Source organism: Pseudomonas lactis, assembly GCF_001439845.1.
GTDB lineage: Bacteria > Pseudomonadota > Gammaproteobacteria > Pseudomonadales > Pseudomonadaceae > Aquipseudomonas > Aquipseudomonas lactis.
On sequence record NZ_JYLO01000010.1, the window covers coordinates 55442 to 109685 of the forward strand.

The 54244-nt window shown below is 59.3% G+C and carries 60 protein-coding genes and 1 tRNA gene (2 of these 61 cut by a window edge); 29 read left to right on the forward strand and 32 right to left on the reverse strand.

What is annotated here, in order from left to right; genetic code table 11:
• Positions 1 to 1018: the 5' portion of a M48 family metalloprotease gene (locus tag TX24_RS18195; RefSeq protein ID WP_003189458.1), read on the reverse strand. The gene continues 416 nt to the left of window position 1, outside the view; the window shows 1018 of its 1434 coding nt (coding positions 1-1018); it begins with the start codon at positions 1016 to 1018; its stop codon lies off the left edge, out of view.
• Between the two features lie 95 nt (positions 1019 to 1113).
• Between TX24_RS18195 and TX24_RS18200 the strand changes: the two genes are divergently transcribed.
• Positions 1114 to 1353: a sulfurtransferase TusA family protein gene (locus TX24_RS18200; RefSeq protein ID WP_003189460.1), complete on the forward strand. Its 240-nt coding sequence runs from the start codon at positions 1114 to 1116 to the stop codon at positions 1351 to 1353.
• A 19-nt stretch (positions 1354 to 1372) separates the two neighbouring features.
• Here the strand turns inward: TX24_RS18200 and TX24_RS18205 are convergent, their stop codons facing one another.
• Positions 1373 to 1846 carry a peroxiredoxin gene (locus TX24_RS18205; RefSeq protein WP_003189461.1) on the reverse strand — a complete coding sequence of 158 codons (474 nt, stop codon included), beginning with the start codon at positions 1844 to 1846 and terminating at the stop codon, positions 1373 to 1375.
• Between the two features lie 14 nt (positions 1847 to 1860).
• Positions 1861 to 2421 (reverse strand): glycine cleavage system transcriptional repressor, encoded by a 561-nt coding sequence (locus tag TX24_RS18210; RefSeq protein ID WP_003189463.1) that lies wholly within the window; start codon positions 2419 to 2421, stop codon positions 1861 to 1863.
• 262 nt (positions 2422 to 2683) lie between these two features.
• On the opposite strand from TX24_RS18210, the gene dapA reads away from it, so the two are divergent.
• From dapA to hepT, 7 genes are all read left to right on the forward strand, one after another.
• Entirely contained in the window at positions 2684 to 3562 is an 879-nt protein-coding gene (gene dapA / locus TX24_RS18215; RefSeq protein ID WP_034135081.1) for a 4-hydroxy-tetrahydrodipicolinate synthase, read from the forward strand.
• Positions 3563 to 3579: 17 nt separating this feature from the next.
• Positions 3580 to 4695, forward strand: a complete 1116-nt coding sequence (gene bamC / locus TX24_RS18220) for an outer membrane protein assembly factor BamC (RefSeq protein ID WP_003189467.1) — start codon at positions 3580 to 3582, stop codon at positions 4693 to 4695.
• A 4-nt stretch (positions 4696 to 4699) separates the two neighbouring features.
• Positions 4700 to 5458: an MBL fold metallo-hydrolase gene (locus tag TX24_RS18225; RefSeq protein WP_003189469.1), complete on the forward strand. Its 759-nt coding sequence runs from the start codon at positions 4700 to 4702 to the stop codon at positions 5456 to 5458.
• Positions 5459 to 5485: 27 nt separating this feature from the next.
• Entirely contained in the window at positions 5486 to 6199 is a 714-nt protein-coding gene (purC, locus tag TX24_RS18230) for a phosphoribosylaminoimidazolesuccinocarboxamide synthase (RefSeq protein WP_010212191.1), read from the forward strand.
• An 83-nt stretch (positions 6200 to 6282) separates the two neighbouring features.
• Positions 6283 to 6372: transfer RNA gene (locus tag TX24_RS18235), tRNA-Ser, on the forward strand.
• 121 nt (positions 6373 to 6493) lie between these two features.
• Positions 6494 to 6889 (forward strand): type VII toxin-antitoxin system MntA family adenylyltransferase antitoxin, encoded by a 396-nt coding sequence (mntA, locus tag TX24_RS18240; protein WP_057710824.1) that lies wholly within the window; start codon positions 6494 to 6496, stop codon positions 6887 to 6889.
• Complete coding sequence (gene hepT, locus TX24_RS18245) at positions 6879 to 7298, forward strand: type VII toxin-antitoxin system HepT family RNase toxin (RefSeq protein ID WP_057710825.1); 420 nt, start codon at positions 6879 to 6881, stop codon at positions 7296 to 7298. The genes mntA and hepT overlap by 11 nt, the downstream gene beginning before the upstream one ends.
• A 32-nt stretch (positions 7299 to 7330) precedes the next feature.
• Here the strand turns inward: hepT and TX24_RS32805 are convergent, their stop codons facing one another.
• Entirely contained in the window at positions 7331 to 7522 is a 192-nt protein-coding gene (locus tag TX24_RS32805; protein ID WP_137204571.1) for a hypothetical protein, read from the reverse strand.
• Positions 7523 to 7932: 410 nt separating this feature from the next.
• Between TX24_RS32805 and TX24_RS18250 the strand changes: the two genes are divergently transcribed.
• A complete protein-coding gene (locus tag TX24_RS18250) occupies positions 7933 to 8184 on the forward strand; it encodes a DUF6124 family protein (RefSeq protein ID WP_054897604.1) in 252 nt (83 codons plus the stop codon).
• Positions 8185 to 8256: 72 nt separating this feature from the next.
• On the opposite strand, the gene TX24_RS18255 is transcribed toward TX24_RS18250, so the two are convergent.
• The 4 genes from TX24_RS18255 to TX24_RS18270 form a co-directional block, all read right to left on the reverse strand.
• On the reverse strand, positions 8257 to 9483 hold the full coding sequence (locus TX24_RS18255; protein WP_057710826.1) for an MFS transporter: 1227 nt from the start codon (positions 9481 to 9483) through the stop codon (positions 8257 to 8259).
• Between the two features lie 245 nt (positions 9484 to 9728).
• Complete coding sequence (gene nadS / locus TX24_RS18260; protein ID WP_014717446.1) at positions 9729 to 10016, reverse strand: NadS family protein; 288 nt, start codon at positions 10014 to 10016, stop codon at positions 9729 to 9731.
• 2 nt (positions 10017 to 10018) lie between these two features.
• Entirely contained in the window at positions 10019 to 10333 is a 315-nt protein-coding gene (locus TX24_RS18265) for a type II toxin-antitoxin system RelE/ParE family toxin (protein WP_034135084.1), read from the reverse strand.
• Between the two features lie 106 nt (positions 10334 to 10439).
• The gene (locus TX24_RS18270) at positions 10440 to 11381 is read right to left on the reverse strand and encodes a LysR family transcriptional regulator (protein WP_057710827.1); all 942 of its coding nucleotides are present in this window, start codon (positions 11379 to 11381) and stop codon (positions 10440 to 10442) included.
• Positions 11382 to 11538: 157 nt separating this feature from the next.
• On the opposite strand from TX24_RS18270, the gene TX24_RS18275 reads away from it, so the two are divergent.
• From TX24_RS18275 to TX24_RS18285, 3 genes are all read left to right on the forward strand, one after another.
• Positions 11539 to 12855, forward strand: coding sequence for an MFS transporter (locus TX24_RS18275; protein WP_057710828.1), 1317 nt, complete (start codon positions 11539 to 11541; stop codon positions 12853 to 12855).
• An 11-nt stretch (positions 12856 to 12866) separates the two neighbouring features.
• The gene (locus TX24_RS18280; RefSeq protein WP_003189541.1) at positions 12867 to 14099 is read left to right on the forward strand and encodes a Zn-dependent hydrolase; all 1233 of its coding nucleotides are present in this window, start codon (positions 12867 to 12869) and stop codon (positions 14097 to 14099) included.
• A 73-nt stretch (positions 14100 to 14172) separates the two neighbouring features.
• The gene (locus tag TX24_RS18285) at positions 14173 to 15210 is read left to right on the forward strand and encodes a histone deacetylase family protein (protein WP_003189543.1); all 1038 of its coding nucleotides are present in this window, start codon (positions 14173 to 14175) and stop codon (positions 15208 to 15210) included.
• Here TX24_RS18285 and TX24_RS18290 read toward each other — a convergent pair whose 3' ends face one another.
• Together TX24_RS18290 and TX24_RS18295 are read right to left on the reverse strand one after the other, a co-directional pair.
• Positions 15211 to 15564 carry a type II toxin-antitoxin system RelE/ParE family toxin gene (locus TX24_RS18290; protein ID WP_003189544.1) on the reverse strand — a complete coding sequence of 118 codons (354 nt, stop codon included), beginning with the start codon at positions 15562 to 15564 and terminating at the stop codon, positions 15211 to 15213. It lies immediately after the preceding gene.
• Positions 15561 to 15965: a ribbon-helix-helix domain-containing protein gene (locus TX24_RS18295; protein ID WP_003189546.1), complete on the reverse strand. Its 405-nt coding sequence runs from the start codon at positions 15963 to 15965 to the stop codon at positions 15561 to 15563. Before TX24_RS18295 ends, TX24_RS18290 begins: the two co-directional genes overlap by 4 nt.
• Before the next feature lie 210 nt (positions 15966 to 16175).
• Here TX24_RS18295 and TX24_RS18300 point away from each other — a divergent pair, with 210 nt between their 5' ends.
• Positions 16176 to 17078, forward strand: a complete 903-nt coding sequence (locus TX24_RS18300; RefSeq protein ID WP_032901014.1) for a LysR family transcriptional regulator — start codon at positions 16176 to 16178, stop codon at positions 17076 to 17078.
• Here the strand turns inward: TX24_RS18300 and TX24_RS18305 are convergent.
• Both TX24_RS18305 and tcuC read right to left on the reverse strand, forming a co-directional pair.
• On the reverse strand, positions 17070 to 17828 hold the full coding sequence (locus TX24_RS18305) for a substrate-binding domain-containing protein (protein ID WP_034135088.1): 759 nt from the start codon (positions 17826 to 17828) through the stop codon (positions 17070 to 17072). The genes TX24_RS18300 and TX24_RS18305 overlap by 9 nt on opposite strands.
• On the reverse strand, positions 17825 to 19132 hold the full coding sequence (gene tcuC, locus TX24_RS18310) for an MFS transporter (protein WP_003189550.1): 1308 nt from the start codon (positions 19130 to 19132) through the stop codon (positions 17825 to 17827). The genes TX24_RS18305 and tcuC overlap by 4 nt, the downstream gene beginning before the upstream one ends.
• Before the next feature lie 197 nt (positions 19133 to 19329).
• Here tcuC and TX24_RS32175 point away from each other — a divergent pair, with 197 nt between their 5' ends.
• Both TX24_RS32175 and TX24_RS18315 read left to right on the forward strand, forming a co-directional pair.
• Positions 19330 to 19473: a hypothetical protein gene (locus TX24_RS32175; protein WP_003189552.1), complete on the forward strand. Its 144-nt coding sequence runs from the start codon at positions 19330 to 19332 to the stop codon at positions 19471 to 19473.
• Positions 19474 to 19664: 191 nt separating this feature from the next.
• On the forward strand, positions 19665 to 20591 hold the full coding sequence (locus tag TX24_RS18315) for a LysR substrate-binding domain-containing protein (RefSeq protein WP_003189553.1): 927 nt from the start codon (positions 19665 to 19667) through the stop codon (positions 20589 to 20591).
• A gap of 476 nt (positions 20592 to 21067) precedes the next feature.
• Here TX24_RS18315 and TX24_RS18325 read toward each other — a convergent pair whose 3' ends face one another.
• From TX24_RS18325 to TX24_RS18350, 6 genes are all read right to left on the reverse strand, one after another.
• Positions 21068 to 22024 carry a hypothetical protein gene (locus TX24_RS18325; protein WP_003189555.1) on the reverse strand — a complete coding sequence of 319 codons (957 nt, stop codon included), beginning with the start codon at positions 22022 to 22024 and terminating at the stop codon, positions 21068 to 21070.
• 41 nt (positions 22025 to 22065) lie between these two features.
• The gene (locus tag TX24_RS18330; RefSeq protein ID WP_057710829.1) at positions 22066 to 23250 is read right to left on the reverse strand and encodes an amidohydrolase family protein; all 1185 of its coding nucleotides are present in this window, start codon (positions 23248 to 23250) and stop codon (positions 22066 to 22068) included.
• An 18-nt stretch (positions 23251 to 23268) separates the two neighbouring features.
• Positions 23269 to 24288 carry a TauD/TfdA family dioxygenase gene (locus TX24_RS18335; RefSeq protein WP_082628827.1) on the reverse strand — a complete coding sequence of 340 codons (1020 nt, stop codon included), beginning with the start codon at positions 24286 to 24288 and terminating at the stop codon, positions 23269 to 23271.
• Positions 24289 to 24429: 141 nt separating this feature from the next.
• Positions 24430 to 25569 carry a fatty acid desaturase family protein gene (locus TX24_RS18340; protein ID WP_157255556.1) on the reverse strand — a complete coding sequence of 380 codons (1140 nt, stop codon included), beginning with the start codon at positions 25567 to 25569 and terminating at the stop codon, positions 24430 to 24432.
• Between the two features lie 112 nt (positions 25570 to 25681).
• A complete protein-coding gene (locus tag TX24_RS18345; protein WP_050547331.1) occupies positions 25682 to 26218 on the reverse strand; it encodes a hypothetical protein in 537 nt (178 codons plus the stop codon).
• A 14-nt stretch (positions 26219 to 26232) separates the two neighbouring features.
• Entirely contained in the window at positions 26233 to 27192 is a 960-nt protein-coding gene (locus TX24_RS18350) for an isopenicillin N synthase family dioxygenase (RefSeq protein WP_057710830.1), read from the reverse strand.
• Positions 27193 to 27470: 278 nt separating this feature from the next.
• Between TX24_RS18350 and TX24_RS18355 the strand changes: the two genes are divergently transcribed.
• Positions 27471 to 28430: a LysR substrate-binding domain-containing protein gene (locus tag TX24_RS18355; RefSeq protein ID WP_057710831.1), complete on the forward strand. Its 960-nt coding sequence runs from the start codon at positions 27471 to 27473 to the stop codon at positions 28428 to 28430.
• Between the two features lie 32 nt (positions 28431 to 28462).
• Here TX24_RS18355 and TX24_RS18360 read toward each other — a convergent pair whose 3' ends face one another.
• From TX24_RS18360 to TX24_RS18370, 3 genes are all read right to left on the reverse strand, one after another.
• Positions 28463 to 29398, reverse strand: a complete 936-nt coding sequence (locus tag TX24_RS18360; protein ID WP_034135092.1) for a LysR family transcriptional regulator — start codon at positions 29396 to 29398, stop codon at positions 28463 to 28465.
• A 137-nt stretch (positions 29399 to 29535) separates the two neighbouring features.
• Positions 29536 to 30723: a cyanate transporter gene (locus TX24_RS18365; RefSeq protein WP_034135093.1), complete on the reverse strand. Its 1188-nt coding sequence runs from the start codon at positions 30721 to 30723 to the stop codon at positions 29536 to 29538.
• Between the two features lie 214 nt (positions 30724 to 30937).
• Complete coding sequence (locus tag TX24_RS18370; protein WP_057710832.1) at positions 30938 to 32560, reverse strand: 5-guanidino-2-oxopentanoate decarboxylase; 1623 nt, start codon at positions 32558 to 32560, stop codon at positions 30938 to 30940.
• A gap of 110 nt (positions 32561 to 32670) precedes the next feature.
• On the opposite strand from TX24_RS18370, the gene TX24_RS18375 reads away from it, so the two are divergent.
• A complete protein-coding gene (locus TX24_RS18375; RefSeq protein ID WP_057710833.1) occupies positions 32671 to 33543 on the forward strand; it encodes a LysR substrate-binding domain-containing protein in 873 nt (290 codons plus the stop codon).
• A gap of 514 nt (positions 33544 to 34057) precedes the next feature.
• On the opposite strand, the gene TX24_RS18380 is transcribed toward TX24_RS18375, so the two are convergent.
• Both TX24_RS18380 and TX24_RS18385 read right to left on the reverse strand, forming a co-directional pair.
• The gene (locus TX24_RS18380; protein WP_057710834.1) at positions 34058 to 34672 is read right to left on the reverse strand and encodes an NAD(P)-dependent oxidoreductase; all 615 of its coding nucleotides are present in this window, start codon (positions 34670 to 34672) and stop codon (positions 34058 to 34060) included.
• A 34-nt stretch (positions 34673 to 34706) separates the two neighbouring features.
• Positions 34707 to 35573, reverse strand: a complete 867-nt coding sequence (locus tag TX24_RS18385) for an MBL fold metallo-hydrolase (protein WP_057710835.1) — start codon at positions 35571 to 35573, stop codon at positions 34707 to 34709.
• 105 nt (positions 35574 to 35678) lie between these two features.
• Here TX24_RS18385 and TX24_RS18390 point away from each other — a divergent pair, with 105 nt between their 5' ends.
• Together TX24_RS18390 and TX24_RS31005 are read left to right on the forward strand one after the other, a co-directional pair.
• The gene (locus TX24_RS18390) at positions 35679 to 36584 is read left to right on the forward strand and encodes a LysR family transcriptional regulator (RefSeq protein ID WP_003189578.1); all 906 of its coding nucleotides are present in this window, start codon (positions 35679 to 35681) and stop codon (positions 36582 to 36584) included.
• Between the two features lie 91 nt (positions 36585 to 36675).
• Entirely contained in the window at positions 36676 to 36855 is a 180-nt protein-coding gene (locus TX24_RS31005) for a hypothetical protein (protein ID WP_003189580.1), read from the forward strand.
• Here TX24_RS31005 and TX24_RS18395 read toward each other — a convergent pair.
• Entirely contained in the window at positions 36848 to 37723 is an 876-nt protein-coding gene (locus tag TX24_RS18395) for a helix-turn-helix domain-containing protein (RefSeq protein WP_003189581.1), read from the reverse strand. The two genes, TX24_RS31005 and TX24_RS18395, sit on opposite strands and share 8 nt — an antisense overlap.
• Before the next feature lie 180 nt (positions 37724 to 37903).
• Here TX24_RS18395 and pobA point away from each other — a divergent pair, with 180 nt between their 5' ends.
• Complete coding sequence (gene pobA, locus TX24_RS18400) at positions 37904 to 39097, forward strand: 4-hydroxybenzoate 3-monooxygenase (protein ID WP_003189582.1); 1194 nt, start codon at positions 37904 to 37906, stop codon at positions 39095 to 39097.
• A gap of 66 nt (positions 39098 to 39163) precedes the next feature.
• Complete coding sequence (locus TX24_RS18405; protein WP_003189583.1) at positions 39164 to 40681, forward strand: MDR family MFS transporter; 1518 nt, start codon at positions 39164 to 39166, stop codon at positions 40679 to 40681.
• A gap of 56 nt (positions 40682 to 40737) precedes the next feature.
• On the opposite strand, the gene TX24_RS18410 is transcribed toward TX24_RS18405, so the two are convergent.
• Genes TX24_RS18410 through TX24_RS18420 form a run of 3 tightly spaced genes read right to left on the reverse strand, consistent with a single transcriptional unit; the run spans position 40738 to position 42773 of the window.
• Entirely contained in the window at positions 40738 to 41577 is an 840-nt protein-coding gene (locus tag TX24_RS18410) for a cache domain-containing protein (RefSeq protein WP_057710836.1), read from the reverse strand.
• Between the two features lie 55 nt (positions 41578 to 41632).
• A complete protein-coding gene (gene cynS / locus TX24_RS18415) occupies positions 41633 to 42103 on the reverse strand; it encodes a cyanase (RefSeq protein WP_057710837.1) in 471 nt (156 codons plus the stop codon).
• Between the two features lie 28 nt (positions 42104 to 42131).
• Positions 42132 to 42773 (reverse strand): carbonic anhydrase, encoded by a 642-nt coding sequence (locus TX24_RS18420; RefSeq protein ID WP_003189587.1) that lies wholly within the window; start codon positions 42771 to 42773, stop codon positions 42132 to 42134.
• Between the two features lie 112 nt (positions 42774 to 42885).
• On the opposite strand from TX24_RS18420, the gene cynR reads away from it, so the two are divergent.
• Positions 42886 to 43737: a transcriptional regulator CynR gene (gene cynR, locus TX24_RS18425; protein ID WP_057710838.1), complete on the forward strand. Its 852-nt coding sequence runs from the start codon at positions 42886 to 42888 to the stop codon at positions 43735 to 43737.
• Positions 43738 to 44250: 513 nt separating this feature from the next.
• Here the strand turns inward: cynR and TX24_RS18430 are convergent.
• A complete protein-coding gene (locus TX24_RS18430; RefSeq protein ID WP_057710839.1) occupies positions 44251 to 45024 on the reverse strand; it encodes a transporter substrate-binding domain-containing protein in 774 nt (257 codons plus the stop codon).
• A 448-nt stretch (positions 45025 to 45472) separates the two neighbouring features.
• Here TX24_RS18430 and TX24_RS18435 point away from each other — a divergent pair, with 448 nt between their 5' ends.
• The 5 genes from TX24_RS18435 (at position 45473) to TX24_RS18455 (ending at position 50129) form a co-directional block, all read left to right on the forward strand.
• A complete protein-coding gene (locus TX24_RS18435) occupies positions 45473 to 46843 on the forward strand; it encodes a glutamine synthetase family protein (protein WP_057710840.1) in 1371 nt (456 codons plus the stop codon).
• A 101-nt stretch (positions 46844 to 46944) separates the two neighbouring features.
• Positions 46945 to 47544: a class I SAM-dependent methyltransferase gene (locus tag TX24_RS18440; protein ID WP_003189592.1), complete on the forward strand. Its 600-nt coding sequence runs from the start codon at positions 46945 to 46947 to the stop codon at positions 47542 to 47544.
• Between the two features lie 122 nt (positions 47545 to 47666).
• Positions 47667 to 48800: a ribonuclease D gene (gene rnd, locus TX24_RS18445; protein ID WP_003189594.1), complete on the forward strand. Its 1134-nt coding sequence runs from the start codon at positions 47667 to 47669 to the stop codon at positions 48798 to 48800.
• Positions 48797 to 49090: a YcgL domain-containing protein gene (locus TX24_RS18450; RefSeq protein ID WP_003189597.1), complete on the forward strand. Its 294-nt coding sequence runs from the start codon at positions 48797 to 48799 to the stop codon at positions 49088 to 49090. The genes rnd and TX24_RS18450 overlap by 4 nt, the downstream gene beginning before the upstream one ends.
• Positions 49091 to 49196: 106 nt before the next feature.
• Entirely contained in the window at positions 49197 to 50129 is a 933-nt protein-coding gene (locus TX24_RS18455) for a D-2-hydroxyacid dehydrogenase (protein ID WP_057710841.1), read from the forward strand.
• Positions 50130 to 50265: 136 nt separating this feature from the next.
• Here the strand turns inward: TX24_RS18455 and TX24_RS18460 are convergent, their stop codons facing one another.
• Positions 50266 to 50859 carry a nitroreductase family protein gene (locus TX24_RS18460; RefSeq protein ID WP_034133632.1) on the reverse strand — a complete coding sequence of 198 codons (594 nt, stop codon included), beginning with the start codon at positions 50857 to 50859 and terminating at the stop codon, positions 50266 to 50268.
• 153 nt (positions 50860 to 51012) lie between these two features.
• Between TX24_RS18460 and TX24_RS18465 the strand changes: the two genes are divergently transcribed.
• Positions 51013 to 51462 (forward strand): YcgN family cysteine cluster protein, encoded by a 450-nt coding sequence (locus TX24_RS18465; RefSeq protein ID WP_003172524.1) that lies wholly within the window; start codon positions 51013 to 51015, stop codon positions 51460 to 51462.
• Positions 51463 to 51475: 13 nt separating this feature from the next.
• The gene (locus TX24_RS18470) at positions 51476 to 52696 is read left to right on the forward strand and encodes a hypothetical protein (RefSeq protein WP_034133631.1); all 1221 of its coding nucleotides are present in this window, start codon (positions 51476 to 51478) and stop codon (positions 52694 to 52696) included.
• 142 nt (positions 52697 to 52838) lie between these two features.
• Here TX24_RS18470 and TX24_RS18475 read toward each other — a convergent pair whose 3' ends face one another.
• The 3 genes from TX24_RS18475 to TX24_RS18485 all read right to left on the reverse strand — a co-directional run.
• On the reverse strand, positions 52839 to 53189 hold the full coding sequence (locus tag TX24_RS18475; protein ID WP_057710842.1) for a YgaP family membrane protein: 351 nt from the start codon (positions 53187 to 53189) through the stop codon (positions 52839 to 52841).
• A 67-nt stretch (positions 53190 to 53256) separates the two neighbouring features.
• The gene (locus TX24_RS18480) at positions 53257 to 53724 is read right to left on the reverse strand and encodes an RNA methyltransferase (RefSeq protein WP_003189607.1); all 468 of its coding nucleotides are present in this window, start codon (positions 53722 to 53724) and stop codon (positions 53257 to 53259) included.
• 160 nt (positions 53725 to 53884) lie between these two features.
• A protein-coding gene (locus tag TX24_RS18485) for a YajD family HNH nuclease (RefSeq protein WP_003189609.1) crosses the window boundary here: on the reverse strand, positions 53885 to 54244 show its 3' portion. 15 nt of this gene lie beyond the right edge of the window; 360 of the gene's 375 nt are visible here — the last part of the coding sequence; its start codon lies off the right edge, out of view; it ends in the stop codon at positions 53885 to 53887.

Consider the following 54244-nt stretch of genomic DNA (forward strand, 5'->3'; position numbering starts at 1 on the left):
TTTGGGCCAGGTTGTAGGTGATGTCGTTGGGCGCCTTGGCCAACAGCGGCGCCAGGCTTTCCCGTGCTTCCTTGAGTTGAGTGCCCTTGATCTGGGCGATGGCCAGGCCATAGCGCGCCACGTCATTTTTAGGGTTTTCATCCAGCTGTGCCTGGAAGCGCTTGGCGGCCAGACCTGGCGTGTCTTCGTATTTGAGCTGCACCCGTGCGCGAATCAATTGATAGCGCAGGCTGTCTTCCTTGCCGCCGGGTTTGGCTTGTTCGGCGCGGTTGCGGGTGTCGGCGATACGCGATTCGGTGACCGGGTGAGTCAGCAGGAACTCTGGCGGCTTGGCGTCGAAGCGGTATTGGCGCATCAGCCGTTCGAACATGGTGGGCATGGAGCGCGGGTCGTAGCCTGCTTTTTCCAGATTGAGGATGCCGATGCGGTCAGCCTCCTGCTCGTTCTGGCGCGAGAATCGGCGCTGCTCCTGGATCGCGGCGGCTTGTGAACCGGCAATCGCGGCGATACCGGCATCCCCGGCACCCGCAGCGGCGGCGATAATGCCGCCAAGCAGGGCGGCCATCATCGGCAGTTGCATGCGTGATTGCGCTTCCACGCCTCGGGCGAAGTGGCGTTGGGACAAGTGCGCCAGTTCGTGGGCCAGTACCGACGCGTATTCGCCTTCGGTCTGTGCATTGAGAAACAGGCCGCCGTTGACCCCGACGATCCCACCCGGTGCCGCAAAGGCGTTGAGCTGTGGGCTGTTGATCAGGATAAATTCCAGGCGCCGGTCATTGACCTGGCTGGTCTCCACCAGCTTGTACACGCTGGTTTCGACGTAATCCTTGAGTTGCGGGTCATTGAGTTGCGAGACCTGGCCGCGCAGGTAAGCCAGCCAGGCGCGGCCCAGTTGGTATTCCTGTTGCGGCGAGACAATGGCAGAGCTGGCGTCACCAAGTGACGGCAGGTCGTCAGCGAAGGCCGGGGAGGCCAGCAGGCAGGCCAGCGTCAGCAGGGTAGGGCGCAAAAAAGTCATGCACAAAGCCTTTCGACAAAGAGCTTACTGTAGCCGGACACTGAGCTTGGGACCAGATATTCTAAGCAGCCTAAATGTTTGCCTGGAGTAACACCATGACCGACGTTGTAGCCTGTGACGCCGAACTCGACGCCAGCGGTCTGAACTGCCCGTTGCCCTTGCTCAAGGCCAAGCTGGAGCTCAATAAACTGGCCAGCGGTGCCGTGCTCAAGGTGACAGCCACCGACGCCGGCTCCCAGCGCGATTTTCGCACCTTTGCCAAGCTGGCCGGCCACACCCTGGAGCATGAAGACGCCGCCGAGGGTGTGTACCGTTATTGGTTGCGCAAGGCCTGAAGGCCTTATCGAGGCAAGATCAAGCCTTGTTCAGCGCCTGCGCTGCCGCCAGCACGGCATCAACATGCCCCGGCACTTTCACGCCGCGCCATTCCTGGCGCAGCACACCTTGGCTGTCGATCAGGAAGGTGCTGCGATCCACGCCCAGGTATTCCTTGCCGTACAGTTTCTTCAACTTGATCACATCAAACAGCTGGCAGACCGCTTCGTCCTTATCGCTGATCAGCTCGAAAGGAAATTCTTGTTTGCCTTTGAAGTTCTCGTGGGACTTCACGCTGTCACGCGACACGCCGAATACTTCGGTATTGGCGGCCTTGAACGCGGCGTACTGGTCACGAAAGCCTTGGCCTTCGGTGGTGCAGCCAGGGGTGCTGTCCTTGGGGTAAAAGTAGATCACCACTTGCTTGCCCTTGAGGGCTGCGAGGCTGAAGGTCTGGCCGCTGGTGGCCTGGGCTTCGAAATCGGCCACGGGTGTGTCGATGGCTACCGGCATAGAGAAGTACTTCCTTACATGGGGTTCTGTGGGCGCCATGGCTCGATCAAGGCGTCGAGGTTCAGGGCATCGGCGAAATCCAGGAACTGGTCGCGCAGCCAACTGATCTGTACGCCGGCCGGCAAGGTCACGGTAAAGGTGGCATTGAGCATGGTGCCGCCGGTTTGTGGCGCCTGGTAGGTGTCACAGGTCAGGTTTTCCAGCTCGACGTTATGGTCGATAAAGAACTGGCACAGCTCGTTGACGATGTCCGAACGGTAGGCCGAGCTGACATACGCTACATAAGGCAGAGCCTGGGGGCGGTTTTCCAGGGCGGCGCTGCGTACTACGTTGACGGTGAAGTCATGCTTCTTGGCCAGGCCCGGCAGGCCGGTTTCCAGGCGCGCCAAGGCATCCCAGGAGCCAGAAATCTGCAGGACCAGCGCACTGCACTCGCCATGGCGGGTGAGGCGGGAGGTCACGACGGCGCAGCGATTCTCATGGCTGGCGCGGCACAGCACGTTGGTCAGCTCCATGGGGTTGGCGCCGAGGGCACTGATAACAAGGAATTGTTCGCGAACTGTGGGGGTGGACATGCAGCCTTCCTAAAGCGATGAGCGGTCGATGCCGTGTGGGCGGTATCGATCAAAGGATCAAGGGTAGCGAAAAGCGTCGCCAAGGGCTAGGAGGTGGCGTTTTCATTGCGTGATCAGCCGCCTTCGGGCGGTGCTTTGGCCCAATGATGGCATTGCCCGAGGTTTAGTTGCGCCAGAACGCATCCTCACGCGGTACTTCGCTTGTACAAGCATCTTGGCGCCAGTACCATTACGGCTCTCTTTTTCCGGCAGGAGCGGTTGCATGATTGCGGGCAGTATGGTGGCACTGGTCACACCCATGGATGCACAAGGTCGTCTCGACTGGGACAGCCTGGGCAAACTGGTGGACTTCCACCTGCAAGAGGGCACCAACGCCATTGTGGCGGTCGGCACCACAGGTGAATCGGCTACCCTCGATGTGGAAGAACACATCCAGGTGATCGAGTTCGTGGTCAAGCGCGTGGCGGGCCGCATTGCCGTGATCGCCGGTACGGGCGCCAACTCGACGCGTGAAGCGATCGAGCTGACCAAGAACGCCAAGAAGGCCGGCGCCGACGCTTGCCTGCTGGTAACCCCGTATTACAACAAGCCGACCCAGGAAGGCTTGTACCAGCACTTCAAAGCCATCGCCGAAGCCGTGCAGATCCCGCAGATCCTCTACAACGTGCCGGGCCGCACCGCGTGCGACATGAAGGCCGAGACCGTGATCCGCCTGTCCACCGTGCCGAACATCATCGGCATCAAGGAAGCCACCGGCGACCTGCAGCGCGCCAAGGACATCCTGGCCGGCGTGAGCAGCGACTTCCTGGTGTATTCCGGTGACGACGCCACCGCTGTCGAGCTGATCCTGCTGGGTGGCAAGGGCAACATCTCCGTGACCGCCAACGTGGCCCCGCGCGCCATGAGCGAGCTGTGCGCCGCCGCCATTGCTGGCGATGCAGCCACCGCTCGTGCGATCCACGAGAAGCTGATGCCGCTCAACAAAACACTGTTTATCGAATCCAATCCTATTCCCGTGAAGTGGGCGCTGTTTGAGATGGGCCTGATGCCGGACGGTATCCGTCTGCCGCTCACCCGCCTCAGCGAAGCCTGTCACGAACCGCTGCGACAGGCCCTGCGCCAGTCCGGCGTCCTGGTTTAATTGAGGAAGCACTACGCATGAAGCGATTGGCCGGACTTTCCGCACTTGCCTTGATTATCTCCAGCACCAGTGGCTGCGGTTGGGTATGGGGCCCGGAAGGCTACTTCCGTGACCGCGGCAGCGATTACCTGGAAGCGCAAGCAACCAAACCGATGCAACTGCCGCCTGATGTCAATGTCGCCAAGCGCCTTGACCCGTTGCTGCCGATTCCACGCAACGTTGCCGACGACACGGTCAAGGGTGAGTACGTAGTGCCACGCCCACAGCCGATCACGGCCGTGGCCGATGCCAGCGACTACAGCCTGCAGAAAAGCGGCGACAACCGCTGGATCGTGGCTCAGCGCCCACCTGCTGAAGTCTGGCCGGTGGCGGTGCAGTTCTTTCAGGACAACGGTTTCCGCCTCGACCAGCAACGCCCGCAGACCGGTGAGTTCACCACCGCGTGGCAGCAAGGTCGCGAGCTGTCCGCCAACATGGCCCAGCGCCTGCTGGCGGGCGGTGTAGCCGCCGACAGCGAAGCCCGTGTGCGTGTGCGCATCGAGCCTGGCGTGCAGCGCAACACCAGCGAAGTCTATGTGGTCAGCGCCGAGCGGCCTGCCGGCAGCACGGCTGACGTCGACTTCACCCCGCGCTCGGTCAACACCGGTGTCGACGCCGCGCTGGTCGACGAGATGCTGGCCAGCATGAGCCGTATCTCCGAGAAGGGTGGTTCCGTATCCTTACTCGCCGCCCGTGATTACGACACCCCTAGTCGCGTCAGCCTCACCGAAGACGGCAGCGGCAACGTGGTGCTGAACCTGGGTGAAGACCTCGACCGCGCCTGGGCCAGTGTTGGCCGCGCGTTGGAGCAGGGCCCTTGGCGCGTTGAAGACATCAACCGCAGCCTGGGCCTGTACTACATCAACGTGGCTGAAAAGGCCGAGAAAAAAGACGACGAGCCAGGTTTCTTCGGCAAATTGTTCGGCAGCGCGCCGACCAAGGAAGAGATCGAAACCCGCGCCGAGCGTTACCAGGTTCGTTTGAGCAAGGTGGGCGAAAGCGTGCAAGTTACCGTCGAGAAGAACATCAACACCGTCGCGCCAGCTGAAACAGCGCGCAAAGTGTTGGGCGTGATTCAAGACAACCTGGGCTGATCCGATGCGTTTTGCCGTTCTCGGCAGCGGTAGCCAAGGGAACGGTACGCTGGTCGCCCATGATGACACGTACGTGCTGGTCGATTGTGGTTTCTCCCTGCGGGAAACCGAGCGGCGCCTGTTGCGCCTGGGGGTTCACCCCACGCAACTGAGCGCGATTCTGGTAACCCACGAACATGCCGACCATGTGCATGGCGTGGGTTTGCTGTCTCGGCGCTACAATTTACCGGTGTACTTGAGTCGCGGCACGTTGCGCGGGATGCGCAAACCCATTGAACCTGCTGGCTTCCTGGCCGGTGGTGAGCAACTGCAAATTGGCGCCCTGAGCATCAATGTTGTTGCGGTTGCTCATGATGCCCAGGAGCCGACGCAATATGTATTCAGTGACGGTGAGCGGCGCTTCGGTGTGCTCACCGATCTGGGTTCTTATTGCGCCAAGGTGCTGGAGGGTTACCGGGACCTCGATGCCTTGATGATCGAGTCCAACCACTGCCGAGACCTGCTGGCACGCGGTCATTACCCTTATTTTCTCAAGCAGCGGGTGGGCGGCGAGCTGGGACATTTGAACAACCACCAGGCCGCATACCTGGTGTATGAGTTGGGCTGGCAAGACCTGCAACACCTGGTCCTGGCTCACCTCAGCAGCAAGAACAACCTGCCGACGCTTGCCCGGCAATGTTTTGTCGACACCCTAGGGTGCGACCCGGACTGGCTGCAACTGGCCGATCAAGATTCAGGGCTCGACTGGCGACACATCGCCTAGCCCACCTTACTCAAAGCGGAGCCCATCATGGAAAAACGTGAAGAACTCTACCGCGGCAAAGCCAAGTCGGTGTACAAGACCGACGACGCCAACCGCCTGATCCTGCTGTTTCGCAACGACACCTCGGCGTTCGACGGCAAGCGCATCGAACAGCTTGACCGCAAAGGCATGGTGAACAACAAGTTCAACGCCTTCATCATGCAGAAACTCGAAGCGGCCGGTATCCCGACCCAATTCGACAAACTGCTGGGCGACAACGAATGCCTGGTCAAGAAGCTCGACATGATCCCGGTCGAGTGCGTCGTGCGTAACTACGCCGCCGGCAGTCTGGTCAAGCGTTTGGGCGTGGAAGAGGGCCTCAAGCTCAACCCTTACACCTTCGAACTGTTCCTGAAGGACGACGCCAAGGGCGACCCGTTCATCAACGAATCCCACGTCGTGGCGTTCGGTTGGGGCACCGCTGAGCAACTGGCGCGCATGAAGGAGTTGTCCCTCAAGGTCAACGACGTGCTGAGCAAGCTGTTCGACGACGCTGGCCTGTTGCTGGTGGACTTCAAGCTCGAATTCGGCGTATTCCACGACGGCTCCATCGTCCTGGGCGACGAATTCAGCCCGGACGGTTGCCGCCTGTGGGACAAGGACACCAAGAAGAAGATGGACAAAGACCGCTTCCGCCAAGGCCTCGGTGACGTGATCGAAGCCTACGAAGAAGTCGCCAATCGTCTCGGCGTACCGCTGTAATCGACGCAAGCATCTGATAGCACGGAAAAAAATCACCTTTGGGGTTTGCTTCCGCGAAACACACTGTTATGATGCGCGCCGTTGGAGAGATGCCAGAGTGGCCGAATGGGACGGATTCGAAATCCGTTGTACCTTCACCGGTACCTAGGGTTCGAATCCCTATCTCTCCGCCATTATTTATAAACAGAAACCCCCAATAACTTAACGGTTGTTGGGGGTTTTTGTTTTTGTAGCAGAAATGTTCAGGTGAATTCTGCTACGGTCGTGATTACCTGATAACAATGCGGGTCAATCATGAATTTTGAAAAAGTGCTCACGCATTTGCAGGCTAATCTTCCAGGTCTTTTGGCAGTGTACGTCTTTGGCAGCCAGGTGACGGGCGAGGCAAATGCCGACAGCGATCTTGACTTGGCTGTGCTGATTGAGGGAAGCATTGACCCACTGCAACTGTGGCGCCTATCCGGGGAGTTAGCGGATATCGTCAAGGTCCCCGTTGATTTGTTGGACTTACGCGCGGCCTCGACGGTCATGCAATACCAAGTCATAACGACAGGGCGCCGCCTGTGGAGCAAGGACAGTCAGGCGGGTATCTTTGAGAGCTACATACTCAGCGAGAAAACTGCATTGGATTGCGCCAGGGCAGAGCTGCTAGTCGACATTCAAAAGGATGGAACGGTATATGGCCGATGATGTACTCATCAACAAGGCTGCCAGTATTGAGCGTTGCGTTGCTCGTGCTCGGGAGGAGTACGAAAAGGACCCAGCCAGTTTTGCCACTGACTTCACCCGTCAGGATGCGGCCATTCTCAATATTCAGCGCGCCTGTGAGGCTGCTCTGGACATGGGGCAGCATCTGATTCGTCGTGAGCGCCTCGGTGTCCCCCAAAGTGCTCGTGATGTGTTTGAGCTGCTGGCGCAGGGCGGATGGGTGAATCCTTCCTTGCTCACCAATCTGAAAAACATGGTCGGTTTTCGTAATATCGCCGTGCATGAGTATCAGACGCTTCAGTTGCCTATTACCGTTGCGATCATCACCAAACATCTGGGCGATTTCCTGGCATTCAGTGCACATGTCTTGACTAAGGACGCGGGCCAGTGAGCCGATTCAAATGGCCCGCGGTAAAATCAAGGCTACAGGTCGTCTAGAGAAACCTTCACTCGCTGAGCAGACGCCTGGCGCTCACGTACGGTCGCTATCAACGCTTCATCCTCTTTTGCCGGGCGCTTTTTGTCCGATTCTTTTACCGTTTCCCTTGGTCTTTTCTTCGCCTCTTGCTCGGTTACGTATTCACCTGTGACCGCATCGCGATATTTCGTTGGCATATCAGCACCCTTGACAGTATGTCGCCACGGCGGGGTTTTTTTTAGACTAGCTCGCAGGCTTATGCGCACAAGGATTCCGGTGGGCATTCTGGTTACCAAGCTTTTCCGAAACAGGCGCTTACGTTATGCGGGGGCGGCAGTTTTCGGGCAGGGTTGCGCTGGCTGGGGTAGGGCGCTAACCTTCCGCCGTCGCCCTCATGGCGACCGGTTTTGACAGACTGATTTACAGGTGTACGACCTCCATGCGATTACAGCGTTTCTGCTGTGACGTCGTTTTATGGCGGCTGTGCGTGGGGCATCTTCGGGTGCGCCGGGTCCTGTATACCGGTCTGTCAACCCGCGCACAGCTGCCACCTGATCCTGTTTGACAGCGGGATGTGGCAGTTCCCATTGCATACAGGAGCTACACAATGAGCAATCTCGATTCTGATTCCGAATTTTCCCCGCGTAAAATATTCCATGTAGGCGCCGACGTCGGCACCGAAGAAGCCCTCACAAACGCCACCGAAATCCTGTCATCTGCCCTGCAAACCGCTTACCAATGCGCCGAAGATCCAGTCAGCACGCAGTCGCCCGTGATCATGGCCCTGGCTCAATTGATTGAGAACGCGCAAGCCCTGGTGGACGCTGTCCTCGAGCGTGATTTCCCCACGGCCCAATAAACACCTGCTCCGGAAACGAAAAAAGCCTGTTGAACTCAACGCTCAGCAGGCTTTTTTTTGGCTGCAACTCGGTCAGGCAGGCTGCGCCACCAAGCTGTTGCTCACCTTGCGGCCCAACACCAGCACGGTCGCAAACCCCAACCCCACCAACACAGTGGCCAGGCTCAACAACACCGCGCTGCCCATTTGGTCGACGATCCGTCCACCAAAGAACGAGCCCAGGGCAATGATCACCTGAAACAGCGCCACGAACAGCGGCATGCCTCGTTCCACATCCTTGGGCGCCACCACGAACATCCAGATACTGGCGCAGGCCGGGAAGGCGCCAAAGGCAAAGCCCCAAAGCGCGATCAGTACCACGGCACCCGTCATACCGGTGGCGAAGTAGGGGAACAGGGCGGTGCTGGTACCGATCATCAGCGCGACCAGTAGCAAGGTGTTACGTACGCTGCGGTTGGCGGCGAAGCCGGCGAACACATTGCCCAGAACGCCTGCCACGCCATACAGCAGCAACAATGAGCCAATCGTCGGCCCGTCGAAGCCGGAGCTGTGCTTGAAGAACGGCGCGACATAGGTGTACGCAGCAAAGTGCGCCAAGCCGATCAACAGTACGGCGATCAACCCGACGCGCGCTTGTGGGTTGATAAACAGGGCCGGCAGGTCGCGTACCTCTATGGCCTTTTCCGGTTTGAGGCGCGGCAGCAGCAAGACTTGCGCCAGCAGCACCGGCACACCCACCAGCGCGGTGACCAGAAAGGTCATGCGCCAGCCCATCAGGCCGCTGAGCCAGGTGCCTACGGGCACACCGAGTACGGTGGCCAGGGTCACGCCCATCATGATGATCGACGTGGCTTTTGCGACGCCCACGCCCTTGGGCGCCAGCCTGCCGCTGAGGGCGATGGCAGTGGCCCAGAAACCGCCGATGCTGATGCCCAGCAGTACGCGGCCGAACAGCAGCAGGCTGAAATCGGTGGCATAGGCCACCACCCCGTTGGCGAGGATCATGACCAGCGTCAGGCCGATCAGCAGATAGCGGCGGTCCATGGCGCCAATGCCAACCGACAGCAACGGCGCGGCAAGGGCCGCCATGATGCCGGGCAGGGTGACCATCAGGCCTGCGTGGCCGGCACTGATGCCCAAGTCGCTGGCGACGTCGTTGAGCACGCCCACCGGCAGAAACTCGCTGGTCACCAGGGCAAAGGCACCCACGGCGACCGAAAGAATTGCCAGCCACTGCTGTTTGACGCTTTGTTGATTATGTTCGGGAAGGCCGTTAGAGGCCTGGCTCGCGCTTGGCATGGTGTGGGATTCCAAGGTGAAAGTCGCCTGAGGTCAGACGCAGGAGAGGGAAGCTGGGGGCGATTATAGGAATCAGTGTTGGCAATCGAGCAGGCGCTCGTTTCGATAGTAATCATCAGTGCTATCGATGTGAGGTTTTTGAAGAGTCCTCACTCAGCATCACAAACGAAAAAGCCCGAAGTTGAGTCAGCTCCGAGCTTTTCCGGTTATGACGATGTTTAAGGTGCAGGGGGTGGAGTTTTATTTCAGCTAGCCAGCGCGTTCAGTACATGTACTGGGTCATTATGGATAGCTTTCAACAACGCCTTTGCCGGCCCAGTAGGTTCGCGACGACCCTGCTCCCAGTTGCGCAACGTACCGAGCTGAACGTCAATCAGCGCTGCGAATTTAGCCTGGGTCAGCCCTGTTGCCTTACGGATTTCTTTAACTCGCATTGAGTCAACATGAAATTCACGAGATGGCTCCCGTTCTCCGCGCAGGATCTCGTTCATCTCTTGAACGCTTTCCATCAATTCATCAAAAAGTCGGCTCATAGCTATCTCCAGTGCTCAATCGCAGCCTTCAGTGACTTGCGTTCGTCGGCGCTCAAGTCCTGCTGTTCATTTTTGGGATAGATCATCAGTAAAACAATCTGTGATGCCGAGGCGAAGTGGTAATAGATCACACGTGCCCCGCCTCGTTTACCATGGCTCTTGGCTGCTACTCGTATTTTGCGGATACCGCCCGTACCCTCAATCACATCGCCTGCGGCGGGATTCACTACAAGCACGTTCTGAAAGGCCATGTAGGCATCCTCGTCGATCAATTCTTTAACGCGACGTGTGAAGACCGATGTCTCAATGAAAATCATCGCTAATGTACGCCATTGGCTTAGTTGGCTGCAATCCTAGCCGTGCGCGCTTCGGTGCGCATCCGGTGAGTTGTAACTGCTTTTTGGCGCACTCGGATGCGGCCAATTATGTTCTGGCCAACCGCTCCAAAAGGCACTCAATAAACACCCCCTCCGCCCGACTCATCTTCTGCTCCCGATTCCACAGCACGTGAATATCCACATCCGCAATGCCCTCATCCGGCGGCAACCGCCAGAGCAGCCCGTTCTCCACATCCTCGGCCACCACGTGCACCGGCAGGCATCCCAGGCCATACCCGGCAATCACCAGGCGCCGAACTTCTTCAAGGCTGGATGACGACGCCACGATCCGCCCGCCGAACCCTTGCTGATCGCGAAAAATCGTCAGCGGCGAGAGCATCCCGCCGATCTGATCGCTGGTAAAACTCACGAAGTTTTCCGACTGCAAGTCTCCTTCGACCAAGCCGGTGCGTCCGAACAAGGGGTGGTGTTTCCCACAAAAAAACGCATAGCGCTGACGTAGGAACAGGTGCTGTTCCAGGCGCGGCTGTGGCCGACGGTTGAGGCTCAGCCCCAAGGTCGCGGTTTTTTCCAGCAGCGCGGCAACAATGTCGGAGCTGCGCATCACTTCGACCTCCAGGTCTACCCGTGGGTGCTCGCGATGAAAGCCTGCGAGAAAGTCATCGAAAGTGTCGGAATTAATCCGGCTGATCATCAGCAAGCGCACTTTGCCGATCACTTCATCACCCGGCTTTTGCAGGGCGTTGCTCATCTGCGAAACCTGGCCGTACATCTCCCCGGCAATGGCGAAGATCTGTTCACCCGCCTCGGTGAGTACGAAGCGCGGGCCACGGCGCAGGATGAGCTGGCAATCCAGCTGTTCTTCCAGGCGCTTGAGCGCCTGGCTGATCGCCGGTTGCGTCAGATGCAGGCGGGCAGCAGCGCGGCTGATGCTCAGTTCCTGGCCGATCACGCGGAAGGTGCGCAGCAGGTTCCAGTCCAGGCGGTCGTTGAGCAGGGGGTGAATATCGCGGCGGGATTCGGGCATGGCATCGCTCGATAATAAGCAGTTTTTATAATTAAGATAATAAATAGAAAATTGACTAATCATAGCCCCAGGCCGAAAAATCGGGCTTAACGAGCGCCACCAGAGCGCACTGGTTTGATCTTCTCCTGCCAAAAAAATAACCAAAGGAGCCAGCCCCATGAAGCTTTCTGCTTCGCCGCAGCCTCGCCGTGCCGCGGCCGCCGCCTTTATCGGCACCATGATCGAGTGGTACGACTTTTACATCTATGCCACCGCCGCCGCGCTGGTGTTCGGTCAGTTGTTCTTCCCCTCCGACGATAAATTGTTCAGCACCATGGCCGCATTCGGCACCTTCGCCGTGGGCTTTTTCGCGCGACCGTTGGGTGGCGTGGTGTTCGGCCATATCGGCGACCGCATCGGGCGCAAGAAGTCCCTGGTGATTACCCTCGTGATGATGGGCGTGGTGACGGTGTGTATCGGCCTGTTACCGACCTATGCGCAGATCGGCGCTGCGGCCCCGGTGTTGCTGATTTTGCTGCGCGTGGTGCAGGGCATCGCGGTCGGTGGCGAGTGGGGCGGGGCGGTGCTGATGGCCGGGGAACATGCACCAAAGGGGCGCCGTAACTTCTTTGCATCCTTCGCGCAATTGGGTAGCCCGGCCGGTTTGATCCTTTCCTTGCTGGCGTTCAGCGCTGTGACCCGTCTGCCAGAAGAGGATCTGCTCAGTTGGGGCTGGCGCCTGCCGTTCCTGGCCAGTGCCTTGCTGCTGGTGGTCGGCCTGGCGATTCGCCTGGGTGTGAACGAGTCGCCGGAGTTCCTCGAAGACAAAGCCCTGGCGGAAAAAGCCCGCGCCATCAAGAAAGACCAAGCCCCCGTGCTGGAAGTGCTGAAGACGGCTTGGCGCCCCCTGTTGCTGTGCATTGGCGCCAACACGTTGGGGATTGCCGGCGTGTATTTCACCAACACCTTCATGATTGCCTACAGCACTCAGCAATTGGACCTACCGCGATCGCTGATTCTGGAATGCCTGTTCTTCGTTGCCATTATCCAGTTCTGCGTTCAGCCGCTGGCCGCCTGGGTGGCGGAGAAGGTCGGCGCTACGCGGTTCCTGTGCGCCATGTGCGTACTGGCAATGGCTTCGCCGTATCCGATGTTCGTCTTGGTCAGCAGCGGCCAGGCGCCCTTGATCATCTTTGGTATTGCCTTGGCGGTAGTGTGCATGGCGTCGTTCTACGCTGTGATCGCGGGTTACGTCAGCGGCCTGTTTGAAACCCGTGTGCGTTACACCGCGATCTCTTTGGCCTATCAGGTGTGTGGCGCGTTGGCCGGTGGTTTGACGCCGCTGATCGGCACCTGGCTGGCCCATCAATACCTGGGCCAATGGTGGCCGATGGCGGTTTTCTACAGCGTCATCGCAGCGGTGTCGTTGGTGTGCGTACTCGCTTTGTCCCGCCGCCACGCCACGGCCCACCGCCTGGAAATGGCACACAGTTGAGGGAGTCAGCAATGTTGAAGATTAATGGCGAGCGCCTGTGGCATAGCCTGATGGCCATGGCCGAGATCGGCGCGACGGCACGCGGTGGCAGCTGCCGTCTGGCATTGAGCGCTGAAGACAAGGCCGGTCGGGAGCTATTCAGCCACTGGTGTAAAGCAGCTGGCCTGACGTTGAGCGTGGACGCTATCGGCAACCTGTTCGCTCGCCGCGCCGGCACCGATAAGGACGCCGCCCCGGTGATGATGGGCAGCCATCTGGATACCCAGCCCGAAGGCGGACGTTTCGATGGGGTGTACGGCGTGTTGGCTGGCCTGGAGGTGATCCGCAGCCTCGACGACCACGGCATCCAGACGCGCAAGCCGTTGGAAATTGCGGTGTGGACCAACGAGGAGGGCGCCCGTTTCACCCCGGCCATGCTGGGCTCGGCGGTATTCACCGGCACGCTCGCCTTGGACAAGGCACTGGCCACCGCCGATGTCGATGGTATCAGCGTGGCCGAGGCGTTGCGCACCACCGGCTACAATGGTGAGCGCCCGTTGGGTGGCGCAGTGGATGCGTATTTTGAGGCGCATATCGAGCAAGGCCCGATCCTGGAAGACAACGCCAACAGCATCGGCGTAGTCACCGGTGGTCAAGCGATTCGCTGGCTCGATGTGCGGGTCGAAGGCATGGCTGCGCATGCCGGCACCACGCCAATGCCGTTGCGTAAAGATGCGCTGTACGGCGCGGCGAAAATGATCCAGGCCCTGGAAAACCTCGCCGCCGATTTTGCCCCGCAGGGCCTCACCACTGTGGGTGAGCTGAGCATCGCCAAGTCGTCGCGCAACACCATTCCCGGCTTGCTCAATTTTACCGTCGACCTGCGCCATCATCGCGACGCCGATATCGACGCCATGGAGCAGCAAGTGCGCGCACGCCTGCAGGCAATCGCTGACCACCGTGGCCTGAGCGTCGCCATCACACCGCACTGGGTCAGCCCGGCCACGCCGTTCGACGCCGAGTGCGTGGCCTGCGTGCAGGCTGCGGTGGACGCTTTGGGCTACAGCCAGCAGACCATCGTCAGCGGCGCCGGCCACGATGCGATTCACCTGGCGCGCTATTGCCCCACCGCGATGATCTTCATCCCCTGCGTCGGCGGCCTCAGCCACAACGAAGCCGAAGATGTCTTGCCCGACGATGTGCGCCAGGGCACCGATGTCTTGCTCAACGCCGTGTTGAAACGCGCCGGGCGTGTTCATTTCTGAAGGCTGACGCCATGCCCCTGTGGAAGCAGGCAAGCCAGCTCCCACAGGTTCTGTGTTTATCCAGGAGCAACTCATGAAGACGTTTTTTCACCCCGAACAACTCCTGCATCACCCGCGTAGCTACTACTCCCGCGGCCAGATGCGCACGCCCCAGGAGGTTCCCGAGCGTGCGCGCAACCTGTTGCTGGCTGCGCAAACCCTGGGCTTCGATATCCATCAACCAGCCGATTACGGTCTGGATCCGTTGCTCGCCGTGCACGGTGGCGCCTACCTGGCTTTTCTTCAAGAAGCTCATCAGCGCTGGAAAGAGATCCCCGAAGACTGGGGCGACGAAGTCATGTCCAACATCTTCGTACGTGAACCCAATGCCCTGCGCGGCATCCTGGCCCAGGCTGCGCGCTACCTGGCCGATGGCAGTTGCCCCATCGGTGAGCTGACCTGGCGCTCGGCTTATTGGTCAGCCCAGAGCGCCGTTGCCGCAGCGGGTGACATCCTCGATGGCGCACCTGCCGCCTATGCCTTGTGCCGGCCCCCGGGCCATCACGCCCGCTTCGACGCGGCCGGTGGCTTCTGTTACATCAACAATGCGGCCGTGGCTGCGCAAGCGCTGCGCCAAGGTTTCCAGCGTGTCGCCGTGCTCGATACCGACATGCATCACGGCCAAGGCATCCAGGAAATTTTCTACGACCGCGACGACGTGCTGTATGTGTCGATCCACGGCGACCCGACCAACTTCTATCCGGGCGTAGCAGGCTTTGCCGAGGAAAAAGGCAACGACGCCGGCGAAGGGTACAACCTCAACCTGCCGATGGCCCATGGTGCCAGCGAAGCGGTGTTCTTCGAAAAGCTGGAGCAGGCCCTGGCAGCGGTGAAGGACTTCTCGGCGGATGTGCTGGTGTTGTCACTGGGTTTTGATATCTACGAGCTGGACCCACAAAGCAAAGTCGCGGTGACGCGGGAAGGTTTTGCGCGGTTGGGGCAGTACATTCGAGGGCTGGGGCTGCCGTGCCTGATCGTGCAGGAGGGTGGTTATCACCTGGAGACGTTGAATAGTAATGCGCAGGCGTTTTTCAGTACGCCAACAGCCTGGAAGACGCTAAAAGCCTGCTGATCAGTTTTCAGCAGGCTTTCCAGTCCTTGTTGGGTGCTCGTTCTCATCTGCATGCAACGACGCCGCGTAGTCTTGCCCCCCATAAAACACGCCCATGATCGATACCGTTTTGAAATCAGGCCTCACCCAGAAAGCAATAATGGTGCTGCGACGATAGTGAGTGATGCGCAAGTCTTTCAGCAGGTCGTCACGGCGCACTCCACGCAAGGGAAACAGGGCAAGGCTTTCGCAGTAGCTGACAAGATTGTCGATAAAACGCGCCGCTACAGGAGGGGAGCCGACATCGCTGATGTAGTCTTCGAGTGCATCGAGTTGCGCCAAGACCTCGGGCGAAAAAACTACCGAGTAGCTCACGCTTCCCCTGTGCCTTTGCGCTGACGTCTGGCGGCCATGTGTTCGCGGACCTGTTCTGGCGATAACCCAAGCTCAGGCTTCGCCTCAAGGGCGGTCGCTGCTGGGATAACTTCGTCTCTGAGCCAGTCTTCCATGGCACGATCACGCGCCAGCAACGCCCGCAGGCCGTCACGAATCACTTCACTTTCGCTGGCATATTCGCCGGCAGCCACCTTGGCTTTGACCAGTGCTGCCATTTCAAGGGGCAAGGTGATGCTCATTTGCTGGGTTGAGCGCATGGGGGTATCCGCCGCAGGTGAGTAGGATTCAATCCTACTCGACCATTGGCGCGATGCAAGAAGCAACTGATCGATGCCGATGCCCGGCGCCTCGTCGTCCATCCAGAAGGGGTAGGTTTGCATGAGTTGCTACGTCTCCAGCTGTGTAGGTCAGGCTTCAAGTATTGACCCGTTTTGGCGATCGCGTGGCCGCAGGCGGCTGATAACCTGCTGATATGTATGACTTCATATGTGTAACAGGATGATCTCGACAAACCCTCTCGGCACACATGGCGTCCCACCGGCTCCCATACGATAATGCTCGCCACCTCGACCACCTTTGGCCTGCCTCCCGTGATCATCAACTTCGACCTCAACGACCTCCAAGCCTTCCGCGCCGTGGTGGACAAGGGCAGTTTTCGTGGCGCTGCCGAGGCCATCCGTATCTCGCAACCGGCCCTCAGTCGGCGTATCGAAAAGCTCGAATCGGCGCTGGATGTAAAGTTGTTCGAACGCACTACGCGGCGGGTCAGCCTGACCATGGTCGGGCGCGCGTTTTTGCCCCAGGTCGAGCGCATGCTGGATGATCTCGACATCGCGCTGATGGGTATCAGCAACGTTGCCTCGACGCGCATGGGCAACGTCACCATCGCCTGTGTGCCGTCTACCGCGTATTACTTCATGCCCCACGTGATCTCCGAATTCCACAAGCTGTATCCGAAGATTCGCCTGCGGGTGCTGGATGCCAGTGCCGGCGAGGTGTGCAATGCGGTGGCCAGCGGCGAGGCAGACTTTGGCGTGAGTTTCAGCGGCAGCCTGGCCGATGAGGTGGAATTCGAGTTGCTGCTGCAGGAGCGCTACGTGCTGGCCTGCCGGCGGGATCACCCTCTGGCTGCGCGTGACAGCGTGAGCTGGACCGAGGCTTATGAGCATGACTACATTGAGGTGGACAAGACGTCGGGCAACCGCTTCCTGCTCGACCAGGCCCTGCGTGGGGTGCGGGTGAAAAAGCCGAGTATCTGCGAGACCCACCATGTGACCACGATGATCGGGCTGGTGGAGGCGGGGCTGGGCGTGGCGATGGTGCCGTCGATTGCGATGCCGGCGCACACTCACCCGATTCTGGTCAGTGTGCCGCTGGTGGAGCCTCACGTACTGCGCAATGTGGGCTTGATCAAGCGCCGCGGGCGGACGTTGCCACCAGCGGCGTTGGAGTTGGAGCGCTTGGTGCGGGAGATGCCGTTCCGGTCAGCGTGACACCGAGTCCAGGCCGGTGGATTGCACTTCCGGCTGGGCCTCGGGCGATGCCATGAACTGCAACAGGGCCTTGGCCTGCTCCGGGTGTTCGGCGTTCACCGGAATACCGGCGGCAAAACGGGTAACGGACTGCACGTCTTCCGGGATCTTGCCCACAAACGTTACACCCTTGACTGGCAACAACTCCGCCACTTGCTGCAAGCCGACCTCGTAATCACCCTTGGCCACCTGTTCGCCCACCGGCACGCGTTCGATCATGGTGCCCTTGGCCGGCATGCCGAGCTTCTTGAACAGTTCCTTCTCGACATACACGCCGCTGGCGCTATCCGAATAGGCCACCGACTTGGCTTGGCTCAGCACAGCCTTGAGCTCGGCATCGGTACTGATCGCAGGTTTGGCCGCACCTTCCTTCACCACCAGGCCGATCCGCGAGTCTGCCAATTCCACGCGCGAGGCGGGGTCGACTTTGCCTTGTTTGATCAGCTCATCCAGGGCATAGCCGACCATGATCACCACATCGGCGTGCTCGCCACGGGCCAGGCGGTTAGGAATCGCTTCCGGCGCCTTGCCCATGGACGGGCCGAGGATGGTGTCGAGGGTGTCACCGCTTTGCTCGGCGTATTGCGGGCCGAGCAATTTATAGGCGGCGGTGAAGCCACCCGAGGTCATGACTTTGAGTTGTTCGGCCTGGGCGGTCAGCGCCAGGGTGCCGAGGACGACAGCAGTGAGGGTCTTGACCAGCGGCTTCATTGCGCTGCCTCCTGCATGACTTGGCCACGGGTATTGGCGCGGCGATACAACGCCAGGGTCGAACACAAGGCACACAGCGCGGCGAAGATCATCCAATATGCAGGTGAAGCCTTGTCTTCAGTGATATGTATGAACCAGGTGGAGATCGCCGGGGTAAAGCCACCGAACACTGCGGTCGCCAGGCTGTAGGCCAGGGAGAAACCCGCCACACGCACTTCCACCGGCATGATTTCGGTGAGCGCCGGGATCATCGCGCCGTTGTACATGCCATACAGGAACGAGAACCACAGCAGGGTTTCCAGCATGTGCGCAAAGCTTGGTGCGTTGACCACGTAGGACAATGCCGGATAAGCCGTAAGGACAGTCAGCACCGTCATGGCGATCAGCACTGGTTTGCGGCCGAAGCGGTCGCTTAACGTGCCGCCGATCGGCAGCCAGAAAAAGTTCGAGATCGCAACCAGCAAGGTCACCAGCAAGGCGTCCGAGGTGCTCAGGTGCAACACGGTTTTACCGAAGGTCGGTGCGTACACGGTGATCAAGTAGAACGCGGTGGTGGTCATGGCCACCATCAGCATGCCGCCGATGACCACGGTCCAGTTCTTCACTAGGGTCGCCATCACTTCACGCATGGTCGGGCGATGCTTGCGGTTGGCGAACTCTTCGGTTTCCTGCAGGTTGCGACGCAGCACAAAGATAAACGGAATGATCACGCAACCGACGGCAAACGGAATCCGCCAGCCCCAATCAGCCACCACCGCAGGTTCCATCCACACGTTGAGGCCATAACCCAGGGCCGCGGCGACGACGATAGAGATCTGTTGGCTGCCCGACTGCCAGCTGGTGTAGAAGCCTTTACGGCCCGGCGTGGCCATTTCGGACAGGTACACCGACACGCCACCCAGTTCCGCGCCGGCCGAGAAGCCTTGCAGCAGGCGCCCCAACAGCACCAGAAACGGTGCCCATAGGCCGATGGTCTGATAACTCGGCACCAGCACGATCAGCAGCGTACCGCTGGCCATGATCGACAAGGTCACGATCAAGCCTTTGCGACGGCCCACGTCATCGATATAGGCACCCAGAATAATCGCGCCCAATGGCCGCATCAGGAAGCCCGCGCCGAACACGGCGAAGGTCATCATTAATGACGCAAACTCATTAGCGGCCGGGAAGAACGCGGCAGCGATATAGGTGGCGTAGAAACCGAACAGGAAGAAGTCGAACTGTTCGAGGAAGTTGCCCGAAGTAACGCGCAATACCGCGCCTACTTTCGAGGGGGCAGCCGCAGGCCGGGAAGGGGTCGTCATGGTTTTGTGTCTCCAGCGTTCTTTTTAAAGTGCTTGTTTCGCTTAAGACTTGGGATAGTGGCTGACACATTTAGAAATGATAAGTGACAAATTTGGATTGATTGATGTGTGTTGGCTATCAATCTGAGCCAGCTTCAAAATGGCCTGCCGTGTTCTATGCTTGAACCTGGGTCCAATTCTTATCGGCGGAGGTCGCTATGGGGAACGAACAGCAGCACAACAAGCCGGAGCGTGAAGAACCCCGGCAGCCGCGCGAAGACGAAAAACCGCAAACCTGGAAGCATCCGGACGACGGCACCGAGCTTTCCGAACGTGACCAGGAGCGCCCGCTAAAGCCCTGAGCATCAGGTAAAACGCGGTCTAATTGTGGGAGCGGGCTTGCTCGCGAAGGCGGTGTGTCAGTCAACGGAGTCGTCGGCTGAACCATTGCCTTCGCGAGCAAGCCCGCTCCCACATGTTTTACCGTGCACATAGACGCAGCTCCCCAGCCTTCCTAAACTGCCGCTTGTCTTGGGGAAAGGGGCAGGCGCCGATGAATCGCAATGAATTACGCAAGGCCGACATCAACCTGATGGTGGTCTTCGAAGCACTGATGCTCGAGCGCAATGTGACGCGGGTGGCGGAGAAGCTGTTTCTCGGCCAACCGACCATCAGTTCGGCCCTCAACCGCCTGCGTACCCTGTTCAACGACCCGCTGTTTATTCGTGTCGGCCATCGCATGGAGCCTACGGCGCGCGCGGAGGAGATCATCCAGCACCTGTCGCCGGCCTTGGATTCGCTGTCTTCGGCCCTGAGCCTGACCCATGATTTCGACCCGTCCATCAGCACCATGACTTTCCGCATCGGCCTGTCCGATGATGTGGAGTTCGGCCTGCTGCCACCCTTGCTGCGCGCCTTGCGCCAGGAAGCGCCACAGGTGGTGTTTGTGGTGCAGCATGTGGACTACTGGCGCATTCCCGACCTGCTGGCTTCCGGCGACATTACCGTCGGCATCACCCAGACCCGCGGGCTGCCGGCCAATGCCAAGCGTAAGCTGTTGCGGCACATTCGCCCGTGCCTGCTGCGCGCCGATGCCTCGGATACACCGCTGACCCTCGACGAATATTGCGCACGGCCCCACGTGCTGGTGTCCCACACCGCCAACGTGGCCGGGTTTGCCGATGAGTGGCTGGCCGAGGTGGGCCGCAAACGCCATGTGGTGCTCTCGGTGCCGCAATACAGCTCGTTGCCGGCCTTGCTCGCCGGCACCGACATGATCGCCAGCCTGCCGGATTACACCGCCCAGGCCATGGCCGCCAGCGGGAACCTGTTCTGCGAGCCGTTCCCGTTCGAAACCCCGACCCTGGATTTGTCGATGGTGTGGCTCAGCCATGTCGACACCGACCCGGCGGAACGCTGGATGCGCTCGCGGCTGGAGGCCTTCATGAGTGATCGCGGGTTGGTAGCGAATAAAGCCTGAGGCTTATATCCGTGCTATGGGCAGGGAGGGCGGCTCAAGAACGGCTAATCCTCAACGTGCTCTTCTTGAACAGGGTTGCTAATCAGCGACGCACGCAAAATACGGATGCGTTGCTCGGAGTGATAGGCGCCTGCTTCTGTAAACCTGAGGAATGCTCGTGAGCAACACTTACAGCCCCAGATGCTTGAAATATTATAAGGAAAGAAATCAAAGCAGATAGGCGCGTCCTCAGACCAGAAATGGGTACCGTTCGGGTGGTATTCCTCAAGGCTGAGTTCTTGTGCCCTATCGCTCGAGATTTCGCCTATGAAGCGCAATAGGCTGCTCGCCTCGAGTGTTTTGGGTAAGGTTTCCCACCCCTGCGACAAGCCCCGAACACAAGAGCAGGCAGTAGGCTCCAGCGAAGAGCGTTCGGCAATCTGCCTGATAGTTTCTGGCGTGAGTATCATTTTTATGCTGTTCCAGGCGGTAATAGCTCAGATTCGGTTCTTGCTTAAAACCAGTTTGTTCAAATAGCTTTCAATTTTGGGTAAAACAAACTGCAGTATCTTCGGCATGGTGTGGATAGGCAGTTGGCAGCATGCAAAATACAACGCCATTGTGGGCGATAAGCTGACACCAAGAGCAGACCATAATAGTCCAACATTTCTATTGCCGCCGTTGAGTGCCATGGTGAACTTGGAGATCAATGATCCGGGATATAAACAGCCCATGAGAAGCTGCAGGCAAACGTTGATGCAGTAGGCGATGGCGATCATTGAGATGGCCAACGAAGGGGTCTCCAGAATTACCTGCTGCATGCCCGCCATCGTGCCTACTGCAAAGAGGAAAAGCGCGATGACGACAATACCGTCAATAGCCAGGCCGTGCGTGGCGACGAAGGTGTGGGAAAAACGACGTATCAAAATAGCAGCGCCTTCGGCGCCTCCTATCAACACGGCCAGTCTGATCGCCAGATCAACAGGGTTCAAGGAGAGTGAAAGGCCATCAGCGAATAGGTGGAGTATCAGCGGAGCGGTGACAGGGATAATTGCCATTGAGCAGAGTGCAGTCACCAACGACATGGAAGGGTCAAGCCCGAGCATTCTCGCGACGGCTGCATTTCCGCTGGCGGGCGGGGCGGCAACAGCGATGGCTATCGCAAGGGACAGTTCTTGATTGCCGGTGAGGTAAAGCGAAAGCATTCCAAAAATATAAGGGCAAGCCACCACCATCAGGGCTGGAAATATCAGAGATATTTTCAAGTTTCTTGCTGCAGTGATGACTTCAGCGTTGTTAATACGCAGCAGAGTGCCCAGAACAAATATGAAAACCATGACGGGGAGCAACGGCCTCGCCAAGTCTGCAAGATAGGGAATAGCTAATCCAATTGCGCAACCGCATGCAAGTACGGTAGGCCCTCTGCGCGTAATTTCGGGCAGAATTCTGTGCATATGAGTGCTCTCGAGGCGACGTCCCTTTCGGGACGCTGCTATTAGGTACGCAGAGTTATTTCAGGTGTGACAGACGGCGGTGGCGAGTTCCTGGATTGCCTCACGACCAGGCGCCCATCGATCAGAATCGAGGTAATACTTGGAAGGTCACCACTGCTGAAACTTCCAAGTACGCTGGGTTGCGCTCCTCCCAAAGGCCCGCAGGCGATCAGAATGTCGGCTTCTCTTCCGACGCCCAGAATCCCGCGATTCAACTTTCGCACCTTGGCGGTGTTACCCGTTGCGAAGCAGACGGCCTTTTCCGGTGGTACGTCGCCGAAACTACTGAGCAAGGCAATTGCCCTGAGCATACCAAGCGCGGGAACCCCACATCCGGCAGGAGAATCTGTGCCAATGACGATACGGTCCAGTTGGTTCATTTCTCGTGCGTAATTCAGGGTGGTGACCGCCGCGAACTCGTTCCCGTTATGTACGATTTCCAAGGCACCCAGACAGCCTTCACACAGGCATCTGATTTGGCTCGGTGCCAGTGCGGTATAGCCGCCGTTGATATGCCCGATGATATCGGGCGCAATTTCAAGGATCTCTTCTGCGCCCATGCTCTGGGAAGTAGAAATTGAAGGACCGCCCGTGTGGGTGATAGAGGTCATGCCGTGTTTGCGAGCCATTTTGACCAATTCAGCTGCACGACTGACTGACTTGACAGGGCCAATCCCGACCTCTCCCAGTTGGTTGATGCCTTGCGCAACCATTGCGGCGAAATCCTCATCCGAAAATTCATCGTTGAGCAGTGGCGCGCCGGCTTCCATTTTTATTCCGCTAGGGCGCGCATTGGAGAAAGAGCGCTGCGCTGCGATTGCCATGGCGATAGTACCGACCCTGTCGGTCGGTAGCCCCGGAACGTGCACTTCACCGGCAGAGATCATGCTCGTCACGCCGCCCTGCAAGGAGTGCCAGATCCAACTGTGGTTGCCAGAGCGCGGGCTGTACTCACCCAGGGTCGGGTGAGTGTGGTTGTCGATCAAACCTGGCATGACCGTGCTCTGTTTGGCGTCAATCAGCAGGTCTGCGTGTGAAAAATCTACATCTATTGCCTGACCAACGTAGGTGATCATTCCATCAACACTGACGAGGGTATCGGCTGTAATGAGTGGAGTTGCGAGATCACCCGTGAGAAAAGTGCCTATATTATGAATAATTGACGTATATGGCTTATGGTTCGACATTTAATTTATCTCTTTATATCATCGAGTAACGGGTTCGAAGATTCGCGCGCCACACTTGTTGAATGAGCGGAAGTTCCACAAGTTGTTAGTGATGAACAAACGCTGGATCCAACGGTACGCATGCCCCTCTGGATCGAAACTGGGGGTGAACTTATCACGCGAATGGAGCATGAAACGATTGTTGATGTACACCAACTTGCCAGGTTGAATGTCCAGCGGCCGCGCTACGCTTTTAAGCGCGTTGTAAAACCTCAACAGGGTATTTTGTGCTTCGTGATCAGCGGCAATTACCATGTCCGGGTAAAACGCAGCAGTGACTCTAGGGTGAGTCAGCGGGCCGCTCAGAATTGGATATACATGAGTTTCTTTCGCGCCTGCGGTACTGTTCCTCCAGCGGTAGGGCTGACGAATGATGAAATGTTTGCCATATAGGATTTCAATATCGGCCTGTTCCAGAGCCTGAAGGGCTTCCCTCGCATCGGCAACCCAGGTTTGCGGGCCCACCCCGGCAGGGTCACCGCGAACGCCGAGAAGCAAAAGAGCCAGCGGCGAGGTGTCTCCACGGGAGTCATAAGCCTGAAAGGCATTCTCGGTGTGCAGGTCCAACTCCAGGTCCGAACCGTTGCCGGTATACTCGCCCACGGCCTCCGGATGCGGTACCAAGTCATTGACCAGTTTTGGCCCCTCATGCTTGATGGAGTAGGGCTCCGCTATCAAACTGCCCAGGGCAACCAGCACATTTTCAGAAAGATAACCGCTTTTGAAGTTCAAGCTATTAGCGTCGCCCTGCGGGCTGCCAAATGTGTTATCAATCGGAAGGTTCTCGAATACACAATAAGAAGCATCGTCATCTTTAAGGGATTCAAGCTTTTTTAGAAGTCGCGCAGGAAACTTTTGATAAGCGGTCATGCGAATGAGGTGGATGTAGTCTCGCCCTCCCGTTGGCTCGTAACAAATGTCTATAAGCGCGTCCCGAATACTCTCTTTTTCAACGGCCGTCAGCCAGAAGCTGTTGGCGTCTGCACATGAATCGTCCACACGCACTCCTTTAAAGGTCTGATTGATTTGTCATGAGTTAAGTTATAAGTAAATTAAGACTTTCAAGCGCTGAGGTGGGGTCCCCGTAAGCACGACCTGACAGTGTCCATGCTTTGATAAGGCCCGACCTGAGTGGGTGACTCAACCTAAGAGCTTATCTGTGTACGCGCCGGTGAAGTGATGGGTGGTAAATTGGCCATCAGCATCATAGGGTTGTCCTTCATCGGTGCTGATGATTCTTGATAATCGCCCACGATGATAGGCAGTCAAGAAGTTGAAGAATGGCGTGCTTTCTTCTCTTGTGTCAGATACTCCGTAAAGCCTCAACTGTTTGATTATTGCAGCTTCAAGGTGTGGCAACATATACCAAGGGCACGTTGGAAAGCAGTGGTGGGCCGCGTGGTAACCAAAATTCAAAATAATCAGATTGAGGAAGGTAAACTTTCTTGCCACCGGTACGGAGAAGGTATTTTGGATTTCGTAGTGTTTTCCATGGGTTAGCTTTTCTCCCTCGGTATACACCTGCTGGAAAGAATGCTGGAAACAGTCGACGAATCGTACGATGTGTATCCTCAGGAAGGAGGAGGCTTGCCATACCAGCACAAGCATCAGGGAGAACCGGGCAAACGTAGCAAAGGCTACAACGTAAATGCACAGGCTTCCAATACCCCTTGCAACCTCGCGCCTGCTGCCACTAAATATCACAGCGTAAATATTGGTAAGCTTGATCAAATAGTAGAAGGCGGGAAGGTATATTTTTTCTGCAACAATGATCGCACTAAATAGCCTTGGATGAGCGACAGCAAAGTGACCACTATCGAACCCACCAATGTCAATTTTTTCGGCATGATGGCGAACATGATCTTTTCTATAGGCTTCAAATGAAAAGAAAGAGAGGCCGTTAAGGAAAGACAGCAACTCTCCGACGACAGCATTGACTTTCTTCGACTTGAAAACAGAATTGTGCGCGCAATCGTGGCTCAGGTACCAGGACCAGATCTTCGCAAGGGCAATTAAGATAATCGCACCGAGTGCCGCAACGATCTGTTGAGTATACGCCAGGAATATGCCCCATACAGTGAAGGTTGCTATCACACTTAGTACAATCACTGATGGCAATAATTTTCGCTCTTTCGCTATTGAAATAAGCAGGGTTTTCACGTTGGCGTCTTTGATGGCGCGCAGATAATTATCAGCATACAGTAAAGACATCTCATCACCTTCAAGAGCAAAATTCACCGAAACGCTTATTGAGCTGGTTGGGGGGCTGGCATTGAACAACGGATCATGCCTGGACAGGCGTAATCCCTTCCGTGCGCATGTGGAATTAACGACGGGGCTCGAATATGAGTACGCACACAATGCCAAAGATGTAGTGCAGGTGTACGGGTGGCTAGGGTTCTTTTGCTGTTGCTTCTGGTGCCAGTGAAGGCGGCACTAGCGAGACTGCAGCGTGAGTATCCGCGCCCGAGGGTTGATCGCCGCTACTGGATTTGTAGCCGATCAGTATCACGCCGACGATGCACAATAAAACACCGGCAATGTTTAAATAGGAGAGTCCTTCTTTAAGCAGAAATACCCCGATGAAGCCGAGCGCAATATTGATAATGGCGCCGGTAACGATATTGCCCGTGCTGAGGTCCCATCCACTGCGATACATCATCAAGAAGCCGATTTCCATCATCAAGATGCAAAACGCGATGCCTCCCTGAAGCCAGGTCATTTGCTTCAAGCCCGCGAGTAACGTTCCACTGCCCAAAAAAAACGGCAACATCAATGTGGACAGGATGACGATCGCCACATAGATACTGACAATTGAAACCAAGGGGTTGATCGTAGACGGTATTTTCTTCATGAGCATGTGATAGCCCACGGTGCCCAGTATCGCTACGATCGCTGATAGATAGAATGTGTATTCTTTACCTAGCACGTTCAATACTCCTACTAGTTGGGTTCAAGTTCACGAAATGTGGTGGTTTCCAGGAACCTCTTGTCCATGTACTCACCCGCGATGATCGCTCTGTATTTCGCAGGACTGCCCTCTGCGCAACAGCTGGGCAGGCACTCCACTTTGGCGGTGTAGTCTGGATCCATAAAGAACGCCGCCGAGTGGCGTAATTGGCCAGAGGTATTTATCACTCGATGCAGCGTTGCTTTGTAACGGTCATTCGTCCAGCGAGACATTAGATCCCCGACATTGACGACAAAGGCATTTGGGATGGGTTTGACTTTGATCCAGGTGCCGTTAGCACTCTGTACCTCCAGCCCCCCGGTGGCACTTTCCGAGATCATGGTTATCCAGCCGAAGTCTGTGTGCTCTCCAGCACCCATCGGCGCTCCCTGTGTATATTGAGTGGAGGGATAACGCAGGACTCTCAATTGGGCCATCGGCTTCTTGAATTTATCATCGAAGTAATCGATCGGCATATTGAGCGCAAGGGCAAACACGTTTAGCAGTTTTTTTCCGAATATGAGCATTTGCGAGTGATATTCCGTCATCGCAAGCTTGAAGTCGGGCAATTCCTCTGGCCATACATTGGGGCCGTAAAAAGGTAATTTGGCTTTTACGAACTCGTCGTCAAGCGACAAGTCCGCTGCCATGTCAAAACCCTCTTTGACATCGCCCAATATGCCATCCGACTTATCAGCGCCTTCGCTGAAGTAGCCACGCATATAGGGAGATTTATGAATTTCGATTTTCTCCTTGGCCTGAACAGGCAGGTCGAAAAACGATTGTATTTGAGAGAAAACAGTTGAAATAAGCGTGTCATCTACACCGTGATTGACGACGGTGAAGAATCCGACCTCCCTGCACGCGTTGTCGATCTCCTTGACTAGGCGTGGTGATATCTCTGCGCCCTGCGTCAAACTACCGACGTCAATGATAGGTATGTTCTTTTCCATGGATGCACCATTTGCTCTAAAAAAGGCGCAACGAGACCTACTCCATGAATACTGAAGTGCACTCAGGGATAGACCGTATATAGGCCAGTGTCATTTATTTAGACTAAGGAATTCCGTCAGCTCGCAAGCGCTGGCAGTAAGCACTCGACATTCTCGATCGGCGCGCCTCCTGTTACAGGCTAGGTGGCGTAGCCTAGAATTCACTTCTATGAAAGCGAAGGCAAATCAGATAAAGTAAGCCTGGCTTAGTTTTTTTACCATGGAAGGGGGATTGATTAATGTTCGCAAAATTGCCGTTGACAGCCATTCGTGCATTTGAATCTGCCGCAAGACTCGGTGGGTTTAAAGCAGCCTCCGCGGAGTTGTTTGTCACCCCGGCGGCAGTATCACAACAAATAAAAACACTTGAAAACTTATTGGGCAGTATGCTTTTTGTACGCACTCCTCATGGTGTTCAACTCACTGCGAACGGTGAGAGGCTATATTCAAAGGTGCATCTTTCTTTTTTGGATATAAGCAGTAGTATGTCGTCGCTTAAGCCACCCGCCGACTCCAACACACTCCGAGTTTCTACCACGCCGGCATTTGCGTCTTTATGGTTGATTCCTCGGCTGGCGAAATTTTATAGTGAACATCCAGATATTCATGTCAGTGTTGAAACCAGTAATGAAGTGGTGGATTTGTTTCGTGACTCATCTGTTGATTTAGCTATTCGTTGTGGGTTTCGCGATTTTCCAGACTTGTACAGCCACGCGCTTATGCGCGAACAGTTTGGTGTTTTCTCCCACGCCCATTGGAAGCAAGGAGAAGCTGAAGCTTCGTTGAAACTTATAAATATACGTTGGGCTACGGCATCGCCCGCTTCAATTAGTTGGGCGTCCTGGTGCGCGGCTGCGAATCATGAGAGTTGGCTATCAAACGCGGTCTATCGTGAATACAACGATGAGCATTTTGCGCTTCAGGCCGCTATTGCGGGGCATGGCTTGACGCTGGCGAGCACGGTCTTGGCAGCAGACTATGTTGCGAATGGATTGCTGATTCCTTACAGACCCGACATCAAGATTCCGGGCGCGCAGTTTTCAGCCGTGTGCGTGCCGGGGCGTGAGCGTTCAGGTGCCGTAAAGCAGTTTCTGGCCTGGATGGTCAAAGTGATAGCCGCCTGCCATACCGATTACCCTGTCGCTCGGGATGACGCGTCGCAGGCTGTCACTAAGCGCCGAACATCACTGGCTATCTGATTAGGGTGTGGAGAGCTTGATCAGGCGCGTTCCTATAACAAACCCTGATCCGCACACACCTTCACCACTTGTTCCCGAAACCAGGTATTGGCGCTGTCCTGCCCACTGGTTTCGTTCCACTGCATATCCAGGGTGAATCCCGGCAACCCGTTGGGGGCTTCGCAAACGCCGAATGCCGGCGCCGGTGCCAGCAATTTTTGCACGCGGCGGGGCAGGGTGACGATGAAGTCGGTGCCGGCAATCATCTTCAATGCCGCGCTGTAGCTGTTGGCCCGCGCGATCACCTGGCGCTTGCGGGCCTGGCGGGCGAGCCAGCCGTCGATCATGTTGGTGTCGGAGGTCCAAGGCGTTGGGAATACGTGGCGCCGCTCAACGAAGGATTGCAGGCTGAACGCCTGTTCCCTGGGCGCCGAGCGTTGGTCGCATACGCAGACCAAGTCGTCCTCCAACAGCATCTGGGTCTTGAAGTCTTTATGGGCGCGGTGAAAGTGCGGGCCGAAGCAGATCACCAGGTCCAGCCGACCTTCACGCAGGTCGTCGGCGGGGATCTCGGTTTCCAGCTTCTGTACATTGACGATCACCGGCAGGTCGGCATGGTCGAAGCGCTTGAGCAGGCGCGGCAGGATCAACTGTTCGAAATATTCTGGCGCGCACACATTGAAGGTCACCGCCTGTTGGGTCGGGTCGAACGCTTGGCCACCGGCATGACACAGGTTGATGCTTTCCAGAATCTTCTGCACATGCTCGTACATGGTGGTGGCCTTGTACGTAGGGCGCATGCCCGCGCGGGTGTTGATAAACAGCTCATCTTCAAAGCTGGTGCGCAGCTTCTTCAGGCTGTAGCTCACAGTGGACTGGCTGACGAACAGCGTTTCGGACACCTCGGTAACGCTGCTCTGGTCGTAGACGGCGATAAACACCATCAAATCCTGCATATCGAGCTTTCTGAGCAAGTTACTGTTTAGCATCGGTTTCGTCCGTAAACCCTTTGTACCGAACTCAGTACAAGACTGAGCAAAATGTTAACGGAACGCCCGTACCAATAGAAAGCTCTGTAGGACCCTTCTATGTTTCGTGTGGGACAAAAAATGTTTGTAATACGACGTCAGCGGATATGCCGTGCGTAATGCGCCGGGTTGAAACGCATCACGATCAATAGCATCAGCCCGCTCACGGCCATCAATGACCACCAGGCCCATTCGAAGCTGCCCAACTGGTCGCGGATCATGCCGGCGATCAGCGGCGATAGGCCGGCGATCAGATAACCGATGCCCTGCACAAATGCGGTAAGGCCACCGGCGCGACGTGGGTTGTCGAGGTGGTCCAGGGACAGGATCAGGCTCATCGGGAACAGGCCGCCAATGCCCAGGCCGAGCAGGCAGGGCCACAACAGGCTCCAGCGTTGCGGGCTGAGAGTGAGGCCGTAGAACCCCAGGATGATCAGCACCAGCAGCACCGCCACCACCCCGCGTTTATCCTGGCGGCGGTTGGCAATGGCCGGAGTGACCAGGCCGGAGATCACTTCCATGGCGGTCAAGAAGCCCAGCAGCAAGCCGGCATTCTGTTCACTCCAGCCCTGCTCGACGTAGTACGGCGCCAGCCACGCCAGCACACAGGTGTAGGACGCTGTGCCGAGGCCAAAAAAGGTCGCGAGCAACCAGGCGCGGCGGTTGCTGAAAAATGCCTCCTGGGGGCCAGAACCGGCTTGAGGCAAGGGCGGCAGGGCCGAACGCTGCGCATACCAGAACATCAGGGCCAACAACGCCAGCATCGCCCAAATCGCCAGGCCGATACGCCAACTACCGGTGTGGGCTTGCACCCACGGCGAGAACGAAGCAGCCAATGCCGCGCCGCCCATGATCGCAGTGACATACAGGCCCATGAACAACGAGACGTTGGCGCTGAACCGCGACTTGATCAGCGCCGGCATCAATGCCTGGATCAGCGCAATGCCGACACCCGCCGCAATGGCACTCACGATCAACTCCAGCGCCGAATCCAGGAACAGCCGCGACACGGTCGCCAGCCCAATCACCAGCAGCGACACCACAATGCTGCGATGCTCGCCCACGCGCTTGGCCAGGCCCATGCCAAGGAACATCGCAAGGCCCATGGCCATGACTGGCAACATGGTCAGTAAGGCCGCGCTGCTGAAACTCAGCGGCACATCCGCGCGAATTGACGCCAGCAGCGGCCCCACGGCTGCCATCGAGGGGCGCAAGTTGAGGGCGACGAGCACCACGCTGACCGTCAGCCATACGGCGGTGGTGGATTTTGCCTGAACGTTTTCCATGGGCTTGCCTTGAATGAACAAGGGCGAATCAGGCCATGCAGCGTGTAGCGGGGCAAATGAGAAAGTCGCAGGGGCTATTGAAAAAATGCGGATGCCGAGTGGTGAGGTAAGCGCGCATTGGGCGTCGGCTATCAGGCCGCCTTCGCGAGCAAGCCCGCTCCCACAATTTGATCGCGGGGCGTCGGGAAGATATGGGTTGACTGTCAGGCCGGGATTACAGACTCGGCAACTCCCACCGCCCCTGGTCGATTTCAAGCAGCGTCGGCCCCTGACGATCGGCGGCAGCACGTAAAGCAGTGCGCAATGCTTCAATGTCATGGACGCTTTGCGCCGCGCAGCCCAGGGCCTTGGCCACACCGATAAAGTCCGGTGTGTAGATGTCCACACCCACCGGCTCGATGTCACGGTTGACCATGTACTTCTTGATCTCTTCATAACCCTGGTTATTCCACAACAGCACGATCACCGGTGTACGCGCCTCCACCGCGCTGGCCAGTTCCGGCAGGGTGAATTGCAGCCCGCCGTCGCCGATCAGGCACACCACCGGTTGGCCATCGCCGCGCCCGAGCCAGGCGCCAATGGCGGCGGGCAGGGCATAACCCAGGGTGCCGTACCCGGTGGAGGCGTTGAACCAGCGGCGTGGGTGGTTGAGGTTCAGGGTCAGGTTGCCGCTGTACACCGGTTGAGTGGAGTCGCCCACGAACACCACGCCGGGCAGTTCCTCCAGAACAACGTTGAGAAACCGGGTTTGCGCGCGCGTCGCAGCGTCCCATGCAGGTTCCAGCTCGGCCCACAAACGGGCGACGCGTGCGGTGCCCCAATCGGGCGAGCGAGGCGCCAATGGCTGGCGGTTCACTTCGGTGAGCAGCGCCTGGGCGGCGATGCGTGCGTCGGCCACTAGCGCAACTTGAGGCGGGTAGTTGCGCACGGTCTGGTCCGGGTCGATATCAACGCGCAGCAGCGCACCGGGAATGTCGAAGCCGCCGGCGAAGGTGATGTCGTAGTCGGTTTCGGCCAATTCCGTGCCGATGGCCAGCACCACGTCGGCTTCAGCCACCAAGGCACGGGTGGCGAGCAAGGTTTGCGTGGAGCCGATCAGCAGCGGATGCGCGGCGGGCAACATGCCCTTAGCGTTAATGGTGAGGGCCACGGGCGCGCCGAGGGCTTCTGCGAGACGGGTCAGTTCGGCGGCTGCGTCAATGGCGCCGCCACCGGCCAGGATCAGCGGGCGCTTGGCGGCAGCCAGCCTCTGGCTCATCTGCTGCACGGCCGCCGGTGCTGCGCCAGCGCGGGCGACGCTGACAGGCGTGCTGCCCAGCAACGCGTCGGCATTTTCCACCAGTACATCCAGGGGAATCTCGATATGCACCGGGCGCGGCCGACCGGCCTGGAACACCGCAAACGCCCGCGCCAGCACACTTGGCAGTTCTGCCGCCGACATCAAGGTGTGGGAGAACGCCGCCACACCAGCCACCAGCGCGCTCTGGTTCGGCAGCTCATGCAACTTGCCGCGCCCGCCGCCCAGTTGGCTGCGTGACTGCACGCTGGAAATCACCAGCATCGGGATCGAGTCGGCATAGGCCTGGCCCATGGCTGTGGTGATATTGGTCATCCCAGGGCCGGTGATGATAAAGCACACCCCCGGCTTGCCGCGGGTACGCGCATAGCCGTCGGCCATAAAGCCGGCGCCCTGTTCGTGGCGCGGGGTGACATGCCGGATGCTGGAACGCGCCAAGCCCCGGTACAGCTCCACCGTGTGCACGCCGGGAATGCCGAATACGTGGTCAACGCCGTAACTTTCCAGAAGGTGCACCAATACTTCGCCGCAGGTCGCCATACAGGTCGCTCTTGTGAGGGATTCGAAGCGCTATTGGAGCGGTTGGCCGGTGGCGGCAACAATCGATAAAAAGTCATACTCGGCATGTCCTCACGTCATGGCTGGCCCCAATGAAACGCCTCCCACCGTTAACCGCGCTGCACACCTTCTGGGTCACGGCCCAGTGCTGCAACTTCACCCGTGCCGCCGAGCAATTGCACATTACCCAGGGTGCGGTGAGCCGTCAGGTTGCCGGGCTGGAAAGCCAGTTGGGCTACGCCTTGTTCCAACGCCAGGCGCGGGGCTTAAGCTTGACCGAAGAGGGACGCCAATGGCTGATGTGCGCGCAGCAAGTGTTTGGCTTGCTCGCTGACGCGGTGGAGCACGTCGGTGACCGGCGCCGAACCTTGCAGCTCAAAGCGTCCACCTGCGTGATGCGCTGGTTGTTACCGCGCTTGTTGCAATGGCAAAAAGAGCGCCAGGATGTGCCGGTGGAGCTCACCACGACGGTGGCCTATAACGTGGACTTTCGTCGTGAGCCGTTTGACGCGGCGGTGATCTACGGGCCCATCGCCGAGCAGCCGGCCGAGGCGCGGCATCTGTTCGACGAGCGCCTTACGCCGGTCTGCGTGCCTGGGTTGCTGGGCACTTTGCGTACACCGCAGGATTTGCAGCATCACGTCCTGTTGCACCCGACCCGAGACGAGCGCGATTGGACGCTGTGGCTCAAGGCTGCCAATACCTGCTTGAGCGATCCCATCCAACGGCATCACTTTGAAACCCTGGACTTGGCAATGACCGTGGCGTCCCAGGGCACTGGGGTGGCGATGGGCGACAGTGCGCTGATTGGCGAGGATCTGAAGGCGGGGCGGTTGGCGATGCCGTTTGAGCTGCGGGTGTCGACGGGGATGGGGTATTACTTGGTGTATCCGCCGGGGAAGGAGCCGTCGGTTGGGTTGGTCGAGCTGATGGATTGGTTGGTCGGTGAGGCCAGTGTGGGGTGACGGCCAACGCCTATCAAACTGACTCGCCGCGATCCAACTGTGGGAGCTGGCTTGCCTGCGATGACGGCCTGCCAACCGATACTTCTCTCCCTGACACCCCACAACCCAACTGTGGGAGCGGGCTTGCTCGCGAAGGCGGCCTGACAGTCAACACGGTTGGATTGTGTGCATATCCATTGCTGCGGTAACGGCCACTTAGGGTTCCGCCCTGACGGCGGCTCACTTTTGAAAAGCGCAAAAGTAAGCAAAACGCTCTTGCCCCACCACTCGGCACCTCGCCTAGGCTCGGCACCTCGCCTAGGCTCGGTGTGCCCGTAATCCGCCAGTGATTTGGGGGGCCGCCGCCACGCGCCATCCATGGCGCGGGGCGGCTAAACCGGCATCCCTGCCGGTTTACCCCCCAAATCCCTGTCGAATTCCGGCCAGCGTGGTTTGACGGGGCGCTTGAGATCAAAAGCAGATCAAGATCAAGAGCGGCTCGCTTCGCATCGTGGTTAGCGTTGACGGCGTTGGGTCAGTAGCCGACGGTGAAGCGCTGGCGCGGGTGCTTCGGGTCTTCCACTTCATCCAGCATGGCGATGGCGAAGTCGGCAAAACTGATCGAGCTAGTGCCGTCACTGCTCACCAGCAGATCGTCCTTGCCCAGGCGGAATTTGCCGGTGCGCTCGGTGCCGTCGAACAGGGCCGATGGCGACAGGAAAGTCCAGTCCAGTTCTTTTTCCTGGCGCAGCGTTTCCAGGAAGTCAGCTCCGGCACTGGCTTCAGCTTTATATTCAGCCGGGAAGCCTTCGCTGTCGATCACGCGCCCGCCACCGGGTAACAGCAGCGAACCTGCGCCGCCGACCACCAACAAACGTTTCACACCAGCCTTTTTCACCGGGCCGATTACGGCGCTGGCGGGGAGGGTGGAGAAGTGCGCGGCGCTGATCACCACGTCGCTGCCGCTGATGGCCTGTTGCAAGGCCTCGGCATCCAGGGCATCAGCCTGTTTGACCGTAACGCCAGGGCGCACAGCCAGCTTGTCGGTATTGCGGGCGATGGCGGTCACGGTATGCCCGCGACGCAGCGCTTCTTCCAGCAGTTGGCTACCGGCACGGCCGGTGGCACCAATGATTGCGATCTTGCTCATGATGTTCTCCAACAGGGTTAAGGTTTAAAGCCAATTACCACTTCATTTCGCCCTTAGCGACTTTGGCGCTCAGCTCCAGCGAGCTTTCGTCGGCAAGGGTGGGGTAACGTTTTTTCATGGCCGCAATCAGGGCGGCGGAATCCTTGGCCTTGGCGGTTTCGAGGTCGAAGGCCTTGATGTAATCGGCAGTGAACTTGACCGAGGCCAGCGACGGCTTGCCCAGGTAATGGCCCGGCACCACGGTGTTCGGCTTCAGGTCTTCAATGCGCTTGAGCGTAGCCAACCAGTCTTTATGGGATTGCGCGCTCTGGGTATCGGCCATCCACACGTGGATATTTTCAGCGACGACCACACCACCGATTACGGCCTTGATCGACGGGATCCACACAAAGCTGCGATCGGGCTGCGGGCCGTCGAGGCCCACCACTTCAAGCTGTTGCCCTTCCAGGGTCAGGCTGTGGCCTTTAAGCACTTGCGGCACAAGGGTCTTGGCCGGTTTGTCGGCGCCCATTTTCGGGCCCCAGAAGGCCAGCTTGTCGGCGACGGTGGCGTTGATATGGTCGACCACCGGCTGCGGCGCCAGCACCTTGGCGTCGGGGAAAGCGGCGGTCAGGGTGTCGAGGCCGAAGTAGTAGTCTGGGTCGCCATGGCTGATGTAGATGGTGGTCAGGCGTTTGCCGCTGGCGCGGATCTTCTGCACCAGTTGCTCGGCTTGGCTTTTGCCAAATTGTGCATCCACCAGGATCGCGTCTTTTTCGCCGCTGACCAGCACCGAGCTGACCGGGAAGATCGCGGCTTCGCCTGGGTTGTACACGTCCAGTTTCAGCTCTGTCGCCGCTGCGTGGGCAGCGAAGGCCAGGGCGGCGGTAGCCAGGGTCAAGCGTTTGAAGGTCGAGAACATCGGGCAGCTCCTGCCATCGGTAAGGGATGCACAGAGCTTAGTTGCATAAAACGGGACAAAAAATGCGATGCTTGGACATAGTTTGTTTCTGAAAGCGGGCAAATCATGGATCGTCTTCAAGCAATGCGCGTGTTTGTCACCGTGGTGGACCTGGGCAGCCAATCCGCCGCTGCCGATCACCTTGACCTGTCGCGCCCGGTGGTCTCGCGCTACCTGGCCGAGCTGGAAGACTGGGTGGGCGCACGTCTGCTGCACCGCACCACGCGCAAGCTCAGCCTCACCGCCGCCGGGGGGGAAACGCTACCGCGTTGCCGGCAATTGTTGGATTTGTGCGGGGATATGCAGGCCGCCGTCAGCGAGCCCGACGACGCGCCCCGAGGCCTGTTGCGCCTGAGCGTGAGCACCTCGTTCGGCCAGGCGCAGCTGGGCGCGGCGATTGCCGAATACGTCAAGCTTTACCCCCTGGTGACGGTGGATTTGCAGATGCTTGATCGCACGGTGAACCTGGTGGACGAGCGCATCGACCTGGCGATCCGCACCAGCAACGATCTGGACCCCAACCTGATCGCCCGGCGCCTGACCGTATGCCGCTCGGTGGTGTGCGCCACACCGGCTTATCTGCACGAGCATCCGGCGCCGCAGAAAGTCGAAGACCTGGCCCGGCACAACTGCCTGACCCACTCTTACTTCGGCAAGAGCCTGTGGCATTTCGAAGAAAATGGCGAACACGTGTCGGTGCCGGTCCACGGCAATATCACCGCCAACGAGGCCAGCACGTTAATGCGCGTGACGCTGGCCGGGGCTGGGGTGGCGATGCTGCCCAGTTATCAGGCCGGTGAACTGATCCGCAGTGGAGAATTGGTACGCTTGCTGCCGCACGCCGAGCCACGCCAGATGAATATCTATGCGGTGTACGCCTCACGCAAACACATGCCCTCGGCGCTGCGCAGCCTCCTGGATTTCCTGGTGCTGCGCTTCCCCGAGGAGCCTGTCTGGGACGTCGGGCTGTGAGCTGAAATAAGCGCGCTGAATGGCATCGCATCATGGCAAGTTGACCTATGCTTTAAACAGCACCCTGTAGATCCGTTCAGAGGTCTGTGCCATGAGCATCAAAACCAGAAAGTACCTGACAATTTTCACCCTCTGCGCATTGGCGACAGCGCTGTATGGGACTGCCGCCTATCGCGTCGAGCAAACACGCATGCAGCCGGCGGCGTTCGCCATCAGTTGTCATCAGGACCAATGCGTTCCGCGCACCGGCAGTTTCAGTGCACTCAGGTAGGCTGCTCGGCCTTCAGTTGTTCACGAAACGCCTTGGGTGAAAACCCGACCCTGCGGCGAAACAGCCGTGAGAAGTTGGTCGGGTCGGAAAATCCCAGCACCTCGGACATTTCGTTGATGGTCATGCTGGTGTAGGTCAGCAGGCGCTTGGCTTCCAGCAACTGGCGGTCATGCATGATCTGCAACGCCGGCTGCCCACCCAACTCCCGACATGTCCCGTTCAAGTGTGAGACCGAGATGCCCAGCTTGTGGGCCAGGTCTTCAATCTTGGGGTGTTCGCGGTAATGCTGTTCGACCAGTTGCGTAAACCGCCGAAAGTACTCACGCCCCCGCGGTGCACGTGGATGGCGACGTTGGATCGCCTGGCGGCTGACCCATACCAGCAACACGCTGACCAGGGCGTGCAGCATCATGTCCCGTGCCGGTTGGTCATCGGCGTATTCGTCCTGCAAACGCATGAACAGGCTGTTCAAGTAATCGCTGTCCTTGCCCGCCGGGTAACTGCCCAGGGTGTGCAGGCCATCGACGGTAGAGCCCAGTTGCGCCTGCAAGTGGCTGACCAGCGGCGCCGAAAGCGTCACCACGAACCCCTCCACATCCTCGGAAAAACGAAAACCATGCACGCACAGCGGTGGCAGCACTTGCAGGCTCGACTCGTTGAGCGTGGTGCGCTGGCCTTCGATTTCCAGTTGTGCCTGGCCTTTGTGCACATACAGCAACTGGCACAGGTCCGCGTGCCGGTGGGGCTGGATTTCCCACTGGTATTCCCGACTGCGCCGGGAAATGGTTTCGCAGTGCAACAAATCGGGAGTCGGCCACTGCTGGCTTTCCCCGTAAAGCTTGAAGACCGGAATCGCGGTTTTGGTCATGGTTTCAATCCGATACTCAGGATAAGGGTTCGGTAATCGCCCCGATTGGCGAAAAGCACAGGTTTTGACGCAGTTTTCACCTTCTTATGCGGCTCGCTCAAGTGAAAAATGTCAGCCACAAGAGCAATGACAACTCTTTCACTCCATACGTTCGCGTGAAGCTTGAAGGCCATAAAAATAATGAAAACCCTTAAAACTCAAGTCGCCATTATTGGCGCCGGTCCTTCCGGATTGCTGCTCGGCCAGTTGTTGCACAACGCTGGTATCCAAACCCTTGTTCTAGAGCGCCAGAGCGCCGAGTACGTGCAAGGCCGTATCCGCGCCGGTGTGTTAGAACAGGGCATGGTCGACCTGCTGCGCGAAGCCGGGGTCAGCCAGCGCATGGACGCCGAGGGTTTGGTGCACGACGGGTTTGACATTGCCCTCAATGGCCAACTCACCTCCATCGACCTCAAGGCCTTGACCGGCGGCCAGTCGGTGATGATCTACGGCCAGACCGAGGTCACCCGCGACCTGATGGCCGCCCGCGCAGCCGCCGGTGCCATCACCCTGTACGAAGCCTCCAATGTTCAACCCCATGACCTGAAAAGTGAACAGCCGTGGCTGACCTTCGAGCATGAAGGCCAAGCCTATCGCCTGGAGTGCGACTACATTGCCGGCTGCGACGGTTTCCATGGTGTGGCCCGCCAGTCGATACCGGCGCAAGCGCTGAAGGTGTTCGAGCGGGTCTACCCCTTCGGCTGGCTGGGTGTGCTGGCTGACACGCCGCCGGTACACGCTGAATTGGTGTACGCCAAACATACGCGGGGTTTTGCGCTGTGCAGCATGCGGTCGCCGACCCGCAGCCGCTACTACCTGCAAGTGCCGGTCGAAGAGAAGCTCGAAGACTGGGCGGATGAACGCTTTTGGGATGAACTCAAAAGCCGCCTGCCCAACTCCTTGGCCGAGCAGTTGGTGACCGGGCCCTCGATCGAAAAAAGCATCGCGCCGCTGCGCAGCTTTGTGGTGGAACCGATGCAGTACGGGCGTCTGTTCCTGCTCGGCGATGCCGCGCACATTGTGCCGCCCACCGGCGCCAAGGGTTTGAACTTGGCGGCCAGTGATGTGAGCACCTTGTTCCGCATCTTGCTCAAGGTGTACCGCGAAGGGCGCCTGGACCTGCTGCAAAAGTACTCGGCAATCTGCCTGCGCCGGGTGTGGAAAGCCGAACGGTTTTCCTGGTGGATGACCTCGATGCTGCATCAATTCCCACAGGCGGACGCCTTCAGCCAGCGCATCGCCGAAAGCGAACTGGACTATTTCGTTCACTCCGAGGCCGGGCGCAAAACCATCGCAGAAAATTACGTCGGCCTTCCTTACGAGCCTATCGAATAGCCTGCTATCGTATCGAGCATTCCCACCGGTGACCGTTGCCTGTGGGCCCTGCTCGAAGGTTCTGCCGTGACTCACCTCAATCAGCCCGCTCCAACCGTTCCCGCCGTGCGCAGTATCCTGGTCGCGCTGATGATGGCGATCTTCCTGGGGGCCCTGGACCAGACCATTGTCGCCGTGTCCATGCCGGCCATTTCTGCGCAGTTCCATGACGTCAACCTGCTGGCCTGGGTGATCTCCGGCTACATGGTGGCGATGACCGTGGCGGTGCCGATCTACGGCAAGCTGGGCGACCTGTATGGGCGCCGGCCCATGATGCTGATCGGCATGGGCGTGTTCACCCTGGCGTCGCTGTTCTGCGGCCTGGCGCAAAGCATGGAGCAGCTGGTGCTGGCGCGGGTGCTGCAGGGTATCGGCGCTGGCGGGATGGTCTCGGTGAGCCAGGCGATCATTGGCGACATTATTCCTCCCCGCGAACGGGGACGTTATCAGGGGTATTTCAGCAGCATGTACGCGGTGGCCAGCGTGGCCGGGCCGGTGCTGGGCGGTTATATGACCGAGTACCTGTCGTGGCGCTGGGTGTTTTTGATCAACCTGCCGCTGGGTGCCGGTGCCTGGTATGTGGCCCATCGCACCCTGGTGGGGCTGCCGGTGCCGCAGCGCAAGCCGATCATCGATTACCTCGGCACGGTGCTGATGATCATCGGCCTCACCGCCTTGTTGCTGGGCATCACCGAAATCGGCCAGGGCCATTCATGGCGTGACGATCAAGTGCTGGGGTTGCTGGCCTGCGCCCTGCTGGCCTTGAGCGCGTTTGTGTGGCACGAACGCCGCGCGCGCGAACCGCTGCTGCCGATGCACTTGTTTGCCAACCGCAGCGCGGTGTTGTGCTGGTGCACGATTTTCATCACCAGCTTCCAGGCGATTTCCCTGACGGTGCTGATGCCCCTGCGCTACCAGACCGTAACCGGCGCCGGTGCCGACAGCGCGGCCCTGCACTTGCTGCCCTTGGCGATGGGCTTGCCGATGGGCGCGTATTTCGCCGGGCGCATGACCTCGGTGACCGGCCGCTACAAACCGATGATCCTCAGTGGTGCGTTGTTAAGCCCCCTGGCGATCCTCGGCATGGCCTACAGCGCGCCCCAGGCGGTGGCGTTCACCGCGATCTTCATGCTGTTGAGCGGCATCGCCTCAGGCATGCAATTTCCAACCTCGCTGGTGGGCACACAGAATTCGGTGGAGCAACGGGATATTGGTGTGGCCACCAGCACCACCAACCTGTTTCGCTCCCTGGGCGGCGCAGTGGGCGTGGCCTGCATGTCGGCGTTGCTGCTGGCGCTGTTACACGATTCCAGTTTCGCCCATCTGGCAAGCGGCGCACTGGTGGCCGAAGGCAGTTCCGGCAACGTGCTGCTCGACGGCCTCAACGCCGCACCCGGCCCGGCGCAAGATGCGTTGCGCGCGGAGCTGGCGGTGACGTTCCGGCATTTGCTGATGGTGAGTGCGGCGGTGTCGCTGCTGGGGTTGGCGGCTGCGATAGCGATGCCGAATCGGGTACTGCGTGGCCGTGAAGACAAAGTTAGATAAGCGGACGCGGAGCGTCCCAGGCGGCGTTCCCACGCAGAGCGTGGGAATGATCAGGATCAGGGGCTGTAATACCCCACCGCTACCATGAAATGCCCGCTCTTGCGCACATACGCATGCTTGTTCTCGACCTTGCCCGTCACCGGGTTTTTCCAGCGGTATTTGTATTCGCCCTGGTCCTGTTCGGCCATCATCTTGAGGATCGGCACACCCACCGGTTTGCCATCCGGGTCCTTGATCTTGGCGAAATCGGTGTTGATCAGGCGCAGGTTGGTGCCGTGGGCGACGTAGCGCCGGGTGTTCAGGTCCACCACGAATACGTAGAGATCATCTTGCAGGAAGCCGCCTTGCAAGGAGTTGATCGCCTTGAGCGTGCCGGCTTCATCCTTGACCAACGCCTCCACCGCCTTGTTGCGCAGCGCCCGTGCCTGTTCCGGTGTGGCGCGCGGCAAGTAATAACCGACCGCCAGGATGCGTTCGCCCACGCGTTGATAAAACACGTGTTTATGTTCGACCTTGCCGTCATTCCAGTTCTGCCAGCGATAGTCAGCCTGCTGGATACCCTGGCCTTCGGGCACGCTAAGGGCTTGTTTGAACGAGGCTTGCAGGTCGGGCCCGAGTACCTCGGACACATCGCGACCGATCAGCGCGGAGGAGGGCCCGCCACTGGCCAGCAGCACGCCTTTTGTATCGACCACAAACACATAGCGGTCCTGGTCGATGAACTCGCCCTGACGGCTGAAGGCGGCGAACGCCTTGTCACCTTGCTTGTGGTAGTACGCCAAGGCCTTTTCCAGCAGGGCCTTGGCGGCTTGGGCATCCGCTTCCTGTGCCGTGGCGGCATGCACCTGGCTGCAACACAACAGCAGCAGCCAGGTGAATCGGAGCAGTTTCTTCATTTACCCGTCCCTCGTTCTTGATGGTGTGCCAAGAGCGTAGACGGTTGGCGGCAAATCAGAAGGGTTTGGTCGGCAGGTATTTGCCGTCCAGGGTGATGACCGCACGGGAGCCGCCGTCCGGGTCTTCGACTTTCTTGATGTCCAGTTTGAAGTTGATGGCGCTGATGATGCCGTCGCCGAATTGCTCATGCACCAGGGCCTTCAAGGTAGAGCCGTAGACTTGCAGCATTTCATAGAAACGGTACATGGTTGGGTCGGTCGGCACACCGCTCGGGAAGCTGCCGCGCAGTGGGACGCTTTGCAGCAGGCGGCTGGCGTCCTCGTCAAGGCCGAGTTTGCCGCACACGATGTCGGCCGCTTCCTTGGGCAGCGGGTGCTGGCCGAGCAGGGCGGCGGTGACGAATGCCAGGCTCAGCCCGGTGCCGTCGGTGAGGGCCTGCCACGACAGGTTTTTGCGTGCCTTGAGGTCGATAATGGTGTCGGCCAGGGCCAGGCGTGGGGTTTGAGCGAATTGAGATTGCAACATGGTGACGTCCTCTTGGGTTGAATAAGGTTCAGGCGGCGTGGGCGCGGGTGCTGGGGTGGTCGAGCAGGGAGACGAAGCGCCCGGTGTGCCCGTCCAAAGCGTCAATGCCGCCGGTTTCGATGTCGTACACCCAGCCATGCAGGTTCATCCGGCCTTGTTCCAGGGCCAGGGCGACCGAAGGGTGGGTCTTGAGATTAGCCAGTTGGGCGACCACGTTTTCGCGCACCAAGGCATCCAGGCGGGCAGCGTCTGAGGCATGCGTACGGGCTGCATTGATCACCTTGGCCGACTCGGCATGGCGCAACCAGTTGGCCACGGCGGGCAGGTGGTCCAGGCATTTGCAGGTGGAAATCGCAGTCATCGCGCCGCAGTCTGAATGCCCGCAAATCACAATGTCGCTCACGCCCAGCACCGCTACGGCATATTCGACCGTGGCCGACACGCCTCCCGGCTCCGGGCCGTAGGACGGCACGATGTTGCCGGCATTGCGGATGACGAACAGATCACCGGGCTCCTGCTGGGTCAACAGCTCAGGGACTACGCGGCTGTCAGAGCAGGACACGAACAAGGTGCCGGGGTTTTGCGTGGTCGCCAGGTGTTTGAACAAGTCACTGCGAGGGGTAAAGGCTTCACGTTGGAATTTGCGAAAGCCGTCGATGAGATGTTGCATGGTGGTTCTCCTTGCGTCGCTGATGGGGCAAGGATGGAAGTTTTCGGCTATAGCGTCCAAGACCGGTTTATGATGCTATCTATAAGCTATGCCTATAGTTGGAGCGCTGCCCATGCTGTTGCGTCATATCCGTTATTTGCTGGCCGTTGCCGAGCATCGCAACTTCACGCGGGCTGCCGAGGCGCTGCACGTGTCGCAACCGACCTTGTCGCAGCAGATCAAGCAACTGGAAGAAAGCCTGGGTGCGCCACTCCTGGACCGCACCGGGCGCCGCATCAGCCTGACCGACGCGGGGCAGGCGTACGTACGCTATGCGCGCTTGGCCTTGCAGGATCTGCAGGCCGGCACCCGTGCGATACACGACGTGCAGGACCTGCGCCGAGGGCACTTGCGCCTGGCCATGACGCCGACCTTTACTGCTTACCTGATCGGCCCGCTGCTGGCACGGTTCAATGCGTTGTACCCCGGCATCACCCTGAGCATCGAGGAACTGACCCAAGACCGTATCGAAGCCGCGCTGGGGGAGGACCTGCTGGATATCGGCATCGGGTTTACTGGCGAGCATGGGGTGGAGATCGACTGTGAGGCGCTGTTTGTCGAAGAGCTGAGCCTGGTCGTCAGTGCCAGTCACCCCGAACGCAATCAACGGGCGTGGCTCGAACAGCCTCTGGTGTTGCTGAACACAGGCTTCGCTACCCGCCGCTACATCGACGATTACTGCCACCGGCAAGGGGTTAAACCGCAGATTGCCATGGAGGCCAATTCCATCAGTGCGATTATCGAGATCGTACGCAGCACGCCCCTGGCAACCATCCTGCCCCGGGCATTGGCCGAGGCTCAGGCTGGCCTGCGTGCCGTGGCGATCGAGCCTGCGTTGCCGCAGCGCACTGCGGCCTTGTTGAGCCGCAAGGGGGCGTATCGCAGCGCTGCGTGTGCGGCGTTTGTGGCGTTGATCAAGGCATAGGGCCGGACAGCCTGCGCTTATCTACCTGACACCCCGCGATCCAACTGTGGGAGCGGGCTTGCTCGCGAAGGCGGCCTGGCAGTCAACACAGTTGGATTGTGTACATATCCATTGCTGCTGTAACGGCCGCTTAGGGTTCAGACGGCGGGTCACTTTCGAAAAGCGCGAAAGTAACCAAAGCGCTCTTGCCCCACCACTCGGCACCTCGCCCAGGCTCGGTGTGCCCGTAATCCGCCAGTGATTTGGGGGGCCGCCGCCACGCGCCATCCATGGCGCGGGGCGGCTAAACCGGCATCCCTGCCGGTTTACCCCCAAAAATCCCTGTCGAATTCCGGCCAGCGTGGTTTAACGGGGCGCTTCAGATCAAGAGCAAGATCAAGAGCGGCTCGCTTCGCATCGTGGTTAGCTTGGGCTGCAATAGCTTTTTGTGTAGGTACTTATGGCCCAATCGCAGGCAAGCCAGCTCCCACATTTGGATCGCGGGGGCGTCAGGTCAATGCGCGCCGGCCACATTCATGGCGCAGCCAACCACTGCCCCACAATCCCCGCATACGCCCCTGTCGCCACACTCAAATGCAACCACTGATCCACATAACTCTTCCAGGCCACATCATCGCGCGGCAGCAAAAAGGCTTTTTCACTGTACTGCATCGGTTGCTCGGGGTTGACTGCACACAACCCAGGCTTGAGCTTCTGCTGATAACGCGCCTCGCTGGCGTCGGTGATCATTACATCGGCCTTGCCCGTCAGCAGTTCATCAAAAATCGTTACGTTGTCATGCAGGCGAATCTGCGTCTGGCCCAAGTGTGCACGGGCAAACACTTCGTTGGTGCCACCGGCCGGTTCGATCACTCGCACCTGGGGCTGGTTGATCTGTTCCACCGTCTGGTAGCGCTGCACGTCGGCGCAGCGTACCAGTGGGATCTTGCCATCGACTCCGAGCGACTGGCTGAAAAAGGCTTTTTTCTGACGTTCCAACGACACGGAAATACCGCCCACGGCGATGTCGCAGCGTTGGGCCAGAAAGTCCGGCATCAGGGTTTTCCAGGTGGTGGGTACCCAGTTGATTTTGGCGTTGAGGCTCTTGGCCAGGGACTCGGCCATGGCGATGTCGATACCTTCATAGCCGCCGTCGCTGCGCAGCGAGGTGTAAGGCTTGTAGTCGCCGGTGGTGCACACGGTGAGGGTGCCGCGTGCAATCACTTCGTCAAGGCGTGACGCGGCGGTGTCGGCCTGGGCGACATTGGCCAGGCTTGCCAGTACACAGAGGGCCAGAGGCGCTTTCATGGAGTCGAATCCTTAGGGCACGGTCGAAGCCGCCATAATGCCCGTTTTTTGTAGGAGCGAGCTTGCTCGCGAATAACCTGAGTGCGCCGCTGTGAATCAGGCATCCCGCGTTATCGTTAACGATCCTCGCGAGCAAGCTCGCTCCTACAGGCAGAATGTTTAGCCAAACTGCAACCAAACTCCGTCAAGCCTGAGTTGACCCGCGTATCCCGGCATGTGACGCTCAGGTATCTCTATCACTGTGACTTGCGCATGCACGCTTGCCCCGATACTCACACCGCGACATTGCCGTCTGCGCTTGCGTTCTGGGCCTTGTTCCATTGCCGACACGCGCGCCCGCCAGATACCTCTCTCCTACGTTGATCTACCCACATGGATGACGCGCACCTGTGCGCATCTGCCTGGCGGCGCCTGCGCGCTTGCCTGATGCAAACGTATGAGAATTCCCATGAGTGTTTTTGCCAGCCTGCACGAAGCCCAGGCCTTCCTTGAACAGAACCCCGACATCGAAATGTTCGAGCTGTTTATCCTCGATAACAACGGCGTACCGCGCGGCAAGCTGCTGCACCGCGACGAACTGCTGGCGGTGTACGAAAGTGGTCGGCCTCTGCCCAGCACCATCCTCGGCCTGACCATCAATGGCGATGACGTCGAAAACTCCGGGCTGGTGTGGGAGGTGGGGGATATCGACTGCCGTGCCTACCCGATCAGCGGCAGTTTGCAGCGCATGCCGTGGCGCTTGATCCCCACCGCGGCGGTGCAAGTGAGCATGCACCCCACCGAAGGCCTGCCCGCCACCGTGGCCGACCCCAGGCACCTGCTGGCCAAAGTTATCGAGGCGCTCAAGGCTGACGGTTACTACCCGGTAATGGCGGCGGAGCTGGAGTTCTATCTGCTCGACCAGAAGCCCGACAGCAACGGCCGCCCGCAACCGGCGCGGGATGTGGATGGCAATCGCCCGCGCTCGACCCAGGTGTATGGCCTGCGCGAACTGGAGCAGATCGAGCCGTTTCTTGCCGACCTCTACAGCGCCTGCAAGCTGCAAGGGATTCCGGCGCGCACGGCCATCTCCGAGTACGCGCCGGGCCAAGTGGAAATCACCCTCGAACACCGCACCGACGCGCTGCAGGCGATGGACGAAGCCGTGCGCTACAAACGCCTGGTCAAGGGCGTGGCGCACAAGCATGGAATGACCGCCTGTTTCATGGCCAAGCCGTTCGACGACCTGGCCGGTACAGGCATGCATATGCACGTCAGCCTGGCCGATGCCCAGGGCAATAACCTGTTTGCCAGTGAAGCGGCAGACGGTACGCCGCTGCTGCGCCAGGCCGTGGGCGGCATGCTCAGCACCTTGCTCGATTCACTGTTGATGTTCTGCCCCAACGCCAATTCTTATCGGCGCTTCCAAACCAACAGCTATGCGCCGCTCGCGGTCACCTGGGGTGTGGACAACCGCACCGTCAGCCTGCGTGTGCCCGGTGGCCCGGCCCAGTCCCGGCATATCGAACACCGTATCTGCGGCGCCGACGCCAACCCCTATCTGGCGGCCGCCGCAATCCTGGCCGGCATTCACCGAGGCATCCGCGAACAGCTAGACCCTGGCGCCCCGGTGGAAGGCAACGGCTACGCCCAGGCCACGGAGCTGCTGCCCACCGACTGGCTGACCACCTTGCGCGCGCTGGAAACGTCCCGCTGGGCGCCGGACGCGTTCGGGCGTGAATTCCTCGGCGTTTACCTGGCGGTCAAACGTGCCGAATACCGCCAGTTCATGGGCGAGGTGGGGGAGCAGGATTGGCGCTGGTATTTGCACCAGGCATGATCGATTTTAGCGGGTAGGGGCTTTCGACCTTTTTTTCACGTTGCGGCGGTTAAGCTGCGAATCAAGGTCGTTTACTACCGTTTCATTCACATGAGCCCGCGATGTCGCCACAACCTCCATCCTCCATCGAGACCGAATTCACCGAGCGCTATGACCGTGAGCATGCCAGGGGCTGTGGCGACCCGCGTCCGCCCAGGCTGTTGCAGCGCCTGTCGGCGTGGCGCGATGCGCGGCTGGTGCGCCAAGCGCTGAAGGTGGCGGGCGAGCCTGGGCTTATCCTCGACCTGGCGTGCGGTTCCGGGCGCTTCTGGCCGGTGCTGGCCGAACACGTCAACCGCGTGATCCTGGCCTCGGACAACTCCCAGGCGATGCTCGATCACGCGCGCACCCATCACCCGGGCGCGTTGCTCAAGCGTGTCAAAACATTCCAGGGCTCGGCGTTTTCCATTGGCCTTTCGGCAAATGCGGTGGACTGCATTTTCTGCCTGGATTTGTTTCGGCATGTGCCCGACAGCGATGCACGACTCATGTTGTTGCACGAGTTTCACCGCGTCAGCCGCGACACCGTGATCGTGGCCGTGAACGTGGGCACGCCCGTAGAGAGCGAGTTTCGCCAAGCCGGCTTCAAAATCCTCAATTACCAAGAGTTCCTGCCGGGCTCGCGACTATGGTGCGTCTACGTTTTGCGTAAGAGAGGATAACGCCCGTTTGTCGGACTATTCTTCATCTCCTGTCGGAGTTTTCATGATGGCGTGTGCACTGCGGATGCTCGCAAGCCTCTTTCGCGATATATACTGCGCGCCATTCTTCAAGGGAGAGCCGTGTGGCCATCGATATTCACTGGATCTGCGACAACGATAGCCTCGGCCAGCATTGCGCCGAATGGCAGCAGTTGCCATTCGTCGCCCTCGACACCGAATTCATGCGGGTCGACACCTTTTACCCTATTGCCGGGCTGATCCAGATCGGTGATGGCGTGCGCGCTTACCTGATCGACCCCCTGACCATCGACAATTGGCAACCTTTGGCCGCCTTGCTGGAAAACCCAGCGGTGATCAAGGTGGTGCACGCCTGCAGCGAAGACCTGGAAGTACTGTTGCGCCTGACCGGCAGCTTGCCGGTGCCGTTGTTCGACACCCAATTGGCGGCGGCGTACCTCAACCTCGGTTTCTCCATGGGCTACTCGCGCCTGGTGCAAGCGGTGTTGGACATCGAGCTGCCCAAGGGTGAAACCCGCTCCGACTGGCTGCAGCGGCCATTGTCGGAGACGCAGATCAGCTACGCCGCCGAAGACGCGGTGCACCTGGCCGAGGTTTACACCCGCCTGCGCCCGCAACTGTCGGACGACAAATACGCCTGGGTATTGGAAGACGGCGCCGAACTGGTGGCCAACCTGCGCCGCGAGATCGACCCCTACGAGCTGTACCGCGACGCCAAGCTGGCGTGGAAGTTGTCCCGTGCTCAACTTGCGGTGCTGCGTGAACTGTGCGCCTGGCGCGAGCAGCAGGCCCGTGCCCGCGACTTGCCGCGCAACCGTATCATTCGCGAACACTCGTTGTGGCCCTTGGCCAAATCCCAGCCGGATAACCTCGCCGCTCTGGGCAAGATCGAAGACATGCACCCGCGCACCGTGCGCCAGGACGGCCAGTTCCTGCTGGACCTGATCAAGCGCACCGCCAGCGTGCCCATGGACCAATGGCCGCCTGCCGTGGCAGAGCCGTTACCCGTGGACGCCGCCGCGTTGATCAAGCAACTGCGGGCCCTGGGCCAAACCTTCGCCGAGCGCCTGGACATGGCGCCGGAACTGATGCTGCGCAAGAAAACCCTCGAAGCCCTGGTTAAAAGTGGCTACCCCGATGGGCCTTACCAATTGCCAGACTCGCTGCGTGGCTGGCGCCGCGAGTTGATGGGCCAGGCGCTGCTCGACAGCCTGGCCAATGCCGGAGAACAGCCTTGAAACGTATTTGCTCCATCTACCGCAGCAAGAAAAAAGACGGCATGTACCTCTATGTGCTCAAAAGCGACGCCCTGGAGCGCGTGCCCGAGCCGTTGATGGAAGCCTTTGGCAAGGCGCATCACGCCTTTGACATGGTGCTGACGCCTGAGCGCAAGCTGTCGCGCGAAGACATCGCCGTGGTGCTGGAAAACCTCGACAAGCAGGGCTACCACCTGCAAATGCCGCCGGCCGAGGACGAGTACATCGAGCACTTGCCCGAAGAGCTGCTGCGCCGCAACGACCCGATGTGATCACCAGTGCCCGCCTCAGGGCACCGTTTCAATGGAATCGTATTAGAGGACGGTGGCCGTAAGGATGCGGGCGGCCGTCTGCACTGTTTTTTCAAAGGTTTGAACCATGCGTGTTCTGATTGCTGAACAGGATCATCCGCTCTACGCCCAATTGCTCAGGGACGCCGCCCCAGACCTTGAAGTGCTGACCAGCGGCGACTCGGCCGAACTTTCGCGCCTGGCCGCCGACTGCCCGGTGTGGCTGGGCCAGCCCGATCTGTTGGCGACCCTGCTGCGCCAGGGCCATCACCCGCAATGGCTGCAATCGACCTGGGCGGGCATCACGCCACTGTTGGCCGATGGCTTGCCCCGCGACTATCGCCTGACCCGAGCGGTAGGCATTTTTGGCCAGGTCATGGCCGAGTTTGTCCTCACCTACATGCTGGGCCACGAGCGCGAAGTGCTGGCGCGGCTGGTCAGCCAGGTGGAGCGCAAGTGGGATAACCGCATGGGCCAGAGCCTTGCCGGGCGCAAGGCGCTGATCGTCGGCACCGGTGACATTGGCCAGAGCGTGGCCGAGTTTCTGCTGCCATTCGGCGTGCAGCTGTATGGCATCGCCAGCCAGGCCCGCGAGCAGGCGCCGTTTATCGAAGTGGCCGGGCTCGACCAGTTAGGCCGGCTGGTGGGGGAGGTGGATTACGTGATCAACCTGCTGCCCAACACGCCTGATACCCATGACCTGTACGACGCGGCGCTGTTCAAGCAGTTCAAGCCCACCGGGTTGTTTATCAACGTCGGACGCGGCGTGGCGGTGGTGGACGCCGACCTGGTCGAGGCGCTCAAAGAAGGGCACCTGGCCGGCGCGGTGATCGACGTGTGCCGCCAGGAGCCTTTGCCGCAACGCCACCCGTTCTGGACGGCGTGGGGTTTGCTGTTGACCGGGCACAGCTCGGCCCCGACCTCGCCGCCGATGATGGTGGAATTGTTTGTAAAGAACCTGCGGGCGTATCAGGCCAAGCAAGCGCTGCGCGGGGAAGTGGATTTCGAGCGCGGGTACTGAGCTTGCCCCATGCCCTCTGTAGGAGCGAGCTTGTTCGCGAAGAACGTCAACGATGACGCGTACTTTCTGAATAAACGCGGCGCCTGTGAGTTTTTCGCGAGCAAGCTCGCTCCTACAGAGGGTCAGAGTGCGATGCTTAGAGGCTGAAGTCCCCCTCGGACACCAGCTCGCTCAACGGCTTGCGCGGGCTCGGCATTTCGCGCCCTTGCAGGTACTCCGGCAAACTCGACTTGTCCCCCAACTTGCCCACCGCCACGGCCGCATGCAGCGCATAACCCTGGGGAATCTTCAGCTCCTTGCGGGTCAGTTCCTGATCGAAACCGGCCATGCCGTGGGTGTGCCAGCCACTGAGGCTGGCTTGCAGCGCCAGGTGGCCCCAGGCTGAGCCGGTGTCGAAGGTGTGCCACAGCGCCGGGGTTTCTTCGGTGGCGCCGGGGGCGATGAAGTCGGTTTTCGACGCGATGATCACCAGGGCCGACGCATGCTGCGCCCAATTGCGGTTGAATTCATTGAGCAGGCCCAGGAAACGCGCCCAATCCGGCGTGTCACGGCGCGCATACAGAAACCGCCACGGCTGCGAGTTGTAGGCCGAAGGTGCCCAGCGTGCGGCTTCGAAGAAACTCAGCAGCGTCTCCTGCGGGATGCTCTCGCCGGTAAAGGCGCGGGGCGACCAGCGCTCGGTGAATTGGGTGTGGATCGGATAATCGGCAACGCGGGGGTTATTGCTCATGGACAGATCCTGATGAAAAAACCGGGATTCAAAGCTACTGCGCCCACCCCTGCCTGACAAGTCTTGCAACACCGTCAGTCGTAAGCGCTTGGCCCCAACCGGCTTGGGCACTAGACTGGCGGCCTTTTCACCTTCCGATACTGATGCAGAGCCATGGCCGCCAAAGTCGAACCTTTCTGGATACGCAAAACCCTTGAGCACCTCGACCAGGAGGAGTGGGAGTCGTTGTGCGACGGCTGTGGCCTGTGCTGCCTGCAAAAGCTTGAGGATGAAGACGACAACAGCGTCTATTACACGCGCATCGCCTGCAAACTGCTCGACCTGAAAACCTGCCAGTGCACCGATTACCCCAACCGCCGCGCCTCGGTGCCCGACTGCATCCAGCTCACGCCGGGCCAGGCCGACCAGTTCAAATGGTTGCCGCCGACCTGCGGATACCGCCTGGTCAGCGAGCGCAAGGACTTGCCGCTGTGGCATCACCTGGTCTGCGGCGACCGTGACGCGGTGCACCACGAACGCATTTCCCAGTCCGGGCGCATGCTCAGCGAAGGCAGCGTGCCCGAGGATGACTGGGAGGATTACCTGATTTTCCGCGCAGGCTGAACGAGGAGTGTGTATGAAGGTGGCCGCCAAGTGGGCAGCGGGCCTGGTCGTGCTGGCGCTGAGCGGGCCGGGCTGGTGCGCGAAGAAAGTCGACCTGGATTACCACATCAAGCTGTTGCCCCAAAGCCAGCAGGCCGAGGTGCGCGTCAGCCTGTCCCAGGGCGCGGCGGTGCGCAGCCTGAACTTCGACCTGGGCCGCGACGGTGACTACAGCGACTTCAAGGCCGATGGCCAGTGGCAGGTCACCGGCAACCGTGGCCTGTGGCAACCCAGCGCCGACAAGGCCAGCCTGACCTACCGGGTGCGCCTGGCCCATGCGCGCAAGCCCGGGGTTTATGACACACGGATCACGCCCGGCTGGGCGTTACTGCGCGGCGAAGACCTGGTACCGGCCGCACGTCTCGATCAGCAAGACGGCATCGAGCTGGTCTCACGCCTGCTGTTCGAACTGCCTACCGGGTGGAAGAGCGTCGAAACCGCCTGGCCGCGCATCGGCCAAAACAAATTCCGCATCGACAACGTGTCCCGCCTGTTCGACCGTCCCACCGGCTGGATGCTGGCGGGCAACCTCGGCAGCCGCCGCCTGCGCCTGGGTGAAACCGACGTCACCGTGGCCTCGCCAAAGGGTCAGGGCATGCGCCGTATGGACGTGCTGACGCTGCTGACGTTTGTCTGGCCCCAGGTGGAAGCCGCCTTCCCGCGCCATCCCGGCAAACTGTTGATCGTCGGCGCCAGTGACCCGATGCGGCGGGGGGCTTATTCACTGCGCGACTCGATCTACCTCAACAGCCGCACGCCGCTCGTTGGCGAAAATGGCAGCAGCCCGTTGCTGCGCGAAGTGGTACAGGCCATCGGGCGCTTCAACGACCACGATAGCAGTGACTGGATCAGCGAGGGCTTGGGCGAGTACTACGCGATTGAACTGATGCGGCGTGCCGGTGGCATCACCGATGAACGCTATGCGGCGATCCAGGCGCGGCTGACCAAAGAAGGTAAAGACGTCACTACGCTCAAAGGCGAGCACGTCAACGGCGCGACGCTGGCGCGTTCGGTGGTGGTGTTGCAGGAGCTGGACCGAGAGATCCGCGTGAAGACCCACAACAAACGCTCCCTGGACGATCTGGCGCAGGCAGTGATGCGGGTGAACAGCATCAACACCAAAGAGTTCGTGCAGTTGGCCGAGAGCGTGATCGGCGAGTCGTCGGTGGTGCTGGACAGCAAACTGCTGCGCTGATTCCTAGCCCTGTGCAATTCAACATGTGGGAGGGGGCTTGCCCCCGATGGCGGTGGGTCAGCAAAAAGTAGGCTGCTGACACTCTGCTATCGGGGGCAAGCCCCCTCCCACATTTGAATCTCCAGCATGTCCAAGTCTTAGATCAGGCTTTAGGTTTCACCACCTTTTCAGCCGCCACTTCAGCCTTGGTTTTCAGGTTCTTCAACTCTTCCCCGGCCCGTTCGATCTTGGTGCGCACGCTGTTCATTTCCTGGCGGCCCTGTTCCAGTTTGTCCTTGAGCGAACTGTGCCCGGTAAAGCCACGGGCCAGTGCCACGCCACCAATCGCCACCTGGATCAAGCCGAAAATCCCACCGCGGCGCAGGCCTTTACCCACCATCATCACTCCGCCGGCCACTGAGCCGATGCGTTCCCAGCCATGCACGTTCTGGTTGGGTTGAGGTTTCAACGGTGTGGCTTCGATGACAGGTCGCAAGGTTTTGCTGTCGCTCATGATCAGTCTCCAACAAGGGCAAGTGTTACTAGCTGACTGCGCGCATGTGCCGGATGTTCCCGCAAGATCAGTACTTGGGGCCCGAACGGGTGTTGTTGCCCTTGGCCAGGCGGTCATAGAGCACCACGTTGACCGTGGCCGCCAGGTTCATGCAGCCGGTGGTGGGGATGTACACCACGTCCTCGCACCAGTCGCGGATCTCTTTGTCCAGGGAACCGTCTTCGGGGCCGAAGATATACAGCGCGCGGTCGGGGTGAGTGTATTCAGGCAACGGGCGGGCGCCTTCGACCAATTCCACGGCGACCGGGATGCAACCCAGGGGCAGGATCTTTTTCAGGTCGTCGATGCCGATCAGCGGGATATCGTGGTGCACCTTCTTGGTGTCGGTGATGAAATCCCGGGCGCGCTCGTAACGCACGCCGGTGTAGAACACCGAGGCCACGCCGTAGCAGCCGGCGGCACGCATCACCGAGCCGACGTTTTCGGGGGATTTGGGGTTATACAGACCGATGCAGCTGTAGCGTTTATTGCCCACGGGGAAGGGTGCCTTGAGAAAAACGGCGATTATACGGCCTGGGGGGATGTAGTGCTTGGACGATCGTCATCGCGGGCAAGCCCGGCTCCCACAGGGAAATGCATTCCTACTGTGGGAGCTGGCTTGCCTGCGATGAGGCCGGAACAGGCAAAGAAAAGCCTCAGTCGTCCTTCTTCATCAACCCCGCCAACGCCGCAAACGGGTTGTGCGTTGCCTTGGCAATGCTCGGGCTGCTGGTGGAGCCTTCGCCGAAGTACTGCTGGTCGGTGTAGCGCGAGTGTTCGTTGTCGTGGCAGTACAGGCACAGCAACTCCCAGTTGGAACCGTCCTGGGGGTTGTCATCATGGTTGTGGTTACGGTGGTGGACGGTCAGTTCACTTAAGCGCTTGCCGGAAAACTCACGGGCGCAGCGGCCGCACACATGGGGGTACATCTTCAAGGCTTTATCGCGGTAGCCCATTTCGCGGTCGCGCTGGGCATCGGCGAGGATGCGGTCCAGCTTGGCGGTGTGGGAAGGCGG

What these genes read in the sequence shown, in the direction of transcription:
- TX24_RS18200 (WP_003189460.1), top strand. Translation starts at nt 1,114, where the DNA reads ATGACCGACGTTGTAGCCTGTGACGCCGAACTCGACGCCAGCGGTCTG.
- TX24_RS18205 (WP_003189461.1), bottom strand. Translation starts at nt 1,846, where the DNA reads ATGCCGGTAGCCATCGACACACCCGTGGCCGATTTCGAAGCCCAGGCC.
- TX24_RS18210 (WP_003189463.1), bottom strand. Translation starts at nt 2,421, where the DNA reads ATGTCCACCCCCACAGTTCGCGAACAATTCCTTGTTATCAGTGCCCTC.
- dapA (WP_034135081.1), top strand. Translation starts at nt 2,684, where the DNA reads ATGATTGCGGGCAGTATGGTGGCACTGGTCACACCCATGGATGCACAA.
- bamC (WP_003189467.1), top strand. Translation starts at nt 3,580, where the DNA reads ATGAAGCGATTGGCCGGACTTTCCGCACTTGCCTTGATTATCTCCAGC.
- TX24_RS18225 (WP_003189469.1), top strand. Translation starts at nt 4,700, where the DNA reads ATGCGTTTTGCCGTTCTCGGCAGCGGTAGCCAAGGGAACGGTACGCTG.
- purC (WP_010212191.1), top strand. Translation starts at nt 5,486, where the DNA reads ATGGAAAAACGTGAAGAACTCTACCGCGGCAAAGCCAAGTCGGTGTAC.
- mntA (WP_057710824.1), top strand. Translation starts at nt 6,494, where the DNA reads ATGAATTTTGAAAAAGTGCTCACGCATTTGCAGGCTAATCTTCCAGGT.
- hepT (WP_057710825.1), top strand. Translation starts at nt 6,879, where the DNA reads ATGGCCGATGATGTACTCATCAACAAGGCTGCCAGTATTGAGCGTTGC.
- TX24_RS32805 (WP_137204571.1), bottom strand. Translation starts at nt 7,522, where the DNA reads ATGCCAACGAAATATCGCGATGCGGTCACAGGTGAATACGTAACCGAG.
- TX24_RS18250 (WP_054897604.1), top strand. Translation starts at nt 7,933, where the DNA reads ATGAGCAATCTCGATTCTGATTCCGAATTTTCCCCGCGTAAAATATTC.
- TX24_RS18255 (WP_057710826.1), bottom strand. Translation starts at nt 9,483, where the DNA reads ATGCCAAGCGCGAGCCAGGCCTCTAACGGCCTTCCCGAACATAATCAA.
- nadS (WP_014717446.1), bottom strand. Translation starts at nt 10,016, where the DNA reads ATGAGCCGACTTTTTGATGAATTGATGGAAAGCGTTCAAGAGATGAAC.
- TX24_RS18265 (WP_034135084.1), bottom strand. Translation starts at nt 10,333, where the DNA reads ATGATTTTCATTGAGACATCGGTCTTCACACGTCGCGTTAAAGAATTG.
- TX24_RS18270 (WP_057710827.1), bottom strand. Translation starts at nt 11,381, where the DNA reads ATGCCCGAATCCCGCCGCGATATTCACCCCCTGCTCAACGACCGCCTG.
- TX24_RS18275 (WP_057710828.1), top strand. Translation starts at nt 11,539, where the DNA reads ATGAAGCTTTCTGCTTCGCCGCAGCCTCGCCGTGCCGCGGCCGCCGCC.
- TX24_RS18280 (WP_003189541.1), top strand. Translation starts at nt 12,867, where the DNA reads ATGTTGAAGATTAATGGCGAGCGCCTGTGGCATAGCCTGATGGCCATG.
- TX24_RS18285 (WP_003189543.1), top strand. Translation starts at nt 14,173, where the DNA reads ATGAAGACGTTTTTTCACCCCGAACAACTCCTGCATCACCCGCGTAGC.
- TX24_RS18295 (WP_003189546.1), bottom strand. Translation starts at nt 15,965, where the DNA reads ATGCAAACCTACCCCTTCTGGATGGACGACGAGGCGCCGGGCATCGGC.
- TX24_RS18305 (WP_034135088.1), bottom strand. Translation starts at nt 17,828, where the DNA reads ATGAAGCCGCTGGTCAAGACCCTCACTGCTGTCGTCCTCGGCACCCTG.
- tcuC (WP_003189550.1), bottom strand. Translation starts at nt 19,132, where the DNA reads ATGACGACCCCTTCCCGGCCTGCGGCTGCCCCCTCGAAAGTAGGCGCG.
- TX24_RS32175 (WP_003189552.1), top strand. Translation starts at nt 19,330, where the DNA reads ATGGGGAACGAACAGCAGCACAACAAGCCGGAGCGTGAAGAACCCCGG.
- TX24_RS18315 (WP_003189553.1), top strand. Translation starts at nt 19,665, where the DNA reads ATGAATCGCAATGAATTACGCAAGGCCGACATCAACCTGATGGTGGTC.
- TX24_RS18325 (WP_003189555.1), bottom strand. Translation starts at nt 22,024, where the DNA reads ATGCACAGAATTCTGCCCGAAATTACGCGCAGAGGGCCTACCGTACTT.
- TX24_RS18330 (WP_057710829.1), bottom strand. Translation starts at nt 23,250, where the DNA reads ATGTCGAACCATAAGCCATATACGTCAATTATTCATAATATAGGCACT.
- TX24_RS18350 (WP_057710830.1), bottom strand. Translation starts at nt 27,192, where the DNA reads ATGGAAAAGAACATACCTATCATTGACGTCGGTAGTTTGACGCAGGGC.
- TX24_RS18355 (WP_057710831.1), top strand. Translation starts at nt 27,471, where the DNA reads ATGTTCGCAAAATTGCCGTTGACAGCCATTCGTGCATTTGAATCTGCC.
- TX24_RS18360 (WP_034135092.1), bottom strand. Translation starts at nt 29,398, where the DNA reads ATGCTAAACAGTAACTTGCTCAGAAAGCTCGATATGCAGGATTTGATG.
- TX24_RS18365 (WP_034135093.1), bottom strand. Translation starts at nt 30,723, where the DNA reads ATGGAAAACGTTCAGGCAAAATCCACCACCGCCGTATGGCTGACGGTC.
- TX24_RS18370 (WP_057710832.1), bottom strand. Translation starts at nt 32,560, where the DNA reads ATGGCGACCTGCGGCGAAGTATTGGTGCACCTTCTGGAAAGTTACGGC.
- TX24_RS18375 (WP_057710833.1), top strand. Translation starts at nt 32,671, where the DNA reads ATGAAACGCCTCCCACCGTTAACCGCGCTGCACACCTTCTGGGTCACG.
- TX24_RS18380 (WP_057710834.1), bottom strand. Translation starts at nt 34,672, where the DNA reads ATGAGCAAGATCGCAATCATTGGTGCCACCGGCCGTGCCGGTAGCCAA.
- TX24_RS18385 (WP_057710835.1), bottom strand. Translation starts at nt 35,573, where the DNA reads ATGTTCTCGACCTTCAAACGCTTGACCCTGGCTACCGCCGCCCTGGCC.
- TX24_RS18390 (WP_003189578.1), top strand. Translation starts at nt 35,679, where the DNA reads ATGGATCGTCTTCAAGCAATGCGCGTGTTTGTCACCGTGGTGGACCTG.
- TX24_RS31005 (WP_003189580.1), top strand. Translation starts at nt 36,676, where the DNA reads ATGAGCATCAAAACCAGAAAGTACCTGACAATTTTCACCCTCTGCGCA.
- TX24_RS18395 (WP_003189581.1), bottom strand. Translation starts at nt 37,723, where the DNA reads ATGACCAAAACCGCGATTCCGGTCTTCAAGCTTTACGGGGAAAGCCAG.
- pobA (WP_003189582.1), top strand. Translation starts at nt 37,904, where the DNA reads ATGAAAACCCTTAAAACTCAAGTCGCCATTATTGGCGCCGGTCCTTCC.
- TX24_RS18410 (WP_057710836.1), bottom strand. Translation starts at nt 41,577, where the DNA reads ATGAAGAAACTGCTCCGATTCACCTGGCTGCTGCTGTTGTGTTGCAGC.
- cynS (WP_057710837.1), bottom strand. Translation starts at nt 42,103, where the DNA reads ATGTTGCAATCTCAATTCGCTCAAACCCCACGCCTGGCCCTGGCCGAC.
- TX24_RS18420 (WP_003189587.1), bottom strand. Translation starts at nt 42,773, where the DNA reads ATGCAACATCTCATCGACGGCTTTCGCAAATTCCAACGTGAAGCCTTT.
- cynR (WP_057710838.1), top strand. Translation starts at nt 42,886, where the DNA reads ATGCTGTTGCGTCATATCCGTTATTTGCTGGCCGTTGCCGAGCATCGC.
- TX24_RS18430 (WP_057710839.1), bottom strand. Translation starts at nt 45,024, where the DNA reads ATGAAAGCGCCTCTGGCCCTCTGTGTACTGGCAAGCCTGGCCAATGTC.
- TX24_RS18435 (WP_057710840.1), top strand. Translation starts at nt 45,473, where the DNA reads ATGAGTGTTTTTGCCAGCCTGCACGAAGCCCAGGCCTTCCTTGAACAG.
- TX24_RS18440 (WP_003189592.1), top strand. Translation starts at nt 46,945, where the DNA reads ATGTCGCCACAACCTCCATCCTCCATCGAGACCGAATTCACCGAGCGC.
- TX24_RS18455 (WP_057710841.1), top strand. Translation starts at nt 49,197, where the DNA reads ATGCGTGTTCTGATTGCTGAACAGGATCATCCGCTCTACGCCCAATTG.
- TX24_RS18460 (WP_034133632.1), bottom strand. Translation starts at nt 50,859, where the DNA reads ATGAGCAATAACCCCCGCGTTGCCGATTATCCGATCCACACCCAATTC.
- TX24_RS18465 (WP_003172524.1), top strand. Translation starts at nt 51,013, where the DNA reads ATGGCCGCCAAAGTCGAACCTTTCTGGATACGCAAAACCCTTGAGCAC.
- TX24_RS18470 (WP_034133631.1), top strand. Translation starts at nt 51,476, where the DNA reads ATGAAGGTGGCCGCCAAGTGGGCAGCGGGCCTGGTCGTGCTGGCGCTG.
- TX24_RS18475 (WP_057710842.1), bottom strand. Translation starts at nt 53,189, where the DNA reads ATGAGCGACAGCAAAACCTTGCGACCTGTCATCGAAGCCACACCGTTG.